Origin of the sequence: Paraburkholderia polaris (genome assembly GCF_012927345.1) — a bacterium.
Lineage (GTDB): Bacteria > Pseudomonadota > Gammaproteobacteria > Burkholderiales > Burkholderiaceae > Paraburkholderia > Paraburkholderia polaris.
Map to the genome: position 1 here is coordinate 1 of NZ_JABBGJ010000007.1, position 57671 is coordinate 57671.

46 protein-coding genes and 2 pseudogenes (1 of these 48 running past the window's edge) are annotated in these 57671 nt (G+C 60.8%); 23 read left to right on the forward strand and 25 right to left on the reverse strand.

Translation table 11 applies throughout. The annotated features are described in order from the left end of the window. The 3 genes from HHL24_RS07800 to prpF form a co-directional block, all read left to right on the forward strand. Positions 1 to 684, forward strand: a 684-nt coding sequence (locus HHL24_RS07800) for a citrate/2-methylcitrate synthase (protein WP_329606601.1), incomplete at its 5' end; no start/stop codon positions are given. Positions 685 to 1076: 392 nt separating this feature from the next. Beyond that, entirely contained in the window at positions 1077 to 3674 is a 2598-nt protein-coding gene (gene acnD / locus HHL24_RS07805; protein ID WP_169484937.1) for a Fe/S-dependent 2-methylisocitrate dehydratase AcnD, read from the forward strand. 153 nt (positions 3675 to 3827) lie between these two features. Continuing rightward, positions 3828 to 5012, forward strand: a complete 1185-nt coding sequence (prpF, locus tag HHL24_RS07810; RefSeq protein ID WP_169484938.1) for a 2-methylaconitate cis-trans isomerase PrpF — start codon at positions 3828 to 3830, stop codon at positions 5010 to 5012. A 44-nt stretch (positions 5013 to 5056) separates the two neighbouring features. Here the strand turns inward: prpF and HHL24_RS07815 are convergent, their stop codons facing one another. Beyond that, positions 5057 to 6103: a LysR substrate-binding domain-containing protein gene (locus HHL24_RS07815; protein WP_169484939.1), complete on the reverse strand. Its 1047-nt coding sequence runs from the start codon at positions 6101 to 6103 to the stop codon at positions 5057 to 5059. 32 nt (positions 6104 to 6135) lie between these two features. Here HHL24_RS07815 and HHL24_RS07820 point away from each other — a divergent pair, with 32 nt between their 5' ends. Together HHL24_RS07820 and HHL24_RS07825 are read left to right on the forward strand one after the other, a co-directional pair. After that, a complete protein-coding gene (locus HHL24_RS07820; protein WP_169484940.1) occupies positions 6136 to 7635 on the forward strand; it encodes a carboxylesterase family protein in 1500 nt (499 codons plus the stop codon). A 170-nt stretch (positions 7636 to 7805) separates the two neighbouring features. Beyond that, entirely contained in the window at positions 7806 to 9053 is a 1248-nt protein-coding gene (locus HHL24_RS07825; RefSeq protein ID WP_169484941.1) for a porin, read from the forward strand. A gap of 94 nt (positions 9054 to 9147) precedes the next feature. Here the strand turns inward: HHL24_RS07825 and andR are convergent, their stop codons facing one another. Next, complete coding sequence (gene andR, locus HHL24_RS07830; RefSeq protein WP_169485110.1) at positions 9148 to 10104, reverse strand: anthranilate 1,2-dioxygenase regulatory protein AndR; 957 nt, start codon at positions 10102 to 10104, stop codon at positions 9148 to 9150. A gap of 189 nt (positions 10105 to 10293) precedes the next feature. Here andR and andAc point away from each other — a divergent pair, with 189 nt between their 5' ends. Genes andAc through andAa form a run of 4 tightly spaced genes read left to right on the forward strand, consistent with a single transcriptional unit; the run spans position 10294 to position 13595 of the window. Then, the gene (gene andAc / locus HHL24_RS07835) at positions 10294 to 11565 is read left to right on the forward strand and encodes an anthranilate 1,2-dioxygenase large subunit AndAc (RefSeq protein WP_169484942.1); all 1272 of its coding nucleotides are present in this window, start codon (positions 10294 to 10296) and stop codon (positions 11563 to 11565) included. Positions 11566 to 11581: 16 nt separating this feature from the next. Beyond that, a complete protein-coding gene (andAd, locus tag HHL24_RS07840; RefSeq protein ID WP_169484943.1) occupies positions 11582 to 12055 on the forward strand; it encodes an anthranilate 1,2-dioxygenase small subunit AndAd in 474 nt (157 codons plus the stop codon). A 9-nt stretch (positions 12056 to 12064) separates the two neighbouring features. Continuing rightward, positions 12065 to 12388 carry an anthranilate 1,2-dioxygenase ferredoxin subunit AndAb gene (andAb, locus tag HHL24_RS07845; protein ID WP_169484944.1) on the forward strand — a complete coding sequence of 108 codons (324 nt, stop codon included), beginning with the start codon at positions 12065 to 12067 and terminating at the stop codon, positions 12386 to 12388. Continuing rightward, on the forward strand, positions 12378 to 13595 hold the full coding sequence (andAa, locus tag HHL24_RS07850) for an anthranilate 1,2-dioxygenase system ferredoxin--NAD(+) reductase (RefSeq protein WP_169484945.1): 1218 nt from the start codon (positions 12378 to 12380) through the stop codon (positions 13593 to 13595). Before andAb ends, andAa begins: the two co-directional genes overlap by 11 nt. A 116-nt stretch (positions 13596 to 13711) precedes the next feature. Here the strand turns inward: andAa and HHL24_RS07855 are convergent, their stop codons facing one another. Then, on the reverse strand, positions 13712 to 14617 hold the full coding sequence (locus HHL24_RS07855; RefSeq protein ID WP_206002759.1) for an NAD(P)-dependent oxidoreductase: 906 nt from the start codon (positions 14615 to 14617) through the stop codon (positions 13712 to 13714). Between the two features lie 599 nt (positions 14618 to 15216). Here HHL24_RS07855 and HHL24_RS43890 point away from each other — a divergent pair. After that, positions 15217 to 15300 (forward strand): annotated as a pseudogene (locus HHL24_RS43890) (alpha/beta hydrolase); the annotation flags it as partial. A gap of 202 nt (positions 15301 to 15502) precedes the next feature. Here HHL24_RS43890 and HHL24_RS07865 read toward each other — a convergent pair. Further along, a complete protein-coding gene (locus tag HHL24_RS07865) occupies positions 15503 to 17158 on the reverse strand; it encodes a tetratricopeptide repeat protein (protein WP_169484947.1) in 1656 nt (551 codons plus the stop codon). A gap of 251 nt (positions 17159 to 17409) precedes the next feature. Here HHL24_RS07865 and HHL24_RS07870 point away from each other — a divergent pair, with 251 nt between their 5' ends. The 4 genes from HHL24_RS07870 to HHL24_RS07885 all read left to right on the forward strand — a co-directional run bounded on the left by HHL24_RS07870 (position 17410) and on the right by HHL24_RS07885 (position 22266). Next, positions 17410 to 18807 carry an NHL repeat-containing protein gene (locus HHL24_RS07870; protein ID WP_206002760.1) on the forward strand — a complete coding sequence of 466 codons (1398 nt, stop codon included), beginning with the start codon at positions 17410 to 17412 and terminating at the stop codon, positions 18805 to 18807. Positions 18808 to 19182: 375 nt separating this feature from the next. Continuing rightward, positions 19183 to 19914 carry a class I SAM-dependent methyltransferase gene (locus HHL24_RS07875; protein WP_169484948.1) on the forward strand — a complete coding sequence of 244 codons (732 nt, stop codon included), beginning with the start codon at positions 19183 to 19185 and terminating at the stop codon, positions 19912 to 19914. 309 nt (positions 19915 to 20223) lie between these two features. Further along, positions 20224 to 20769 carry a DUF6817 domain-containing protein gene (locus HHL24_RS07880; protein WP_169484949.1) on the forward strand — a complete coding sequence of 182 codons (546 nt, stop codon included), beginning with the start codon at positions 20224 to 20226 and terminating at the stop codon, positions 20767 to 20769. Positions 20770 to 21318: 549 nt separating this feature from the next. Next, positions 21319 to 22266: an alpha/beta hydrolase gene (locus tag HHL24_RS07885; RefSeq protein WP_407947487.1), complete on the forward strand. Its 948-nt coding sequence runs from the start codon at positions 21319 to 21321 to the stop codon at positions 22264 to 22266. Positions 22267 to 22391: 125 nt separating this feature from the next. Here the strand turns inward: HHL24_RS07885 and HHL24_RS07890 are convergent, their stop codons facing one another. From HHL24_RS07890 to HHL24_RS07900, 3 genes are all read right to left on the reverse strand, one after another. Continuing rightward, entirely contained in the window at positions 22392 to 23141 is a 750-nt protein-coding gene (locus tag HHL24_RS07890) for a CBS domain-containing protein (RefSeq protein WP_169484950.1), read from the reverse strand. Positions 23142 to 23390: 249 nt separating this feature from the next. After that, the gene (locus tag HHL24_RS07895; RefSeq protein ID WP_169484951.1) at positions 23391 to 24521 is read right to left on the reverse strand and encodes a polyamine ABC transporter substrate-binding protein; all 1131 of its coding nucleotides are present in this window, start codon (positions 24519 to 24521) and stop codon (positions 23391 to 23393) included. 63 nt (positions 24522 to 24584) lie between these two features. Next, the gene (locus tag HHL24_RS07900; RefSeq protein WP_169484952.1) at positions 24585 to 25889 is read right to left on the reverse strand and encodes an NAD(P)/FAD-dependent oxidoreductase; all 1305 of its coding nucleotides are present in this window, start codon (positions 25887 to 25889) and stop codon (positions 24585 to 24587) included. A gap of 154 nt (positions 25890 to 26043) precedes the next feature. Here HHL24_RS07900 and HHL24_RS07905 point away from each other — a divergent pair, with 154 nt between their 5' ends. Continuing rightward, positions 26044 to 26949, forward strand: coding sequence for a LysR substrate-binding domain-containing protein (locus HHL24_RS07905; RefSeq protein WP_169484953.1), 906 nt, complete (start codon positions 26044 to 26046; stop codon positions 26947 to 26949). Between the two features lie 65 nt (positions 26950 to 27014). Here HHL24_RS07905 and HHL24_RS07910 read toward each other — a convergent pair whose 3' ends face one another. The 14 genes and pseudogenes from HHL24_RS07910 to HHL24_RS07975 all read right to left on the reverse strand — a co-directional run bounded on the left by HHL24_RS07910 (position 27015) and on the right by HHL24_RS07975 (position 45261). Beyond that, entirely contained in the window at positions 27015 to 30068 is a 3054-nt protein-coding gene (locus HHL24_RS07910; RefSeq protein ID WP_169484954.1) for an efflux RND transporter permease subunit, read from the reverse strand. Between the two features lie 12 nt (positions 30069 to 30080). Then, positions 30081 to 31232, reverse strand: a complete 1152-nt coding sequence (locus tag HHL24_RS07915; protein ID WP_169484955.1) for an efflux RND transporter periplasmic adaptor subunit — start codon at positions 31230 to 31232, stop codon at positions 30081 to 30083. Positions 31233 to 31349: 117 nt separating this feature from the next. Continuing rightward, positions 31350 to 32855, reverse strand: a complete 1506-nt coding sequence (locus HHL24_RS07920; protein WP_169484956.1) for an efflux transporter outer membrane subunit — start codon at positions 32853 to 32855, stop codon at positions 31350 to 31352. Positions 32856 to 33183: 328 nt separating this feature from the next. Then, positions 33184 to 33567, reverse strand: coding sequence for a response regulator (locus HHL24_RS07925; protein ID WP_169484957.1), 384 nt, complete (start codon positions 33565 to 33567; stop codon positions 33184 to 33186). A 184-nt stretch (positions 33568 to 33751) separates the two neighbouring features. Next, a complete protein-coding gene (locus HHL24_RS07930) occupies positions 33752 to 34888 on the reverse strand; it encodes a sensor histidine kinase (RefSeq protein ID WP_206002761.1) in 1137 nt (378 codons plus the stop codon). A 534-nt stretch (positions 34889 to 35422) separates the two neighbouring features. Continuing rightward, on the reverse strand, positions 35423 to 36073 hold the full coding sequence (locus HHL24_RS07935; protein WP_169484958.1) for an MAPEG family protein: 651 nt from the start codon (positions 36071 to 36073) through the stop codon (positions 35423 to 35425). 217 nt (positions 36074 to 36290) lie between these two features. After that, positions 36291 to 37361: a polyamine ABC transporter substrate-binding protein gene (locus HHL24_RS07940; RefSeq protein WP_169485114.1), complete on the reverse strand. Its 1071-nt coding sequence runs from the start codon at positions 37359 to 37361 to the stop codon at positions 36291 to 36293. Between the two features lie 112 nt (positions 37362 to 37473). Continuing rightward, on the reverse strand, positions 37474 to 38580 hold the full coding sequence (gene aguA / locus HHL24_RS07945) for an agmatine deiminase (protein WP_169484959.1): 1107 nt from the start codon (positions 38578 to 38580) through the stop codon (positions 37474 to 37476). Between the two features lie 89 nt (positions 38581 to 38669). Further along, positions 38670 to 39590, reverse strand: a complete 921-nt coding sequence (locus tag HHL24_RS07950) for a LysR substrate-binding domain-containing protein (RefSeq protein ID WP_169484960.1) — start codon at positions 39588 to 39590, stop codon at positions 38670 to 38672. 245 nt (positions 39591 to 39835) lie between these two features. Beyond that, a complete protein-coding gene (locus HHL24_RS07955; protein WP_169484961.1) occupies positions 39836 to 42592 on the reverse strand; it encodes a UPF0182 family membrane protein in 2757 nt (918 codons plus the stop codon). Between the two features lie 220 nt (positions 42593 to 42812). After that, on the reverse strand, positions 42813 to 43322 hold the full coding sequence (locus HHL24_RS07960; RefSeq protein ID WP_169484962.1) for a DUF1269 domain-containing protein: 510 nt from the start codon (positions 43320 to 43322) through the stop codon (positions 42813 to 42815). 257 nt (positions 43323 to 43579) lie between these two features. Beyond that, positions 43580 to 43783, reverse strand: coding sequence for a hypothetical protein (locus HHL24_RS07965; RefSeq protein WP_169484963.1), 204 nt, complete (start codon positions 43781 to 43783; stop codon positions 43580 to 43582). A 70-nt stretch (positions 43784 to 43853) separates the two neighbouring features. Then, positions 43854 to 44147: a GYD domain-containing protein gene (locus HHL24_RS07970; RefSeq protein ID WP_169484964.1), complete on the reverse strand. Its 294-nt coding sequence runs from the start codon at positions 44145 to 44147 to the stop codon at positions 43854 to 43856. A 255-nt stretch (positions 44148 to 44402) separates the two neighbouring features. Next, positions 44403 to 45261, reverse strand: a pseudogene (locus tag HHL24_RS07975) (class I SAM-dependent methyltransferase). Positions 45262 to 45477: 216 nt separating this feature from the next. On the opposite strand from HHL24_RS07975, the gene HHL24_RS07980 reads away from it, so the two are divergent. The 7 genes from HHL24_RS07980 (at position 45478) to HHL24_RS08010 (ending at position 52839) form a co-directional block, all read left to right on the forward strand. Continuing rightward, positions 45478 to 45987 carry a DUF1993 domain-containing protein gene (locus HHL24_RS07980; RefSeq protein WP_169484965.1) on the forward strand — a complete coding sequence of 170 codons (510 nt, stop codon included), beginning with the start codon at positions 45478 to 45480 and terminating at the stop codon, positions 45985 to 45987. A gap of 170 nt (positions 45988 to 46157) precedes the next feature. Beyond that, the gene (locus HHL24_RS07985; RefSeq protein ID WP_169484966.1) at positions 46158 to 46640 is read left to right on the forward strand and encodes a cupin domain-containing protein; all 483 of its coding nucleotides are present in this window, start codon (positions 46158 to 46160) and stop codon (positions 46638 to 46640) included. Between the two features lie 140 nt (positions 46641 to 46780). Next, complete coding sequence (locus tag HHL24_RS07990) at positions 46781 to 47422, forward strand: DsbA family oxidoreductase (RefSeq protein ID WP_169485115.1); 642 nt, start codon at positions 46781 to 46783, stop codon at positions 47420 to 47422. A gap of 356 nt (positions 47423 to 47778) precedes the next feature. Further along, complete coding sequence (locus tag HHL24_RS07995; RefSeq protein WP_169484967.1) at positions 47779 to 49290, forward strand: sugar ABC transporter ATP-binding protein; 1512 nt, start codon at positions 47779 to 47781, stop codon at positions 49288 to 49290. Between the two features lie 19 nt (positions 49291 to 49309). After that, a complete protein-coding gene (locus HHL24_RS08000) occupies positions 49310 to 50335 on the forward strand; it encodes an ABC transporter permease (RefSeq protein WP_169484968.1) in 1026 nt (341 codons plus the stop codon). A 98-nt stretch (positions 50336 to 50433) separates the two neighbouring features. After that, entirely contained in the window at positions 50434 to 51375 is a 942-nt protein-coding gene (locus tag HHL24_RS08005; RefSeq protein ID WP_169485116.1) for an ABC transporter substrate-binding protein, read from the forward strand. Between the two features lie 165 nt (positions 51376 to 51540). Beyond that, positions 51541 to 52839 (forward strand): L-fuconate dehydratase, encoded by a 1299-nt coding sequence (locus HHL24_RS08010; protein ID WP_169484969.1) that lies wholly within the window; start codon positions 51541 to 51543, stop codon positions 52837 to 52839. Between the two features lie 116 nt (positions 52840 to 52955). Here the strand turns inward: HHL24_RS08010 and HHL24_RS08015 are convergent, their stop codons facing one another. The 4 genes from HHL24_RS08015 to HHL24_RS08030 all read right to left on the reverse strand — a co-directional run bounded on the left by HHL24_RS08015 (position 52956) and on the right by HHL24_RS08030 (position 57072). After that, positions 52956 to 55220, reverse strand: a complete 2265-nt coding sequence (locus HHL24_RS08015) for a xanthine dehydrogenase family protein molybdopterin-binding subunit (protein ID WP_169484970.1) — start codon at positions 55218 to 55220, stop codon at positions 52956 to 52958. Continuing rightward, positions 55220 to 55672 (reverse strand): (2Fe-2S)-binding protein, encoded by a 453-nt coding sequence (locus HHL24_RS08020; RefSeq protein WP_169485117.1) that lies wholly within the window; start codon positions 55670 to 55672, stop codon positions 55220 to 55222. The genes HHL24_RS08015 and HHL24_RS08020 overlap by 1 nt, the downstream gene beginning before the upstream one ends. 73 nt (positions 55673 to 55745) lie before the next feature. Further along, the gene (locus HHL24_RS08025) at positions 55746 to 56057 is read right to left on the reverse strand and encodes a high-potential iron-sulfur protein (protein ID WP_169484971.1); all 312 of its coding nucleotides are present in this window, start codon (positions 56055 to 56057) and stop codon (positions 55746 to 55748) included. A gap of 16 nt (positions 56058 to 56073) precedes the next feature. Next, positions 56074 to 57072, reverse strand: coding sequence for an aldo/keto reductase (locus HHL24_RS08030; RefSeq protein ID WP_169484972.1), 999 nt, complete (start codon positions 57070 to 57072; stop codon positions 56074 to 56076). A gap of 352 nt (positions 57073 to 57424) precedes the next feature. Here HHL24_RS08030 and HHL24_RS08035 point away from each other — a divergent pair, with 352 nt between their 5' ends. Then, positions 57425 to 57671, forward strand: partial view of an MFS transporter gene (locus HHL24_RS08035; protein WP_169484973.1) — the start only. Its footprint extends 941 nt past the window's final position; only the first 247 of its 1188 coding nucleotides appear in the window; the start codon lies at positions 57425 to 57427; the stop codon falls past the right edge of the window.

A 57671-nucleotide genomic window follows, 5' to 3' on the forward strand; every position in this document is an offset into this window, starting at 1 on the left:
GAAACCGACGACGATTCGATCGGCGGCCACTTCCTGCACCTGCTGCACGGCGTGGAGCCGTCGAAAGCATGGGTCGACGCGATGCACGTGTCGCTCAACCTGTACGCCGAGCATGAATTCAACGCCTCGACGTTCACCGGCCGCGTGATCGCGGGCACGGGCTCGGACATCTACTCGGCGATTACCGGCGCGATCGGCGCGCTGCGCGGCCCGAAGCACGGCGGTGCGAACGAAGTCGCGTTCGAAATCCAGTCGCGCTATCAGACGCCTGACGAAGCCGAAGCCGATATCCGCAAGCGTGTCGAGAACAAGGAAGTGGTGATCGGTTTCGGTCACCCGGTGTACACGATCTCCGACCCGCGCAACAAGGTCATCAAGGAAATCGCGAAGAAGCTGTCGAAGGAAGCGGGCAACAACAAGCTGTTCAATATCGCCGAACGTCTGGAGTCGGTGATGGCGGATGCGAAGAAGATGTTCCCGAATCTCGACTGGTTCAGCGCGGTGTCGTATCACATGATGGGCGTGCCGACGGCAATGTTCACGCCGCTGTTCGTGATCGCCCGCACGGCAGGCTGGAGCGCGCACATTATCGAGCAGCGGATCGACAACAAGATCATCCGCCCGAGTGCGAATTACACCGGCCCCGACGATCTGCCGTTCGTGCCGCTCGCGAAGCGCGTCTAAGCCTGCCAAGGGTGTCTAAGGTCGAAGGTCGTCCAGGGGAGTTTGAAAACCTCCAACGGCTTTTGACCGTGTAAGCGCGAGGCCGCAAGCGTTTCTCCTCCATTGCGTCTCATGAGCGCGACGTAATGAAGCTTGGGCCTTGGCTCGCTGGAACCCAGAGCCAAGGCTGTTTTTTTGCAGCGTATGTTGCGGTGCTTATTGCGCTACGTTGTGCGGCGCATCAACGAAAGACGCTGCAAGCCGGCGCGCCACCGCGAGCGCCACCGCAAGCTAAACTACACAGACTGTCCGATTGACACGCCAGGGAAGCGCCGCTTGAAAGAGGGGCAGCGGATTGTGAATTACGGCTGCCGCCATCGTCCCCGGATCATTATTGTTTTGTCCCCTACGCCATGAATACTGCCAACCGCAAACGCCTTCCCGGCACCCAGCTGGATTTCTTCGACACGCGTGCCGCCGTCGATGCAATCCAGCCCGGCGCCTATGACAAGCTGCCGTACACCTCGCGCGTGCTGGCCGAAAACCTCGTGCGCCGCTGCGATCCGGTGACGCTGACGGCGTCGCTCAAGCAGATCATCGAACGCAAGCGCGAGCTGGATTTTCCGTGGTTTCCGGCGCGCGTGGTGTGCCATGACATTCTCGGTCAGACCGCTTTGGTCGACCTCGCCGGCCTGCGCGATGCAATCGCCGCGCAAGGCGGCGATCCCGCGATGGTCAACCCGGTCGTGCCGACGCAGCTCGTCGTGGATCACTCGCTCGCCGTCGAGTGCGGCGGTTTCGATCCGGATGCGTTCGCGAAGAACCGCGCCATTGAAGATCGCCGCAATGAAGACCGCTTCGACTTCATCAACTGGACCAAGCGCGCGTTCAAGAATGTCGACGTGATTCCGCCGGGCAACGGCATCCTGCATCAGATCAACCTGGAGCGCATGAGCCCGGTGGTGCAGGTGAAAGACGGCGTGGCTTTCCCCGATACGCTGGTCGGCACCGATTCGCATACGCCGATGGTGGATGCGCTTGGCGTGATCGCGGTTGGCGTGGGCGGACTTGAAGCGGAGAGCGTGATGCTGGGACGCGCGTCTTATATGCGCCTGCCGGATATCGTCGGTGTGGAACTGACGGGCAAGCCGGTTGAAGGCATCACCGCGACCGACATCGTGCTCTCGCTGACCGAATTCCTGCGCAAAGAAAAAGTGGTCGGCGCGTACCTCGAGTTCTACGGAGCAGGCACGGCCAACCTGACGCTCGGTGATCGCGCGACCATCGCCAACATGGCCCCCGAATTCGGCGCGACGGCCGCGATGTTCTACATCGACGAGCAGACCATCAAGTACCTCAAGCTCACCGGGCGCGACGATGAACTCGTCAAGCTGGTCGAGACCTACGCGAAGGAAACCGGCCTGTGGGGCGATACGTTGACGCACGCGGAGTACGAGCGCGTGCTGAAGTTCGATCTGTCGACCGTGGTGCGCACGCTGGCGGGTCCGTCGAACCCGCATCGTCGCTTGCCGGTTTCCGAACTGGCCGCGCGCGGGATCAGCGGCAAGGTGGAGAACGAGCCGGGCCTGATGCCGGACGGTGCGGTGATCATCGCTGCGATCACGAGCTGCACGAACACCAACAACCCGCGCAATATGATCGCCGCCGGCTTGCTGGCGCGTAACGCCAATCAACGCGGACTGACCCGCAAGCCCTGGGCAAAGACGTCGCTCGCGCCGGGATCGAAGGCGGTCACGCTGTATCTGGAAGAGGCGGGCCTGTTGCCGGAACTGGAGCAACTGGGCTTCGGCGTGGTCGCGTATGCATGCACGTCGTGCAACGGCATGTCGGGTGCGTTGGATCCGGTGATCCAGAAGGAAATCGTCGACCGCGATCTGTATGCGACGGCTGTGCTGTCCGGTAACCGTAACTTCGACGGCCGTATTCATCCGTATGCGAAGCAGGCCTTCCTGGCGTCGCCCCCGCTGGTGGTCGCCTACGCGATAGCGGGCACGATCCGCTTCGATATCGAGAAGGATGTGCTTGGCGTCGATACTGACGGTAATGCGATCAGGCTGAAGGACATCTGGCCGTCGGATGAAGAGATCGACGCGATCGTGGCTTCAAGCGTGAAACCGGAGCAGTTCCGCAAAGTGTATGAGCCGATGTTCGCTGTGACCGTCGATACAGGTGAGAAAGCTGATCCGCTGTACGACTGGCGTCCGATGAGCACTTATATTCGCCGTCCGCCGTATTGGGAGGGTGCGCTTGCCGGTGAGCGCACGCTGAAGGGCATGCGTCCGCTGGCTGTGCTGGGTGACAACATCACGACCGACCACCTGTCGCCGTCCAACGCGATCATGGCGGACAGTGCATCGGGTGAATACCTCGCCAAAATGGGCTTGCCGGAAGAGGACTTCAATTCGTACGCAACCCACCGTGGCGATCACCTGACCGCGCAGCGTGCCACCTTCGCGAATCCGACGCTGAAGAACGAGATGGTGCTGGAAGACGGCAAGGTGAAGGCCGGTTCGTTGGCCCGCATCGAGCCTGAGGGCAAGGTGACGCGTATGTGGGAAGCGATCGAAACCTACATGGAGCGCAAGCAGCCGCTGATCGTGATTGCCGGGGCCGACTACGGTCAGGGTTCGTCGCGTGACTGGGCGGCGAAGGGCGTGCGTCTTGCCGGCGCGGAAGCGATCGTGGCTGAAGGGTTCGAGCGGATTCACCGCACGAATCTGGTGGGCATGGGCGTGTTGCCGCTGGAATTCAAACCTGGTGTGAATCGCCTTACGCTCGCTATTGACGGCACCGAAACCTTCGACGTGATCGGCGAACGCAAACCGCGCGCCGACCTCACGCTCGTGATTCATCGCAAGAGCGGTGAGCGCGTGGAGGTGCCCGTGACGTGCCGCCTGGACACCGCGGAAGAGGTGTCGATCTACGAAGCCGGCGGCGTGTTGCAACGCTTTGCGCAGGACTTTCTTGAATCGACGAAGGCTGCGGCTTAAGGCTTTTAAGCTTCTCAAGTTGATTCGGCCGCTTGAACTGTCTTTGTCGATTTAGTCGGCCTGGTCGGTTCAGCGGCGAATGTAACGCAGGTTTGGGCGGTGTGGCACAACGTGCTATGCGATGCCGCCCTCCCTCATCAGGACACCACTTTTATGGCCCACAAACCTCAGATCAAGATTCCGGCGACGTACATGCGCGGCGGTACCAGCAAAGGCGTGTTCTTTCGGCTGCAGGATTTGCCGGAGGCGGCCCAGGTGCCGGGCGCGGCGCGCGATGCGCTGCTGATGCGCGTGATCGGCAGCCCGGACCCGTATGGCAAGCAGATCGACGGTATGGGCGGCGCGACTTCCAGCACGAGCAAGACGGTCATCATCGCGAAGAGCAGCAAGCCGGATCATGATGTGGATTATCTGTTCGGGCAGGTTTCTATCGATAAGGCTTTCGTCGATTGGAGCGGCAATTGCGGGAATCTTTCTGCCGCGGTGGGCCCGTTTGCGATTAGCGCGGGTCTCGTCGATGCGAGCCGGATTCCGCAGAACGGTGTGGCTGTTGTACGCATCTGGCAGGCGAATATCGGCAAGACGATTATCGGGCATGTGCCTATTACCGATGGCGCTGTGCAGGAAACTGGGGACTTTGAACTCGATGGCGTGACGTTTCCTGCTGCTGAGGTTCAACTCGAATTCATGGACCCTGCTGCCGAAGAAGAGGGTGCCGGTGGCGCGATGTTCCCGACTGGGAATCTGGTCGATGACCTTGAGGTGCCGGGTGTCGGCACGCTGAAGGCGACGATGATCAATGCCGGCATCCCGACCATTTTCGTGGACGCGGAAGCGATCGGTTATAAGGGCACCGAACTACAGGACGCTATCAATAGCGACGAGAAGGCGCTGGCGATGTTCGAAACCATTCGCGCGCATGGTGCGGTGCGTATGGGCCTCATTAAAAATCTCGATGAGATCGCGACGCGGCAGCATACGCCGAAGGTTGCTTTTGTCGCCAGGCCGGCCGACTACGTTGCTTCTAGCGGCAAGCGTGTTGCCGCGAGTGACGTCGATCTGCTGGTGCGGGCGATGTCGATGGGTAAGCTGCATCACGCCATGATGGGGACGGCTGCTGTCGCGATTGGTACGGCGGCGGCGATTTCAGGGACGCTGGTGAATCTTGCTGCCGGTGGTGGGGCGCGGGATGCGGTGCGGTTTGGGCATCCGTCGGGCACTTTGCGGGTGGGGGCTGAGGCTCGGGAGGAAGGCGGAGAGTGGACTGTCACCAAAGCGATAATGAGCCGTAGTGCGCGGGTGTTGATGGAGGGGTGGGTGAGGGTACCCGGGGAATGAGTTGCCGGTTCGTCGCGTGGCATAGCGATCGGTCATCAAATTGACTACGCGACGAAACCACTGTCACCGGGACGGCGTGAGTTCATCGCGCCTTTCAGTTGCTGTAAGAACGTGGACGCCGCTCTACTGAGCGGCTTGTCGCTGCGCGTGACCGCGACGAGCGGGCCGAGATGAAGCGGCAATTCACAGAGCACGGGTTGCAGTCGATACAGGGTGTGCAACTCTTCCGCGATGCATTGCGATGCGAGCACGAGCGTGTCGCTCTTACTTGCGAGCCGAAACGTCAACGGCGAAACCTGCGAGGACATGACATCCGTTCCAAAACGCAGGCCCATATCGCGCACGGCGAACTCCAGTTGCTGCCTGATGATATTGGGTTGTTCGGGCAAGACCCACGGAAAGCCCAATAGGTCCTCGAGCGTGACCGGTTTCTGCGTGAGCGGGTGTCCCTGCCGAGCGACAAATAGTGGATGGTCATCGCGAAGCGGCTCTTGCAAGTACTGATCGCCGCCGAAGCCACTCGCGAGACGCCCAATGACGATGTCAACAAGATCCTGATCCAGGCGTTCAAGAAGCGCTTCCATCGAATCCTCACGGACGCTCAGGCGTATCCTGGGCGATCTCGTCCGGAATTCCGCGACGCAATCGGCGAGGACTTCCCACCAGTTAAGCGGGAAGAATACGCCAATCGATAGTGTTCCCATGTCGCCGACGCGCAGCGCGTCGAGTTCCGCTGCCGCCCGTTGCACGTCACTGGCGATCAGGTAGCCATGGCGCACAAGGGCTTCTCCAAGAATGGTCGGACGCATTCCTGATGGCGTGCGCTCGAACAGCTGTGCGCCCGTGATTGCTTCAACCTCCGCCAGTGCCTTCGATATCGCCGAGTGACTCACCATGAGCGCCTCTGCCGCCTTCTGCAGACTCCCGCATCGCGCTATTTCGAGTACCACGGAAATATGGCGAAGCTTCAGACGCTGTTGCAAGGAGCTCATAGTCGGTGGCTCATGAATTTTCTTCAAGGGTGATAGCGAAATTTTCCGTTTTGTTTCCGCAGCAGCTGCGTGAACATCACTTTCGATGCACGACAGCATACCCCGGCTGCAAAGCCGTTCGCAACGTACCCGTGCAGCCACATGAAGGCGAGCGAGATAAATCTATGACGAAGACAACCATCACACATTGCGCACAAGGTGTTCTCAAGGGCGTGCTGGACGACGGAGTCCATACATTCTTCGATATTCCCTACGCTGTCGACGCGGGTCGATTTTTACCTGCGCTTGCGCCGTCCACATGGCCCGGCGAACGCGACTGTACACGGCCTGGACCTGTCTTTCCGCAGTTGCCAAGCCGCCTCGACTTTGTGATGGGCTCAACGGGAAGAGGCGCGGAAATGTCGGAGGATGCCTTTCGTCTGAACGTCTTCACGCCGACACTTTCCGGCCAACTACCGGTCATCTTCTGGATTCACGGGGGTGGCTTCCTGACGGGGGGAGGCTCGCTGCAGTGCTACTTCGGCGACCAGCTCGCGAGAAGCGGGCGCGCCGTTGTGGTGACCATGAACTATCGGCTTGGTCTGCTCGGCAATCTCTTCATGAAGGGGATTTCGCAAGGCAACCTCGCCGTTCGCGATCTCGAGATGGCCTTGCAGTGGGTCAAATCGAATATCGGCAGTTTTGGTGGCGATCCGGAATCGATCGTGCTGGCCGGACAATCCGCGGGTGCCTGGTTCACGCAGTTGCTCGCTGCAATGAAGCCAACGAGTGCGCTCGTCAAAGGCGGCATCATGCTCAGTTATCCGGGTCTACCGCCGATGGCACCTGAAGCCGCTCAGACGATGGCCGAGCAGTTCTGTGCGATGGCGGGAATAGACCCGTCCGGCGACGCGTTGCGCACGATGTCCGTAGAACGCATACTGGAATTGCAGACCTCGATGTTGCGTGCGCAAAGCGTGTTTGCAGACGTGCCCGTGCTGTTCCGGAGCGTTTGTGAAAACGAGGTTCCGGCGAACCCTGGCGCGCAGGCCCGCGAGAATTTTGCCGGCAAGCCGCTGATGATCGGCTGGACCCGTGAAGAAATGGGCAGCTTCTTCGCGAGCAACCCCGCAATGGTCGGTGCGACGGAAGAGCAGGCCTTGAAGAAATATGGCGAAGAATACGGCGAGCAAGGCAACACATTTTACAGGCGGGCCCTCAAGCGTCGGCTCAATGGCCGAGCCTACACAAGCCTCGTCGATTTAGGTTCGGACAAACTGTTCAAGCTTCCGGCAATCAGGTTCGCCACGGAGATGGAATCGGCTGGCAGCAACGTCTTCGCGTATCAGTTTGACTTCCAGTCGCCTCAGGCAGAAGTGGGAGCAGGCCATTGCTTCGAGCTGCCATTCTTGTTCGGCAACTTCCAGGACTGGGTTGACGCACCGATGCTGGACGGAATCGACCTGACGGCTGCACGCTCGCTATCGGCTTGTATTCAGGCGTACGTTCTTAACTTTGTTGAGTCGGGCGATCCGAATGGCGAACATTTGCCGTATTGGCCGGCCTATGAGCGCTTGCAGGGGCGGCGGACCATGCGCTTCGCGGATGTGATTGAGACCGTTGCGAGCGGTACGGAGAGTGGAGTGTATTGAGAACGCGCGACGCTCGACGTTTCAATGAAAGCGTTTTGAGCGTCGCCGACGCTTGCGGCAAGCGTTGACCGCAGGACCAATGCCGATGCCTTCAGCGACTTCGCCGGTATTTGGTAGAAGCGATCGACGACAGAACGTCCAAACCATAATTCGTATAACTGAACAAAAGAATGCGCTGGAAGGGGCGCAGTTTTTTCACGAAGCTGATCGCTTTTTTCCGTATTGTTTTCCCCGAATTCATAGGACTATCGAGCCAACCTCGGGCGGAGCTCGAGAGCAAGAGCAGTGAACATCAACGACTAGAAGGGAAGGAGATCGGCGTGGGAATTGGAAAAGACGTGAAGTTATTGGGTGGGGTTGGCCTCCTGCTACTGGGATGCTCGTCAGAGGCATTCGCGCAAAGCAGTGTTTATATATCGGGTTTTCTGGGCGCTGGGATCGGTTACACGAGCAACGTCGCAGGGCACTCAAGCGTGTCAGAAACCAATGGTGTATTGCGTCCAAACTCGTTTGTAATGCAGGGCAAAGAAGACTTGGGTGGTGGTCTGCAGGCTCTCTTCTATCTGGGTACTCTGTTTTCGATGGATACGGGAACGATCCTTGGTGCGCCCGGTAGTCTTTTCTCTCGAGAATCATATGTTGGTCTGTCGAATCAATATGGCACCTTGACCTTTGGTCAGCAGCGCGATTTTATGTTCGACATGACAGTGCACGGGTATGCGGGCGGCTTCAACCAAGGCCTCTGGGGTGCTCACCAGGGCCCGTTTCCGACCTTCGGCGTGCCCTACGTGATTGGCGGATCTTACGACTTCGACCGGCTCAACGGGGAGGCTGTCAATAACGCGGTCAAGTTCAAGAGCGCAAATTTCAGCGGAATGACCTTCGGAGCGATGTACGGCTTTGGTGGCGTTGCCGGTCATTTCGGGAACTCCAGCTCATCGAGTTTCACCGTCAACTATGAGTTCGGTTCGGGTGGTGTGGGTGCTGCGTACACGATGGCGAAGCCGCCCACGATCAATAATGGTAATGATGGCATTCGGAACATCGGCGTAGGCGGCAAGTATCTGTTGGCGCCGGTTCAATTGTCGGTGCTGGGGACGATCTCTCGCAATACAGGAACTGGAGCGCAGATCGATGCCGTCGACGCGACTGTGAGTTACGACGTTACGCCGTTCTGGAATTTCGCCACGACCTATACCTATATGGGTGGAAATCACGTGCTCGATAGCGCCCACGCAAATCAGGTGGATGCTACGTTGACTTACCGCCTCTCCAAGCGCACCTCGGTGTACGGAACCTATGTCTGGCAGAGGGCATCGGGTAAGGGCGCGCTCGCCCGCATCAACTCGACCCAAACGAGCCCATCGAGTTCCGACGCCCAGACGATGGTGGGAATCAGCATCGCGCATCTTTTCTAGTCGTCGCGCGGAGACGCTTAACCTTGGGGACGCAATGTCCCCTCTAAGGCCTTCTATTCCTTTTCTGCCGGCAGAAGCCGGATGAACACCGCAGTCAGCGAAGCTGACCGCGCCGCGGCGTTTCCGACGGAAGTTCGCCAAAGCGGTCGCGATAGCCTTGCGCAAACCGGCTGAGGTGGGTAAACCCGCAATCCAGCGCGATCGTCGCGACGCGGAGGTCGGACGTGCTTTCACGAATGATCTGACGCGCGCGGTCAAGACGCATCTGTCGCAACAGGCTGATGGGGCTGGTATGACGAAAGCGCAGAAAGCCCTCGGAAAGCGTTCTCACCGGCACGCCCGCCGCGCTTGCAATTTCTGACAACTGGATTGGCGCGGCGAGGTTGGCTGCCATGAACTCTTCGGCACGGCGAACGAACTGGGGAGCGATTGCCGGTCGGGGCGATACCCCGTGCCCCGCGTCATAACCGCACAACAGACTGACCAGCAGCGATTCGACGTGTGCGCCAACGGTCGGGTTATGGGCGGCGATATTTAGCAGGTCGTCCGAACTCGCGACCAGTTTCAATTGTTCTTTCCACGCGCGCATTGGACCACTCGCCAGCGATACGGACGTTTTCGCGCCGATGCTGGAAGCATCGTCGTCACTGAGCGAGGCCGGGTCGATCCGCATGATCAACTGCTCGCAATCGGGCGACAGCAGAGCGCTGAAGGATTCGCCGGGGGCGCGAATGACGGCATGCTGGTCGTCTACGATGATCGTCCTGCCTGCCGCGCGGACCTCCGCATTGCCGGCGACGCAAAGCATCATCAGAAAGTATCCGTCGACGGCTTCCACATCCACCTGTATGGCGGCGCCGAAGCTGATCGTGCCAATGCCGAGTCTTCCGATCCGCACGAAATCCATGTGAGAGCGACCGTGCGCATGTCCTTGCGGAAGCAGCGAATGCGGCTGCATGACGCGCGAAATCAGTTCACGAGTCTCGTCGAGGTCGGCTGATTCAAACAGACGGTGGCGTCGCAATGCGGGGAGTCGGAGATCGGATCTCATGATTGTTTCAGCGCGCTCGCGCGCGGACTCAACACTGGCCCATCGTTCATAAAGCTGCCTGAACTGGATATAGGAGGGGCGTCCAGCCAGAAACGGATAGACCCAACATTTTCCGCCTCCAAAAATAACTCCGCAATGCAGCAACGATTTCGTTGCCGCAAAGCGTCCCCACAATGCGGAGAAAATAGCATGGAAATGGTCGAATCGCCTGTGACCTTCAGGAACACGCTTGACAGCGACATGGTGCAGTTCCCGCGCGACGACGGTTCGCGCGTGCCCTATAAGGTATTCAGCTCGCAGGCAGTGTACGAGCGTGAGCAGGAGCGCATCTTTCGTGGTCCGACGTGGAACTTCGTTGCGCTCGAAGCGGAAATTCCGAATGCGGGCGATTTCAAGAGCACGTTTGTCGGCGATACGCCTGTCGTCGTCACGCGCACCGAAGACGGCTCGCTTTCGGCATGGGTCAACCGTTGCGCACATCGCGGCGCATCGGTGTGCCGCAAGGCGCGCGGTAACGCCACGTCGCACACCTGCGTGTATCACCAATGGAGTTTCGACAACAGCGGCAATCTGCTGGGCGTGCCGTTCCGGCGTGGTCAGAAAGGCATGACGGGCATGCCGCCCGATTTCGATCCGAAGCAGCACAGCCTGCGCAAGCTGCGTGTAGAGAGCTATCGCGGTCTCGTATTCGCGAGCTTCAGCGACGCGGTTGTCCCGCTGCCTGAATATCTTGGCGCGGAAATGCGTCCGTGGATCGACCGTATCTTTCACAAGCCGATCGAATACCTCGGCTGCACGCGGCAATATTCGAACTCCAACTGGAAGCTGTATCTGGAGAACGTGAAGGACCCGTATCACGCGAGCATGCTGCATCTGTTCCATACGACCTTCAACATTTTCCGCGTCGGCATGAAGGCGCGCTCGATTCCCGATGCGACGCACGGCCTGCACAGCATCATCACGGTGACGAAGACGGGCGAGGACACGTCGGCGGCCTACAAGCAGCAACAGATCCGCTCATTCGATGAAGGCTTCGCGCTCGAAGACGATTCGATTCTGGGTCTCGTCTCCGAATACGACGAGGACACCACCAACCATATTCAGCCGATCTTTCCGCAGCTGGTGGTTCAGCAGATTCACAACACACTCGTCGCGCGTCAGTTACTGGCTAAAGGCCCGGATAACTTCGAACTGATCTTCCATTTCTTCGGCTATGCCGACGATACGCCTGAATTGCGCGAGTTGCGCATCAAGCAAGCTAACCTGGTCGGACCGGCGGGCTATATCTCGATGGAAGACACGGAAGCCACCGAACTCGTGCAACGCGGAACGGTGCGCGATTCGGATGCAACCTCGGTGATCGAGATGTCGCGCAGCAACCCGGATCAGCAGGATACGGTGATCACGGAAAGTCTGATTCGCCGCTTCTGGGTCGGTTATCAGAAGCTGATGGGCTATTGAAGAAAAGGACACGCAAATGGATCAGATGAAGCTTTGGTTCGAAGTGAACATGCTGCAGAACCAGTACATCAGTAATCTCGACAACGATCGGCTTGAAGCGTGGCCAACGCTTTTTACCGAAGACTGTATGTACGAGATCGTGCCGAAAGAGAACGTGGATATGGGACTGCCGATCGGCATCATTTATTGCACGAACCAGAAGATGCTGCGCGATCGTGTCGTGTCGCTGCGTCACGCCAACATCTTCGAGGAGCACACGTACCGCCACATGACGTCGGGCCTGACCATCATGAGCGAACAGGACGGGGTGATTGAGACCGAGAGCAGCTATGTCGTGGTGCAGACGCGTTCGAATGGCGAGTCAGACGTGTATCAGGCCGGTAAGTACTTCGACCGTATTGTGCGCACGCCAGACGGACTGCGCTATCGCAGCAAGCGGGTGGTGTACGACACGTCACGCGTGCAGACGCTGTTGGCGACGCCGATCTGAGGAGGGGACATGGAACAGACAATTGAGAACTGGCAGACCATCGGCACGCTCGATGACTTTACTGAAGGGGAACCCGCGGCCGTCATCGCAGGCGAGCGCCAAATCGCGGTGTTCCGCGTCGGCGACGACGTGTTTGCATTGAACGATCTGTGCACGCACGGCCGTGCGCGTCTGTCTGAGGGATACGTGGAAGACGGTTGCGTCGAATGTCCGCTGCATCAGGGGCTCATCGATATCCGCACCGGTGCGCCGCGTTGTGCGCCGATCACGGAAGCAGTGCGTGCGTTCCCGATCCGGATCGTCGATACGCGGGTGGAAGTCAATGTCCAATGAACGGCATGTGATTGTCGGCGCCGGCCATGCGGCGCGGCGCGCGGCGGAGACGCTGCGCGCACTGAATGCGGACGTGGAAATCGTGATGATTGGCGAGGAGCCGCATGCGCCGTACGACCGGCCCGCGCTGTCGAAAGACGCGCTGATGTCCGAGGAAGGCGAGCGGAAGGCTTTTATCCGGCAGCGTGACTGGTACGCGGCGCATCGTATCGATTTGCGTCTGTCCGCAACGGTGACCGAAGTCGTTCGGAGGCGGGCATGCGTGCGGCTGCACGACGGCAGCGAAATCGGCTATGACAGACTGTTGCTGGCCACGGGTTCACGCGTGCGCCGCTTCAGTGGCCCCTTGGACCGACGCGTGCCACTGCACTATGTGCGCACGCTTGCCGACGCACGGGCATTGCGCGCTGTTCTTGCACCGGGCAAGCGCGTCGCGATCCTCGGTGGCGGCTTCATCGGGCTCGAAGTAGCCGCCGCCGCGACTCAGGCGGGCTGCAAGGCGACCGTGATCGAGCCGGCACCGGCGCTGCTGCAGCGCGCGCTGCCAGATAGCGTGGCGCATCACATCGGCGCGCTGCATGAGCGCAATGGTGTCGACCTGCGTCTTGGTACGATGCCCCATGCGATCACCTACGAGAACGGGGGCGCGTCAATCGAGATCGATGCGGGCGCCGTGGCTGCGGATGTCGTCGTAGCTGGCATAGGTGTCGTGCCGAACGTCGAGCTCGCTGAAGCATGTGGGCTTAACGTGAGCAACGGCATCGTGGTCGATGAACAGTGCCGTACAAACGACCCGGCGATCTTCGCCGCAGGCGAAGTCACGATGCACGCCAATCCGTTGCTTGGCCGCAGCGTCAGAATCGAATCCTGGCAGGTGGCGGAGAACCAGCCCGTGGTTGCCGCGGAAAACATGCTTGGAGGCGGCGCGATATACGCGGAATTGCCATGGCTATGGTCGGACCAGTTCGACTGCAATGTTCAGACACTGGGCATCATTGAGGCGCAGCATCGTCTCGTTACGCGCGGAGATCCCGCTACCGGCTCGTTCTGTGTCATGGCGCTGGACGAAATCGGGCGTATGCGAGCTGCGGTTTCCGTCAATTCAGGACGTGATATTGGGGCATGCAGGCGATTAATCTCCAGCGGCACGGTCATGGACGATGTGCGACTCGCCGACGCTTCTGTTTCACTACGGTCGTTACTGTGACGGCTTCGTTGTTAAATTTGCGTCAGCGTTGACGTTTCGTATTGGAGTTGTGACCGGCGTCGCGGCCCGCTGAGAGGTTCGATATTCATTGGCCGTTCCATCTACCATGTCGATCACTACGCGCCCTTTGCTTTGCCCCTCGCCTCGGTGCGCGCTTCGATCGCGTGCACCACGGCCGCCATGTCGGCTTGACCGTGACCCAACTCGGCGGTCTCGGTATACAGGTCAAAGCAGACATCCAGCAGCGGCGACGCGAGATTCGCGTTGCGCGCCGCTTCGGCCGCGAGCCGGTTGTTCTTCAGCACATCGAGGATCGAAGCCTGCACCGTGAAATCCTCGTTCACGAGCTTGTCGACCTTCACGCGTGATACGTTGCTCGCCATCGGGCCCGCGTCGAGCACGGCCTGGAATTGCTTCATGTCGAGCCCGTAGCGCCGCGCGAGATGCGACGCCTCGGCAAGCGCGGTCACCATCGGAATCAGAAACGTGTTGACCGACAGCTTCATCAGAAGCCCTGTGGGCACCGCCCCGCACGTCACCGTTTCGTGGCACATCGGCTTGAGGAGGGGACGGACTTCTTCGACAGCCGTGGGCTCGCCTGCCAACATCGCCACCAGTTGCCCCGCTTCGGCCGGCTTGCGTGAGCCTGAGACAGGCGCCTCGACGTACTGTCCTCCCGCCGCGCGGACGTCGGTTTCGAGGCCACGCGAATAGTCGGCCGATGTCGTCCCCATGTGCACGATCGTGTGCTGTGCGACGTTCGTCGAGAAATCGGCGGTGTGGCGGCCGAGCACCGCGTCAAGCGCCGTATCAGTCGCCATCATCAGGATGACGATGCTGGCCTGCCGGAAGACGTCGCCGGCGCTGTCCGCAACCTGTGCGCCCGCGTCGCGCAACGCGGCGCAACGTTCCGGCGTGCGGTTCCACACTACCAGTGCGGTGCCGGCACGCGCGAGGTTGAGCGCCATCGGCTGCCCCATCACGCCGAGGCCGATGAATCCTACTTTCATGAAGGTCTCCATTTTTTAACCGTTGCTTGTGGCCACGGTTTGGTGGATCGGGTGTGGGTGAGCACGCACGACAAAAGGGCGGCCGCTTTGGCCATCCCGTCACGCGCTCTCCAACGGTGTCGATCAAGCCGGGCGACGCCGCTCAGTCTATCTAAATTGCCGCAATCACGCCTGGACACTATGCCGATGGCGGATCCGCCGCCGGCCGATTGAGCGTCGGCGACGGGCGACTCGTTCCGTGTGGGCGGACGTTCGATTCAGTGGGCGCGATCGTCGACACTCGCCTCGCAGGCAATCCGTCTACTTAGCGAAGGGGTTCAAGGAGTTCGATACGGTTTCCAAACGGATCGGCTGTAAAAAACCGTGTGAGACCCTCGATCGGACTGTCGTTCTTCACCTGGTAGCCAGCGTCTTCTAGAGAGATGTGCTACTAGCGGCCGCAGTGGCGGGCGTCGGTGTCATGCTTCACCCATGGAACTGGCGAAGGGCGAGCTCGATCGTGGCAATCTGGTTGTCTTGCGTCCGGGTTATCAGGCTCCTTCGCGGCCATTGCACGTTCTATATGTCCACGATCGCCGAGTGACATTCAAGCTGCGGAGCTTTCTGGAGCCGGTGCGAGTCATTCTGTTTATGAGTCGCGGCCCAAGGAAGTCGCAGCGGTCATCGAGGATGCGGCCAGGCACGCGCAGCAATGAAGACAGGGATGCAGCAGAGCAATTGCGATTCCGCGCGAGCGGTGGGCGCGTTCAATCGGCTTGCGTTGACGAAGTCGCGCTGGTCGTGCCCACGGACCTCAAGACACACGTTACGGTGTCGTCCGTCACCTCGGGGCGCTAAAACGTCAGTGGCAATCTGGAAGCGGACATCTGATCGCGGCGCGACATGGACGCCCCGCCGTTATCCGTGGGCCGGGGCCTGTTGACCTGGAAGCTTGCCAGTGCGCAGCGCCTCGGCCACACGTTCAAGCAGCGAAGGCCAGTCCCCGATCGCAGCCTGACGCCATACCGTGACGGTCGGATACCACGGCTGCTGCCCTTCGCCCGGCTCGAACCAGTTACCGCCATGCGCAGGCAACAGCCCGAGCGCCTGCTTGCCCAGCGCGCCGGCCAGATGCAGCACTGACGTGTCCACGCTGATTACGTAATCCAGACATCCGATTAAGGCCGCTGTGGCCGCAAAGTCGGTCAGATCTGCTGTCGGGTCGACCAGATCCACTCCGTCCGGCGTCGGCTCTGCCCCCCGATAGGTCTCTGCTCGCGTGAGCCGATAGAAGCGCAGATTGGGCAATCCGGCGAGCGGCCGAGCAAGGTCAAGATCGAACCCGCGTTCGCCCTTGTCCTTCGGACCGGCCCGCCACGACAGCCCGATGCGCAGCGGACGCGTCGGTTCGAGCGACGCGAGCCGCCCCTCCCACTGTGCGATGTCGGCGCTGTCCGCATGCAGATACGGTATCTCGTCAGAAATGCCGGCTTTGCGCACTGGCCCCGGGTGCGCCAGCGCGAGTGCGACGCTCATGATCGGACAGTGCCAGTCCCACGCGTCGCCTGACTGCGCCGGCAGCCCGGTTTCGGCGATGACATCCACACCCGGGAAGCTTTGCCGGAATAGCCGCACGAGGGCGGGATGCACGGCCAGCGTCAAGCTCGCAGGACCTCGCGCGGCCACGAGCGGAAGGTAGCGCGCGAACTGCAGCGTATCGCCGAAACCCTGCTCGCCCCACACCAGCAGGCGCTTGCCTGCGAGCGGCTCGCCGCGCCACTGCTGCGCGGACGAATAACGGTACGCGTGATGCAGATCGCGGCTGCCCTGCCAGCGGGACTCGTACAGCGGAAACGCTTCTTCGTAGCGTCCGAGCCGGATCAGCGATAGAGACCGGTTAAAGCGCACACCGTCGGCTGTTGCCGCATCGGCAATGGGCAGTACGCTCGCGTAGGTGTCGGCCGCCTTTGCGTGATCGCCGCGCGTCGCCGCCGACAGCGCGAGATTGCCCGCTGCGCTCGCGTTGCGCGGGTCGCGCTCCAGCGCCTCGCGAAACAGCGCTTCTGCCTCGTCGTAGCGCCCCAGCCCCAACAGCACCGTACCGAGGTTGGTCAGGCAGCTTACGTGGGCCGGGTCGATCGCGAGGGCGGCGCGATACGCCGCTTCAGCGGCGGAAGGCTCATCGGCGTCCCGCAGGAAATTGCCCAGGTTGTAGTGGGCTAGCACAAAACCCGGATGTGCTGCACATACCTCGCGCAACAGGTTGATCGCTGCGTCAGGCTGTCCCGTGCCGGCCAGCGCGGTGGCGAGGTTCGTCGGGTGCAGCGCGGAGGCGGGGTCCGCGCTGCGGGCCGCCTCGCAGTGATCGATTGCTTCGGGAAGGCGGCCTTGTTGAAGCCGCAGCGCGCCGAGCATGCCCAGCACGCTGCCGTGCAATGGCATTTGGCGCGCGAGTGCAAGCAGCAGTGACTCGGCGACGTCGAGCTGGCCGTCGGCCAGCTTCCGGCAGGCGAGTGCGTAAGCTTCGTCGGATGAAATCGGGCGCAGGCCGGTAGGAGCAGATCGGGTAGACATCGGGTTGATTCAGCGGTGAGTCAGGAGCCCGGATCTTACCGCCAACTGCGCGAACACCCACGCGGGACAACCCGCGCATCGCGCGCGATGCCGTCAGTGACCAGGGTATCGGGCGTCGACACTCAAGCTATACGCCCAACTGCCGTTAAACGATCGGAGAACTCGGTCTTCGCGCAACGACAGTGGTCACAGCGAGGCAGATCCGACTTTCATCAAAGATGCCTCGAAAAACGCCCATTCAGACAAGAGTGATGAAAAAACTAGCAGCCCCACCCCTACGTCAAGCGTACGTTGCATCGCTGTGCCTGTTCCTCGCCGCCTGCGGAGGAGTAGACCAGCCGCAGCAGGAGGCCAGTGCGCCCGCCACCAGTGTTCCCGCCAGTGTGCCCCCCACCGTCCCGCCCACTGTCCCGCCGGTAGTCACCTATACGATTGGCGGCACCGTCACCGGTCTTGGCAGCGGGTCGCTCGCCCTGCTCGACAACGGCGCCAACACGCTGACTCTGCAGGCCAATGGTCCTTTCACCTTCACCACGCCGGTCGCGTTCAACAACGCCTATTCAGTGACTGTCGGCACGCAGCCGCTGTGGCAGACCTGCTCGGTTGCAAACGGAAGCGGCACCGCCACGGCCAACGTGACGAACGTGGCAATCTCGTGCGCGGCCGCCCAGGCCATGGTGTCGACGCTAGCCGGCTCCGGGACAGTCGGCTCGGCCAACGGCACCGGCACCGCTGCGACGTTCAATAAGCCGGAAGGCGTGGCAGTAGACGCAAGCGGCAACGTGTACGTGGGCGATCGATTCAACGATATGATCCGCATGATCACCCCGGCAGGGGTGGTGAGCACCTTGGCCGGTTCCTCCACGCCTGGCACGGCCAACGGCACCGGCACCGCCGCATCATTTGACATGCCGTCCGGCGTGGCGGTCGACGCGAGCGGCAACGTCTACGTGGCCGATACCTACGGCAACAAGATCCGCAAGATCACGCCGGCAGGCGTGGTGAGCACCCTCGCCGGCTCCGGGACAGTGGGTTCGGCCGACGGCACCGGCACCGCCGCGTCGTTCGACGAGCCGTACGGCGTGGCGGTCGACGCGAGCGGCAACGTCTACGTCGCCGATACCTACGGCAACAAGATCCGCAAGGTCACACCGGCTGGGGTGGTAAGCACCGTGGCCGGCTCTGGGACGGCTGGCTCGGCCAACGGCACCGGCACCGCCGCGTCGTTCAACAAGCCGTTCGACGTGGCGGTCGACGCGAGCGGCAATCTCTACGTGGCCGATGGCGACAACAACGAAATCCGCATGATCACGCAGGCAGGAGTGGTGAGCACCCTGGCCGGCTCCGGGACGGCTGGCTCGGCCAACGGCACCGGCACTGCCGCGTCGTTCAACCAGCCGTTCGGCGTGGCGGTCGATGCGAGCGGCAACGTCTATGTGGGCGATGCGAGCAGCAACGAAATCCGCATGATCACACCGGCGGGCGTGGTAAGCACCCTGGCTGGCTCCGGGACGGCCGGTTCGGCCAACGGCACGGGCACGGCCGCGTCGTTCAACTCCCCGACTCACGTTGCAGTCGATGCAGGCGGGAACGTCTACGTGGGCGATTGGGCCAACAGTGAGATCCGCAAGATCTCACCCGCGCCGTAAGCCAGAACCACAGACGCAGTGCCGACGCTCGTGTGCATTGGCACTGCTCCGGTTTCAGTGCATGTAGTAGCGCAGCCTGGATCGAGACGTGCCGGATTTTTGCCAATCCCGGTCAAACCTTGAGACAGAGTGTGAGGACACGTTCTTCAATGTGACCGCGGGGACCTGGCTGGCAGAAAAAAAGTGCTGTGAAAGACCGCTGGCCCCTTGAAAGCTGCCGTTGGGGTGGTGCTGGGCCGAAAGAGCGAAATCGGTCGAACTGAGCCGGTCACGGTCGGACCGGGTGCGGCTGGAACCAGCCGGTCGACATCGGTATAAGATCATTGACAATGCACAACAACCCCTCTTTGACGCCGCAGCTAATGCATAACAGACATGGATGAATCGACGCAGTCCATCGGCCGTGTATCGTACTCCGAGTTTGCAGAACGCTACGCAGCTGCCGTTACGACAAAGCCGCACAATGCGCTCTACGAACGCCCCGCGACGATGTCGCTTCTTGGCGATGTCAACGGATTGCAAGTTCTCGATGCGGGATGTGGACCGGGCATTTGCAGCGAAAATCTCGCGCGAAAAGGCGCAACTGTTCACGCGTTCGATGTAACACCACAGATGGTCGAACTTGCACGTCATCGATGTGCCGAACTTCCGGTAGAAGTGGTGACAGGCGACCTTGCTTCTCCCCTCGATTGGCTTCCCGCCGAATCGTTCGACAAGATCTTGTGTTCGCTAGCCTTCGACTATGTGGAAGACCTTAAACCGGTTTTTAGCGAGTTTCGACGAGTCGCGCGACACGGAGCGACGTTGGTGTTTTCTATGGCGCACCCTATGCGCGACTGGATGGATGAACGAACTCGTGGCGAGGGGACATACTTCACGACCTCTCGCTTCGGATTATATTGGTCAGGCTTCGGCGAGCCGAAACCATACGTACAAGCGTACCGTCGGCCTCTTTCTGACATTCTCAATGGGTTGACTGAAAGCGGCTGGCTATTGGATCGCTTCGTCGAGCCTCAGCCGCTCGCCGAGATGCAAGGGGTGTCGGAACGTCTGCACGCGGAGCTATCACAGGCCCCTGCATTCATTTGTGTGCGTGCCCGCTGCTAGCAACCACGCGCGCATCGGACAGATTCCGGCCAAACACCGGCCATTGAAGGTTGTGGCAGGAATCCGCGACAATCAATTAAGTATCGATACGGGGAGCGTCGAAAATGTTGATTGCCTTCGGAGGACTAGCGGAGACCGGAAACACGACAGTAGCCCAAATGAGCTGCGTATGCCTATTGCGTGAGCCGACACACGGCCGTCGTTAAATTCGATCACACGATCTGTCTGCCAAATCGGTTTAGATCGCTGCGACTCTGGGCCGTGTGGTAGAAATTCGTTTGCCCTTCGATCGAGAACGGGAGCCATCGCATGGATGCGGATATTCGAGAGGTCTTGCGCCAATTCGGCACGGATGAAGTTGACCATTTCGGGCGGCCGCTGACGGAGCATCTCATGGAAACGAGCCGATGGCTTCAAAAATGGGGCAACCCGATGACCCTATCGCTTGCAGGAGCCTTTCACAGCATCTATGGCACAGAGGAGTTCAGGCAGAAGACACTACCTCTTGACCGGCGATCTGACGTTCGTGCTGTGATTGGAGCGGAAGCCGAAGCGCTGGCATATCTCTTTTGTTTCGCAAATCGACATTCGCTATTCGAACAAGCGGATGCGGGTCCGTTTGAAATCCCGCTGCCTTCACTGGGATATTCGACCGAAGTCAGCACGGAAACCTATACAGCGCTGATCGAGCTTGAAGCGGCAAACATTATCGATCAGGCGCTGCACCAACCCAATGCTCCCGCGCGGGCAGGACCGTTCTGGCTGGCACGATTCGATTTTAAGGCGGCGTTTCTTTCCGAGGGAGCCAAGGTCGATTGCAGACAGGTGCTCGGGTCACTTGGGCCGACTGTATGATCGTTTGCGGTCAGCCTGCATAGTTGACAATCGATCGTCGTTTCGCGGACGATTTGGACGCGCGAAGGAGAAACTCAAGGCATGTCGGACGTAACGCCTGAGCGCAACGCTCGCCTCTGGAAACGAACCATATCGGCCGACTCCGGAGCCGGCCCGCCATTGCTCAACTTACGTAACGTAACGATGGCAGACATTCCCGCGTTGGGGGCACTCTTTTCTGATGCCTTCATCCGGACGATCGATGACGCGAACCAAACTAAAGCTCATATGTCGCAAAAGCAACGGCAATCGTTGGAGGGCGATACGGAGAATGGATCCCTACTGCATCTTGGGCCATTGAGGACGGTGGGGCACTTCGGTCCGCGTGTCTTGTATGCGACACAGGCCCGCATCCGAGCGACTCTTCAGGAGTCACGGGTTCTTGCCTGAATTCGGTTGATCGTGATCTTCCAAACGGTTGACGAAAACCGAACGAAAGCGTTGTCCTTTATTGACGGCCTTGTTTGCGCATCGGAGCCGACGTGAATGGGTATTCTCGCGACTATCGCAATGGCTGCAACTATCCGAGCAGGAATCCCGCCACAGTTGGTGCGGGCGGACATCGACGCGCCGGGTCCGGCAGGGCCCTTGCGAGGCACGCTGCTATCGCCTGCTGCTCATGACGTGCCGGTGGTTCTGATCGTACCGGGTTCGGGCCCAACCGACCGGAACGGCAACGGGCCAAATGGTCTTCGGGCTTCGACGTACCGGCTGCTCGCCGACGGACTTCTAAATCGTGGCATTGCGTCGGTTCGAATCGACAAAAGGGGCATGTACGGTAGTGCGTCGGCGATACCTGATGCAGATGACGTCACACTCGACGACTACGCGGCGGACGTGCATTCGTGGGTGGCGACTATCCGAAAACGCACAGGTGCTTCCTGCGTATGGGTGTTGGGCCATAGCGAGGGCGGATTGGTGGCGCTGGTGGCCGCACAGCACGCGGCCAACATCTGCGGTCTGATCCTGGTATCCACAGCAGGACGCCCGCTCGGACAGGTATTGAGGGAACAACTGCAATCAAACCCTGCAAACGCTTCTATCCTGGATAACGCGATGTCGGTACTCGAAGCCCTCAAGGCTGGGCAAACGGTAGACGCGACGAAGATCGAACCTGCACTGATGCCATTGTTCAGGCCGCAAGTGCAGCGCTTTCTTATGAGTGAATTAGCAGTTGATCCGGCTAGCCTTCTGGCAGGTTACACAAAGCCGGTGCTCATCGTGCAGGGATTGCTGGATCTTCAGGTCGCCCCCCAGGATGCGCAACTGCTAAAGCATGCAAATCCCCATGCCGAACTCGTGCTTGTCGCCGGCGCCAATCATGTCCTCAAAGCGGTACGCACTCGGGACCGGAAAGATAACCTCGCCGCTTACTCGGACCCAGATCGTCCCCTGGCCGATCACGTCGTCGAAGTGATTTCGACTTTCGTGCAGAACTCGGCGGCGGGTCGACGTTAGATTCGATCGAATTGTTTGCCGAAGCCTTCTTGGACTGCTTGATAAGCCCTCCGCCAGCACGGTTGTGAAGGTGCATTGCGGCATTCGCGGCGGCTCTTGCGATGAATGCACCTTGTCTTGACGCGTCATTCCCGAGGGTGGTCCTCGCGGTCGATCTCCCCAGCGGCCTGTTCCCAGAACTGCACATCCCGGCCCTCCGGCGTACCCGCGCGCTCCCACACCTCACGGGCGCGGCGTAGTATCCGGGCCTCTCTCTCTGAGGTCGGCTCGCGTTCTTCAACCGTTGCACCCTCCGCATCGACACGGACACTCGTCACGTCATATCCGTCCGCGAGCTGGTGCCACACCGTGACCTTGTTCAGCTGTTCGAACTGACAGATCGCCGTCGAGATCGCCTCCGCCTTGGTGCCCTGGGCGACCGAAATGCGCATCAATTCACTGTGATGCGGGTGACCGCTGTGGTCAGTGAATGTCTTATGAAAGATCACTTCATAAGGACGTCGCTGGGAGGTGCCACCGCCCACGTCAGACAGGGAAATGACGCCTACCAGGTGCCGGTTCCCACGGTCGAGGACCGCCAGACGATGTACATGATTCTGGTTCATGATGGTGGCGGCATGTTCGATCGGATCATCATCGAAGCAGAAAAGTACCTCGGCCGACATCGCTTCGCGCACGGTCATCTGACTGACGTTTCGTGCGTCCGCGACGCCGCGCATCGTGATATCGCGGTCCGTGAGCATCCCGATCACGCGCGTGTCCTGGCACACCGGGAGCGCGCCAATGTTTTCGTTCTTCAGCTTGCGGGCTGCTGTGTCGAGCGTTTCCTCCGCCTGAACGCGGACCGGCTCTTTCATCATGTCTTTGACTAGCATAGCGTTGCTCCTGGTACGGGTGCCTTGAGAGGGTGCGCCCGCGCAACGCGGTTAGCAGTAGATCTCAGACCTCACGAATGCGGTTCTGTAAACCCGGAGATACCAAACTCCGGGATGGTCAACGTTTCAGACTACGCCGAAGCGGACGCAAATGCGGTCCGATAGCGTACAGAGACGCGAACGCTGGCCCGATCAGCGTCATACAGGAGCTTCGCAGCAGCGATGTGTTCGATCGCGAATTTCACGAGCTCAGTGGAGCGTTTTCAGTTGCGACCACAAGCGGTTTTCAAGGCGCACGATTTCAACCGACGTCGGCTTCATCAGCGTCATCTTCTTGAGGACGTCGTCCGGCGGGTACACCGTCGGATCCTGTGCGACGGCAGGCGTAACAAACTGGCGCGCCGCGTGGTTCGCCGTCGGATAGAACACCTCATTGGTGATCGCCGCGTTAACCTTCGGGTCCTCGATATAGTTGATCCACCTGAGCGCCGCTTGCGGGTGCGGTGCGTCTTTCGGGATCGCCATCACATCGAACGCCAGCAGGCCGCCTTCCTTTGCATTCGAGAACCTGATGTCATACGAACGTTTGGCTTCGGCGCTGCGCCGGCGCGCTATGCCGACGTCGCCGGCAAAACCGATCGCCACGCAGACGTCATTGTTCGCGAGGTCGTTGATGTAGCCGGACGAGTTGAACTCAGTGATGTATGGGCGCACCTTCTTCAACATCTCGAACGCGGCCTGATAATCGGCCGGGTTGGTGCTGTTCGGGTCCTTGTGCAGGTACTGTAGCGCCGCGGCAAACACGTCGACCGACTCGTCGAGGAATGAGACACCGCAACCCTTGAGCTTTGAGAGGTTAGCCGGATCGAACACCAGCGCCCAGCTGTCGATCGGCGCATTCGCACCGAGCGCCTTCTGCACCGCCTGCACGTTGTAACCGATGCCGGTGACAGCGAACGCCCAGGGCACACCGTACTGATTGCCCGGGTCGGCGCCTGCGACCATCTGCATGAGCACAGGGCTGAGATTCTTCAGGTTCGGCAGTTGCGATTTGTCGAGCTTCTGATACACGCCGGCCTGAATCTGCCTGGCCATGTAGTTCGACGTCGGCACCACGATGTCGTAGCCAGAACTGCCCGCTAGCAGCTTGGCCTGCAGCGTGTCATTGCTGTCGTAGTTGTCGTACCGCACGTGAATGCCGGTTTGTTTCTCGAAGGTCGGCACCGTATCCTTCGCGATGTAGTCCGACCAGTTATACACGTTCAGTTCGGCGTCCGCGGCACGGGCGGCGGGCGCTGTCCATACCAGGAGGGTCGCCGCAATATAAGCGCCGGCGACGACCGCGCGGCGCAGACGAGTTGCAGGATGACAAGCGCGCATGATGTTTTCCTTGCGTGTGATGTTGCGAAAATCTCAGTGGTTTTGCGGATGCAGCATTCGCTCTCAGGACTCGGTTCTTGCCTGAAGCGCTTCGTATCGCAGACGTATCGAGGCACCGATGTCGAAGAACGGCCGAGGTGGAAGCCAGCCAGGTTTCGCGTTGTCAAGGACTGAAGCCAGCAACGCTGACTGGCCTCCCGACGCCATTTCGGCCAGCAGTCGTCCCCACAGCGTGCCGCGCGCTACCCCGGAGCCGTTGCATCCGGCAGCGGAATAAACGCCCTCTGCCAGTTTTCCGAAACGTGGCTCGCCTGATCTCGTGGCGCTCAGGTGGCCAGTCCAGGTAAATTGCAGATGCTCGTCCGTGATCCAGGGGAACCGGCGTTGCAACCCGCGCAAGTGTTTGGCCCGGCGCGCCACCAGGGAATGGCCGGTCAGGTCGCGCTGGCGATATTCCACTGTGTTACGAATCAGCAGCCGCTTGTCCGGCGTCAGGCGTAACGTGGCACCGGCAGGACGAGTTGAGAGTACGCCCCAGGGCGCCGCACTCCCCAGGCGGCCATATTCGTCGTCGTTCAGCGGACGGCTAAGCGACGCACTGAGCTCAAGGGGGAAGACCGTACTGTCCGCCAGCCCTATCCTTGATAGAAATGCACCGACACAGGCAATCACCTGGCCCGCCTCGATGTGTCCATTGATGGACCGCGCGCGAATACCGCCTTGGCTCAAACGCTCAAGACCGGTGATGTCAGTATTTTCGTAGACCGAAACATTGGCGGGCAACGCATCCAGCAACCCCTTCGCATACTTCGCCGGCTGCAATAGCCCGTTCCCGCCCCGACACCATATCCCCGCCCGGTAGAACGGTGAGCCCAGTCGTTGCGACAACACCTCACCCTCCAGCAGTTCGGCGGCCGCACCCGCTTCACGCAGGGTTTGCACCTGGAGGTCCGCCTCCTCAAGTTTGGCCGGGTCGTGGACAGCGAAGAGATAACCGGCATCGCTCAGATCACACTCGATGCCGAAGCTCGCCACACGCCGGCGAACCTCTTCGCTGGCGGCTTTGCCAATGGCGCTCGAGACGTGATACTGGGTATTCAGTTGCCGACCGGTGAGCTCATCGGGCGCAGGCCGCTCATAGGCGACCACGAAACCTGAGTTTCGCGCCGAAGCGCCTTGAGCGGCGCGCTGACGATCGACCACGATGATGCGCGACTGCGGATGCAGTTCGGCGAGCGTATGCGCTGCCGACAATCCCGTGAAGCCTCCACCGATCACCAGCCAATCCGCTTTCTGCGGTCCCTTCAGGGTCGCTGCGGGCGGTGAGACGCCGGCTTGAGCGATCCAGCCACAGATATTTTTGACCACAATCGTGTCCCCTCAGTATTACGGATAACCAAGGCGGTCGAAAGTATGAATAATTAGCATGCTAGATCGACACTGCCTTCGCTTGAGTGTCAATATATTGGGACCTGGATGCGTTATCCAGCGCTATAAATTCATTGGAGCATTCAGAAAACGCATGGATAAGCTCTATCGTCCACCGTCGATCGGCGCCCTTCAGGCACTGTCGCTCGTTGCCGAGTCGGACAATTTCACCGAAGCGGCAGAAAAGTTGCATCTGACCCAGAGCGCGGTGAGCCGGAAGATTCAGCAACTTGAAAGCCACTACGGTGTGCCGCTGTTCGCTCGCAACAGTCGCAGCGTGCAACTGACCGAGCACGGCGAAGCGGTGCTGGAGGTGGCGCGAAAAATACTCAGAGAACTCCAGATGCTTGATGAGCGGATATCGCCCCGGGACAGGCCCTTTCGCATCCGTATCTTCGTGTCTCTGGCGGTTCGCTGGCTATTGCCGCGGCTGACCCGCTTTTATGCCCAGCACCCCGACCTGTCGCTGTCGATCGAGACCGTCGCGACGGAATTGGTCGATCCCTCCGGTAATTGCGACGCCTATATCCTCTATCTGCCCGAACCGCCGGATGACCCCGCATTCATCACGCTGTTCGATGAGGTTCTGGTACCGGTGTGCGCGCCTGTTGCCGTCAACGACAAGCCGCTTCCAACGTCTTTGGAAGAGTTGGCGCAGTACACGCTCATTCACGGTTCCACCGGCCAGCACGAGTGGGCAACGTGGTTGAAGGCCCACGGCGGATCGGCTGCCAGGAACTATAAGCACATCACTTTCAATCTGGATGAGCTTGCAATGAATGCCGCCGCTCGCGGGCTGGGCGTCGCGATGACGGACCTGACCTTGGCGCAGGAATCAATCAATCGTGGCGATCTGGTGATCCCTTTCGGCACGCCTTTGAAGACCAAGGGGGTCTACGTGCTTTGGCTGCAGACCGCGGGCGCCCTGCATCCGGCCCGGCAACGCATCTTGCGGTGGCTCGCCGAGCAGGAGATAGGGAGGGAGGGCGGCTTTCCGTGAGGCGGAGGTTGGCACGTGTCCAATGCCGGCGAGAAGCCGGCCGATTTTCTATGGCATGCTAAACGCTAACTCGCCTTCGGTGCCTCAGCTTCCCGGTGATGATCGGCGGCGAGAAACATATACATCGAAGGCACCACGAACAACGTAAAGAGGGTGCCGATCGACAGCCCCGTAAAGATCACAAGCCCCATCGCATTGCGGCCCGCGGCGCCTGCGCCCGAAGCGAACACGAGCGGCGCGACGCCGAGCACCATCGCCGCCGTTGTCATCAAAATCGGGCGCAGCCGCACGCCCGCGGCTTCTTCCAGGGCTTCGCGCTTCGATCTGCCGGCGTGTTGCAACTCGTTGGCAAACTGGACGATCAGGATGCCGTGCTTGCTGACCAGCCCCATCAGCGTGACGAGCCCGACCTGCGTGTAGATGTTCAGCGTCGTCAAGCCGATGTTGATGAAGATGAGCGCACCGAAGAGCGCCATGGGTACCGAAATCAGGATCACGATCGGGTCACGGAAACTTTCGAATTGCGCCGCGAGCGCAAGGAACACAATGATCGTCGCGAACATCAGCGTGATGACGAAACCGCCGGACTCCTGCACGAACTGCCGCGATTGTCCCGAGTATTCTGCCGAATACCCCGCTGGTGCGACCTGCGCGGTCGCCTTGCGCAGAAAATCGAGCACCTCGCCTTGTGACACGCCCGGCACGATCACGCCTGAGATCGTCGCCGAGTTGAGTTGCTGGAAGTGATTGATCGATTCAGGCACGACGTTGTGTTCAAGATGCGCAATCGTCGAAGCCGGAATGACACTGCCGTCCGGCGTGCGAAGGTAGTAATCGAGCACCTGCGAAGGATTCAGGCGATCGGTTTGCAATACCTGCGGAATCACCTTGTACGAGCGTCCGGCGATCGAGAAGTAGTTGACATAGCCGCCGCCGAGCGCCGAACCGAGCGCTTGCCCGACGTCGCTCTGCGAGAGCCCGAGCGAGGCGACCTTGTCGCGGTCGACGATGAGCCTGGCTTCCGGTTTGTCGAGTTTGAGATCGCTGTCGACGAAGAAAAACATCCCGCTCGCGCGGGCTTTTTGCAGGACTGCCTGCGACACCTCGTTGAGATTCTCGAAAGGCTCGGTCGTGCTGATGACGAACTGCACCGGCAAGCCCTGCGAGCCGGGCAGCGGCGGAAACTGGAACGCTGCGACGCGCGCCCCGGCAATCTGATTCCATTTCTGCTGCAATTCCTGCTGCAAAGCGGTTGCGCCTTTGCTGCGCTGGTCCCATGTCTTGAACAGCACGCCACCGATCCCCTGGTTGAGTGTCGGTGCACCAGTGAGCTGGAACATCTGCGCGTATTCAGGCAACGCTTTGGAGATGTTGAATACCTGGTCCGCATACGTCTGCATCTGCTGGATGGTCGCGTTCGGCGGCCCTTGAATCTGCGACAGTACGATCCCTTGGTCCTCCTGCGGCGCGAGCTCCGATTTCGACGTCATGAACAGGTAGACCGTGCCGCCGAGCAGTAGCGCGCCCATCAGGGTGAACACGGGCCAGGTGTCGAGCGTCGCGTGCAACAGACGGCCGTAGCCACGATGAACGCGTTCGAACTGGCGGTCGACGAAACGCGCGAAGCGCCCGGACTCCTGGTCCGCGCGAAAGAAGCGCGAGCACATCATCGGCGACAATGTCAGCGCGATCACACCGGAGACCGTCACCGCGCCGGCGAGCGAGAAGGCGAACTCGGTGAAGAGGGCACCCGTCAGGCCGCCCTGAAAACCGATCGGCACATACACGGCAATCAGCACCACGGTCATCGCGAGAATCGGCCCGCCGAGCTCGCGCGCGGCGATCAGTGCGGCATCGAATGGCGCTTTGCCTTCCTCCTTCATGTGGCGATCGACGTTTTCGACGACGATGATCGCGTCGTCCACGACGAGCCCGATCGCAAGCACGAGCGCGAGCAGTGTCAGCAGATTGATCGAATAGCCGAGCAACTGCATCACGAAGAACGTGCCGATGAGCGACAACGGCATCGCGATCAGCGGCACGATGACCGCTCGGAAGCTGCCGAGGAACAGGAAAATCACCGCCGTGACGATCACCAGCGACTCGGCCAGCGTCTTGATGACTTCGACGATCGCCGTGTTGACGAAATCGGTCGCGTCATAAACGATGTCCCCGGTCATGCCGGTCGGGAACTGCTTCTGCAGCCCGGGAAAGATGGCTTTCACGCGCTTAGCCACATCGAGGATGTTGGCGTCCGGCGCGACCTTGATGCCGATGAACACCGAACGCTTGCCGCTGAACGCGACGTTGAAGTCGTAGCTGTCGGCGCCGAGCACGACGTTCGCGACGTCGTCGAGGCGCACGATCGCGCCGTTCTTCTGTTTGATCACGAGTTGCTTGAAGTCGTCGACGGTATGCAGGTCCGTGCCCGCGTTCAGGTCGACGCTGACCATCTGCCCCTTCGTCGTGCCGAGCGTCGCGAGGTAGTTGTTGTTGCCGAGTGCCGTGAAGACGTCGGCCGCCGTCACGCCGTGCGCGGCGAGCCGCGTTGAATCAAGCCACGCACGCAACGCAAATTGCCGGCCGCCAAGAATTTCGGCGGTCTGCACGCCTTCGATCGAATCGAGCTTGGGCTTGATGACACGCAGCAGGTAATCCGTGACGTTGTTGCTCGGCAGCACGTCGCTGTAAAAGCCCATGTACATTGCGTCGGTGGTCTGCCCGGTCTGTACCGTGAGCATCGGCTGCTGCGCTTGCGGCGGCAACTGGTTGCGCACCGACTGGATCTGCGTGTTGATCTCGGTCAGTGCGCGGTTTGCGTCATAGTTCAGGCGCAGCGTCGCGGTAATGGTCGACACGCCGGTACTGCTCGTCGAGGACAGATAGTCGATGCCTTGCGCCTGGGCGATCGCCGCCTCGAGCGGCTGTGTGATGAAACCGGCGATGGTGTCGGCGTTCGCACCATAGTAAGCCGTGCTGATTGTCACGACAGCGTTTTCGGTCTGCGGATACTGGCTGACTTTCAGGGCGGCCAGCGAGCGCAATCCAAGCACGAGAATCAGCAGGCTCACGACCGATGCAAGTACGGGCCGCCGGATAAAGAGATCGGTGAATGTCATCGCGCGGTCTCTCTATTGTTCCTGAGGCGCCGGGTTCGGACTGTCCGTCGGCTGCACGCTGTTGTTGATGACGAGCGGCGTACCGTTCTTGAGCTTGAGCTGCCCGCTCGTCACGACCTGCGCGCCAGCGTCGACACCTTTAAGGATCGCAACCTGATCGCCGCGCGTCGGTCCTGGTGTGACGAACACCTGCTGCGCGACGGGCAGCGTCTTGCCCTGTGCGTTGGGTTGTGTGCCCGGCTTGACGAGGAACACGGTCGCGCCATAGGGGTTGTAGGTGATGGCCGTTTGCGGCAGGGTCAGGTAGCGCTGTCCGGCGCCCGCGTCGATCTTCACGTTCGCGTACATGCCCGGCAGCAGCTTGCGCTCATGATTGTCCACGCTGGCTTCGATCTGCACGTTGCGCGTGGCGCTGTCGACTTTCGGGCTGACCGACTGGATCTTGCCCGTGAACGTTTGTCCGCTGTACGCATTGGTGTCGACCACGATGGTCTGGCCGATCGCGAGCTGGCCAAGCTGCTGCTGCGGCAGGTAGAAATCGGCGTAGATCGGATCGATCGCTTGCAGCGTGACGATCGCGTCGCCCGGATTGATGTACTGCCCCGGATTGATCGTGGTGATCCCGAGGCGCCCCGCAAACGGCGCGCGGATCGTTTTCTTTTCGACCAACGCGGCCTGTCCCGCGACTTGTGCCTGCTTGCCCTTCAGGTCGGCGGCGTCCGCGTCGAGTTGCGCCTTGGCGATCGCCTTGATGTCGTACTGCGCCTGATCGCGCCGGTAGACGGTCTGCGCGAGTTCTGCTGCTGCTTCTAACGAATGGAGCAGGGCGACGTCGGCGTCGTCGTTGAGCCGGACGAGGACCTGTTTGGCTCTCACTTCCTGCCCCGAGCTGAACGCCACCTCGCGCACGAGGCCCGCGACTTCCGTGGTGACATCGACGCCGCGCACGGCACGCAGGCTGCCGACCGCCGCAAGCTGCGGTTGCCACGACTGAAAGCTGGCGACGACCGCCGAAACGGTGGCGGGCGGCGCCGCGTTGCCCGCCATGAACTTGGCGAACATATGCGTGCGGAACTGGTTGAAGCCAACGAGTGCGGCCAGCAGCAGGCCGACACAGATCAGCATGATCACCATCCGCTTTGTCATCGGTTTTCTTTCGGTCATCGTGAGGTCCTTGCACGGCATGGGGCGAAGCGCCGGACGGTTCGTTCATTCGTTCCTTCGTTTCTGACAGTGCGTGTTGCAAAGAGCGGTGCGGCGAGTGTCCTGCCGGGCTATGTGTCAATGCGTCGTTGCTGCGGTGGCGGGCGCTGCGGCGTTCCACCAGCCGCCACCGAGCGCCTGGAAAAGGGCCGCGGTGTCGGCGTAGCGGGATGCCTGTGCCTGCGCGAGGCTCACCACCGTTTGCTGGTACTGGCGTTGGGCATCGAGAAGCGACAGGTAGCTCACTCCGCCGATGCGATACTGCCCGCGCGTGAGTTCAAGCGAATCGCTAGCGGAGCGCCAGGCATCCGTCTGCGCTTTCAGGCCGGTCGCGTCGTGATCGAGCGCGCGCAGCGAGTCCGCGACGTTCTGGAACGCCAGCAGCACCGTTTCACGATATTGCGCGTCGGCCTGCTCGTACGCCGCCTCGGCCGCGCGCTTCTGCGCACTCAGTTGTCCGCCGTGGAAGACCGGTTGCAGCAGGCCGGCGCCCAGGCTCCAGATCGTGCTGCCGGCTTTGAAGACCTGTGCCGGCGTCAGGGCCTCGGCGCCGTAGCTGGCGGACAGCGTGATCTGCGGATACATCGCCGCAGTCGCCGCGCCGATTTGCGCGCTGGCCTGATGCAGCACGGCGTCGGCCGCGAGGATGTCGGGCCGTTGCTGCACCAGTGCCGACGGGAGACTGACAGGCAGCGTCTCGGGCAACGAAAACATCTCGAGCCTGAATTCGGGCAACGCGGCGTCGCTGGGCAGTTTGCCGGCCAGCACGGCGAGCTGGTGACGCACCTGGTCGAGTTGTTGTTGCAGCGGCGGCAGCGTTGCGCGGGTCTGTGCCAGCAGGGTCTGCTGCGAGAGCACCACCGTCCGGCCCACGCCCCCCAGTTCGAACTGCTTACCGAGTACGCCCAGTTGCTCATCTTCTTCCGCGGCGATCCGCTGGGTTGCCTCGATCTGTGCGCGCAGTGACGCTTCCTTGACGGCCGCGGTCACAATGTTGGCGGACATCGCGAGATAGGCGGCCTGCAACTGGAAGCGCTGATAATCGACTTGCGCGTGCAACGCTTCGAGTTCGCGTCGTGCGCCGCCGAACACGTCGAGTTTGTACGACACGTTCACCGATGCGTTGTAGAGATTGAATTCATCGACGACTCCGGGCTCGCCGAACGAGATGCCGTTCAATTTTTCGCGCGTGGCGCCAAGCTGCGCGTCGACGCTGGGCAGAAGGGTGCCACCGGCTTGGGCTGAGAAGTTTTCGCGCGCCTGCCGCAATGCGGCTTGCGCCGCGGCGATGTTCGGGCTGTTGACGAGGGCCTGACGGATCAGCGCATCGAGCGGCTCGCAATGAAACAGCGCCCACCAGGCGGCGGGAATGTCCTGTCCCGGCACAAAGCGCTGCGGCAAGCCGGCAGCCCCCCGAGCAGAGGCCGTCTGCTCGGGCAACGGTGAGGCGGTGTAGGTGTCGGTAGCTGGCGCGGGGGGCGTGCGGTAGTCGGGACCGACCATGCAGCCGGCCACTGCGGCGCAGCCGCATAGCGCGACGCATAGGCGCCGCCGCCGGACAATAGGCTGATGAGCGTCGATCATCGATCCACCTTATATCGCCTGCGTTTAGCTTAAACGAGGGAGCGGACGCGGATATTCAGGCAACGTAAACTTTTGGTGTTTCTTTTTCCTGACGTCGGAATTTACCATGCAGGACGATATCTACGCGTAGCCTAGCATGGTCGATTGCTGCGCTTGCGCACGAGATCACGTAGTCAGTGTGCTTGACGGTCTTTCAGGCTGTCACCTGCATGGCAAGGGATTTCCCTGGGGGCGGCGTACCGGCGGTGCCGCGAAGGCAACCGCGGCCGACCATCGATCACGCCAATCGGCCCGAGCCGCCGCATCGTTCGGATACTGGATGGGGTGTTCAACGCGGAGCAATCCCGAGGTTGATAGCAGCCAGGACGACTGGCATCAGAACCGGCTTCACGAAATAGTAATCGAATCCGCTGCGCATCGATTCCGCCCGTTCAGACGGCGTGGCTAGACCAGTAAGGGCTACCAGCAGTGGCGCAGGGGTCGCCCGGACACCGCGTATCTCTCTCGCTACCGCGCGCCCATCGAGACGTGGCATCTCGATGTCGAGCAACACGACGGCCGGATGCCACGCACAGTATTCGGCGAGTGCGTCTGCACCGTTCACGGCGATGCGGATGTCAAAACCGTAGTCGTAAAAGAACAGTCCATACGCGGCCAGTAAATCTGGATCGTCATCAGCGATGAGCAGGCGCGCGGCCTCGGCAGTAAACATTCGATTCCCCAAGTTGCCACCAACTGCAGCAATTTCAGGTCCCGAGGAAGCCGGTGGGAAATTGGACTCGCATGGAGACTGGATAAGATATCGCTATGTTCCACCATGAAGGCGCGAGACACGAGTCGGGTCGCGGATTAGTCGCGTGGATCGTGTCGTACGCGTGGTGTGACAGCGGTCACGCTTAGCTTGACGTGACTGCGTATCGAGGCAGGGCAATCGTGAAGACACAACCGGTGCCGGGCACATCGCGGACGCTAAGGACACCGTTATTTGCCTCGACGCTGCGCCTCGCGATTGAAAGGCCTAGCCCCAGTCCGGTTCTGTCCTCGCCATTCTGGGTGAACGGCAGGAACAGTCGTTCTGCGTCGCCGGACGGGAGGCCGCCGCAATGGTCCTTCACATCGATCAGGACGCGGTCCGACAACGCGTACGCGTCCAACGTCACTTCGGTGTGTTCGTGCGTGAATTTGAAGGCGTTTTGCAGCAGGTTTCCAACCGCCGAAAAAAGCTGGTCGCGATCCCCGCTAATGGCAAGCCGTGGATCCACAGTGGAAACCGTCAATACGCATCCGCGAATCTGCGCCGCAAGGTCAGCGGCATATTTCACTTCAGCGATGAAGTCGGCAACGGAAAACATCCTCGATTGCAAAGAAATTCCTGCGGCCGTACGGACCTCATCCAGAGAGTGAGCTATCAGATCGCGCAATCCGTTCAGGCTCCGCTCCAGAACCGACCCTGTGGCTCCGGACAGACTTAGATTTCCGGTCTTCGCTGCGGTAAACGCGAGCGTTGCAGTTTGAAGAAAGTTACGTAGTTCGTGCGCGAAAAACCCCAGCCGTTCATGCATCTCAACGGCCTGCCTGTCCGCCACGGCAAAATCGCGCTGGTAGCTGAACTCGGTGACCGCATCGGCAATCGCATTGTCCAGGCAGCGGTTAAGGGTTCGAAACTCGTCTACAAGAAACGGCGCATCGCGCTCGTACGCGAGATCAGTAATGGCCTGGCACAGGTCGCCATAGTCGTGAACGACCTGGTCAACCGAAAACCCGAGCTTCAACAACTCCCGTCCGTGCTGCGCCGCTCCCTCGCCGATTTCGGATAAAGACGCGCCGCCGCCCGAAGGACCTGAAATTTTGCGGCTGTCCAGGGGCTCCGACGTTTGTTCCATTCGAAGCGTCCTGATGAGCTGATCCAGGAATAGCGGCACACCATTCTGAAGTTGCTGCGCGGTTGCCTTGCGCGCAGGCCTCTGGGCCACCTTCGCCCGACACCGCGCTATCAGTTCATCGCGGTTGTTTGCCAGAAAAACGTGCATCATGACGCGCCCCCTGGATGTTGGTTTCGTCTTTGTATGAGTGGCGCCAGACCGCCGCAGAACCGCCAGCGCACTTGTACGCCAGCACGGTTGTGAAGGTGCATGGCGACATTTCGCGGCTGCTGCTCTTGCAATGAATGCTCGTTGTCCCGAGACGCGTCATTCCCGAGGGTGAAGCTTTCTAAAATAGACGGAACGCCTTATCTCAACCCGAAATACCCGAGTACAAACAGAACGATGACTACGGCTCCGACAAGCCAGATGATGTTGTTCATGACACTCTCCTCAAGTTCGACACTAGCCTAACCAGCGGTGCGACGCGTAGGTCGCGAACCAGCTGGCGAAGCGTGCAGCGGAACCCGGCGTTTTGTCACAACAAAGACTTGAACGGTTGCGCCAGTTGCCGGCTACGAATGCGTGCCTCGCGAGAGAAACCCGGGAATCACCGGCGCACGGCGGACGCAACGTATCTTTCTCATATGCGGCAGGGTACGTCTGTACGGTAGCAGTCCGAATGCCTAAAGAAAGCCAATACGCTCAGAACAGCGTGGCATCTTTCGCCGGCCGCGTGCCCCAAAACAACACCGCTTCGATCGTGAAAAATGCCACGACCGGCACAATCGCCCCCACCGTCCCCGCGATCTCACGTCCAAACCGGCTCACCACATAAAGCAGCACGATCATGCTGATTGCCATGCCCGGCGCCCCGAGCCCGCGTAGCGCCGCGCTGCGGTGGTAGCCGAGCCAGAACGCGGCCCGCCCGGCGATCCAGACCACAGTCGTCGCTACGACCGCGCGCATGGCCGAGCCGTTGGGGCAATAGGCGGCCAGGCCGAACAGCGACGCCGCAAACACGATGATCTGTTCCACCGTGTTCTGCAGGTATCTCTGATTGACGCGCAACCTGCGTGTCTCGAAGCCCGCCAGCGGATCGAACGCGGGTGAAGTTAATCGCTCGTGCGCCACGGCTTCGACGCCGGTCACGAGGCAGAACAGCACAACAACACAGCAGCATTTAAGCGTGAGCAGCATCCGCGCGCCCAGGCTGTCCATGCCCGGCAGCGGCGATAGCAAAAGATCGATACCGAGCCAGAGCCCCGAGGCAAGCAGCGACGCGACCGCGATGCCGGCAATGCCGACCCTGCGTTGCCGGCGAAAGTCGAGCGAGTCATGGGCCGGGTCGGTCATAGATTTTTCCCCTAGCGTTTCGTACGGCGGCATGCGTTGCGAATGGCCGGGCCGTTGTCGCGGCGAACGTCGGCGATCGTCTTGAAGTCCGGCGCCCGCAGGGCGCAGCGGGAATGCAGGCACCCTCCAGAACCGGTCGGCATCAATGTACCAGAGTGGAGTTGCGACGCGACCACTTGAGGAAACCAGGGCCCAAATTTCAAAGATGAGAACCCGCCTATATGCCCGACTTCAGCTTCGCCCAGAGGCGGTGTTCCAGACGGAGGATCTCAACGGGTAACGGCTTGAGCGGGAACAAGGTCTTCATCACCGCCTCGGAAGGGTAAATAGTCGGGTCGTTGGCAATCTCTGGCTTGACGTATTTCCTCGCCGCCAGATTTGCGGTGGGATAGAAAACCTTGTTGGTGATCTCCGCATTGATCTCCGGTTGTTCGATGAAATTGATCCACGCGAGCGCGGCGTCTGGATTGGACGCATCCTTGGGTATGGCCATCATGTCGAAGCCGACGGGGGCGCCGGTTTTAGGGATGACATAGCTGATCGCGTAACTCTTGTGTGCTTCGAGCGCGCGATGCCTGGCGATGTTCACGTCGCCGGAATAGCCCAACGCGAGGCAGACGTCATTGTTGGCCAGGTCGTTGATATAGCCGGACGAGTTGAATTGGGTGATGTACGGGCGAATCTGTTTGAGTACATCGAACGCTGCCTGGTAGTCGGCGGGGTTCGTGCTGCTCGGGTCTTTGTGCAGATAGTGCAACACCTCGGGAAGCACGTCGGTGGGTTCGTCGAGCACCGAGACACCGCATTGCTTCAGCTTGGCCAGATTCTTGGGGTCAAACAGCAGGCTCCAGCTGTCGAGCTCGGCGTCGTTGCCGAGCGCAGCCTTCACCGTATTGACGTTCATACCAAGGCCGATCGTCACCCAAGCCCATGGAATGGCGTACTGGTCGCCCGGATCGGCGCTTTGCACCATCGCCATGATTGACTTGTCCAGATTGACGAGGTTAGGCAATTTGGACTTGTCGAGCTTCTGGTAGATGCCGGCGTCGATCTGTTTTGACAGGAAATTGGCGGAGGGCACAACGATGTCGTAACCGGTGCCGCCGGCAAGCAGTTTGGTTTGCAAGGTATCGTTGCTATCGTAGACGTCGTACTTCACCTTGATGCCAGTTGCCGCCTCGAACTGTTCGACTGTTTTATCGCCGATGTAATCGGACCAGTTGTAGACGCTGAGGACCGGACCTGCGCCCATGGCGATGCTGCTGGTGCCCAGCAGACAGCAGACCATACCGCGGAATAGCGTATTGTTCATGGCTCTCTCCCAATGACGTGGCTTGATCGGTGATACCGGCGCACAACGCAAACGGACAGCTTGATTCACATGCTGTATGCGTTCCCGCTCAACGCGTTTGCGCGGCGTACTGCGGCGACGTGATGCAGGCGATATTTCCGCCGCCGAGCAGAATCTCGCGTGTATTAGGAATACCGATGATCCGATGGCGTGGGAATAGTTCGGCCAGCAATCGCTGCGCGGGCATATCGTTCACGTCGCCAAATTCGGGCACCACGACAACGCCGTTGCCGACGTAGTAGTTGATGTACGAAGCGCAGATCCGCGTGCCCGCTACCCGCGCAATCGCCGCGTCGCCATGATCGAGCCCGGCGGATTCTTCTGCAGTCCAGACGAGTGCTTCCGGCGCAAGCATTTTGTGGATTTTCAGAGGGCGCCCCTTTGCATCGGTGGTGCTGCTCAGGATGGCGTAGGCTTCCTGGTAAATCTCGTATTGGGGGTCGCAGGCGTCGTCCGTCCACTGCATCACCACTTCACCCGGACGTACAAAGCAGGCCAGATCGTCGATATGCCCGTCGGTCTCGTCGAATTTGCACCCGCGCGGCAACCAGATGACCTTGCGCGCCCCCAGATAATCGAGGAGGTGCTGGGTCACGGCTTCCTTGCCCAGATGGGCGTTGCGGTTGACATTGAGCAAACACTGCTCGGTCGTGAGCACCGTACCTTCGCCGTCGCACTGGATTCCGCCCATCTCGGCGATGATCGGCGCACGGTAGCGGTCGGCGCGTTCGGCTTCCAGAATCTTCCCGGCGATCTGGTCGTCCATGTCCCACGGAAAGTAGAGGCCACCGTTTAACCCGCCATAGGCATTGAACTGGAAATCGACGCCGCGGACGTCGCCATGATCATTGAGCAGCCAGGCCGGGCCGCTGTCGCGGAACCACGAGTCGTTCACCGTCATTTCGAGCACACGGATATGCGGCGGCAACATGGCTCGGGCGTTCGCGTATTGGCGCGACGACGCACAGATGGTGACAGGATCACTCTCGGCAATCGCGGTAGCGATATCCACCCACACCTTTTGCGCCGGCTTACCGCCGTTACGCCAGACGTCGGGCCGTTCAGGCCAGCCGAGCCAGCAGCCGGCCTTGGGTTCGAATTCGCCGGGGCATCGGAAGCCGTCGTTGCGGGGAAGGGTGGTGAGAGTACGTGCCATGTAGCCGCTCCTTTGGTTGGGAGGCGTGCCGGCAGGAGGCCGGCATCAATGGCACCATCGTAGGTTGAATTTTTTTTGCGAACTAATGATCAATTCTCTGTAATCGGTGAATTGATTTCACATAAATACGGCGCGATGCCGGCAAACTGCGTGAACGCCGCGAGCCGGGCCTCGGTCCGTTTACGCCGCTCGGCAACCACGTAGTAGTTGCCGGGTGAAGGAACCGAGACGGCGAATGGACGAATCAGCCGGCCGCTTTTCAGCTCATCGCCAGCGGTCAGGGTATCCGCCAGACAGACCCCGACCTTTTGCAACGCCGCCTCGATGGCGATGCCGGAATGGGCGAAGTGCAGATTGCGTGCCGGAGCCGGCAGCGCGGCGGCATGGGTGCCGAGCCACGTTGCCCAGGTTTTGCCGTCCTGGTCGTCGTGCAGCAGACAGAAACGCACGAGATCCGCGGGGCTTTGCAAGCTGTCCTCGCCCTCCAGCAGACTCGGATGGCATACCGGGAAAAATTCGATGGCGCGAAACGGCACAGCCCAGTAGCGGGTCCAATCGGTGTCGCCCATCGCATACAGGATCGTGATGTCCGCCGCGGGGTTGATTTCGTTCGAGTCGCTGTCGTGTACCAGGAGATGGATGGTGAGACCTGGGTAGCGTTGGGAGAATTCGCCAATCACGCGGGGGAAAAAACGATGCGCCAGTTCGGCTGGTGCAGAGATTTTCAATGACCCGCGCATGCCCGGGTGTGCGGCGTCGCTGCACGCTTCGGCCATCATGTCGAGTGCCTGCTGGACCGAATGCAGCAAGCGCAGGCCAGCGTCGGTCAAGTGAACCTGACGTCCTAGCTTTTCAAACAGCGTGACTTTAAGCACATCTTCCAACGAGCGCACCTGATGACTGATGGCACTATGAGTCACGCACAGCTCGTCGGCGGCTCTGCCGAAATGACGATGGCGCGCAGCAGCCTCAAAGGCCCGAAGCGCGCTGAGTGGAGGCAGTTTCCGCATAGATGGGTATTGGATGATTTCGTTGTGGCAGCGATTGATCGCGTGTTGCTACGACCGAAGTTCAGCCGCTCAGTGATCAACTTACAAATTGCAGGGGAGTGTCCGCGATGGGTTGGACTCGACGATTGCTGTCTTATTGTAAGCGGATCGTCACTGCCGACCCGGCATCGGCAGCCTCGTCCTGCTTGCAACCTCTTCGCGGCATCAAGCTTGCCCATTGCCACCATCATTAACTTCGTCATCGATTACTTTTGCCCTTCCGAACGGCGGCCGCCAAGCGCCTCGAGCAGTGGCCGCAAGGCGTCCAGTTCCGCGCCGAAGCCGCTCCAGTCTCCCGCCTTCAAACGCTCGATTGCACGGTCATAATGTGCGAGCGCCTCGCGGGCACGCGCGTCCGACGTGCCCTGAGGCGGCGATGCGAGCGGGGCGCTTTCCTTGAAGAGCGCCGCCAGTGCTTCACCCAGGGTTTCTTTCATCACCACCCGGTCTCCATACGCGGCGATCACTCGCTTCAATTCGGGTAACTGCCCCGACTCTGCACGCAAGTAAAGCGGAGAGATGTAGAGGATGGAGTTCTCGATCGGCACGACGAGAAGATGGCCGCGAATGACGCGCGAGCCCATCTGGTTCCACAGCGAAATCTGCTGCGAAATCTCGGTGTTCTGCTGGATGCGTGCCTCGATCTGGAACGGCCCATAGACGAGCTTGTCCTTCGGGAACGCGTAGACGATGAGCTTGCCGTAGTCGGGCGGATCGCAACGCGCCGCGAGCCACGCAATCATGTTGTCGCGCTGGCTGGGTACCATCGGCAGCATCAGGACGAACTCCGCGCGCGGTTCGTCGGGCAGCCGCATGATCATGTAGTAAGGCGTCATCGGCGTGCCGGGACTGTTCCCACCATCAATGCCGATCAATTCCCGGGGGAACTGCCAGAGATCCTCGCGATTGTAGAAAACCTCCGGCGCATCCATGTGGTAAGCCCGATAGAGTTGTGCCTGGATCAGGAACAGATCTTCGGGGTAGCGGATATGTTGTTGCAGGTCTTGCGGCATCGTTGCGAGAGACTTGAACAGGGCAGGGAAGATGCGCTGGTAAGTCCGCAAGATCGGATCGGCAGGATCGCTGACATAGAAATCGACCGTGCCGTTGTACGCATCGATTACCACCTTGACAGCGTTGCGGATGTAGTTGGCGCCATCGCCGAAACCCGGTTGAGCGTAGGGAAACCAGCGGCTTGTCGTATAGGCGTCCTGCATCCAGAAAAGGCGCCCGTCGCTTGCGACGAGATAGGGATCATGGTCGAGGGTGAGGAACGGGGCGATCGCGCGCACCCGGTCCTGAATGTTACGGTGCAGCAGAATGCGGCTAGCGTTCGTGACGTAGTCGGTTAGCAGGATGTTCGGATCGTTGAACTGCCACGCGAACAGGCTGCGGCGCGCGGTGCTGCCGATGGCAATACCATCGCTCCCGCTGTAAGTGGTGTAGACGTTGTCCTTGCCCTTGGGATAGTCGAACTCGGGAACGCTGCCTTTTACGATGACGTAGCCCTCACCCCCTTCACCGAAATACAGACGCGGCTCGCGAATGGCCGGCCCGCCGTGAGCGACGGGTGGAATATCCTGCAGATAGAAGGAGGGTAAACCTTCCGTCGATTTTTCGGTGACGGGCGACATCACCACGCCGTTGCCGTGCGTGAACAGAAGGTGCAGGTTCACCCACGTCTGGGCGTTCTCGGGAAGCATCGACGGCTCCAGTTCGCGGGCCGACAGCATCACCTGCCGGTAACCGGCGTCGAGCCGGTAGCGGTCGATGTCGACGGAGAGAAATTTGTAGTAAGTCCTGATCTCCTGCAACTGCGCGTAGGTGTCCATCAGCGGCTGCACATCCCACAGGCGAATGTTGTCGAGGGTCGCGCGATTGGCCTCGAGCGAGGTGAGATTCAATTCCTGCTCGGCCGGAAACGGCTTGACCGCGATCTGGTTGAGGCCGTAGGCCATTCGCGTTAGCGCGATATTGCGTTTGATATAGGGCATCTCCAGTTGCAGCTCGCTCGGCTTGACATAGAGGCGCTGGAACAGCGCTGGGTAGATCACGGCGAACACGAACGATGAGCCGAACACCAGTAACACCGAGGCGGCAGGAATTCGATAGTCTCGCCGGCGCATATTGACCCACGACGCGACGGTTGCGGCGGTGGCAAGGCCGATGAGTACCCACAAGATCGGGAGCTCGACGTGAATGTCGGTATAGCCGGCGCCGACCACGACGCCGTTATCGCCGTAGAGCAGCAAAAAGCGGTCGAGTGCGTAAGACCAGGCCTTCAGGGCGAAGAACGCACCGAGTAGCGCTGAACCATGAGCGGCGGCCGCGGCCGAGAGTCTGCACGGCGGCCGCTCGAAGGTGATGTCGCCGCGTACCCCGTAGACCGCGCTTGCCACGATCGCACTGCAAAAGAGCAACTGCAGCAGCCAGTTTTTAAACTCGAGATAGGCGGGCAGCGAGAACAGATAGAAGCTGATGTCCTGGCCGAAGACAGGATCGCGTTCGCCATAGGGCGCCTGATGCAGGAAGCGCAGCACCAGATCCCAGTTGGAGATTTCGCCGGCGGCGACGAGCAGCCCCAGGACAACAGCGCTACCGGCAATGCTGGCGCGCCAGGGAATGCGCGGTGCGAGCTGGTCGGCCAGTTCACTGATGAAGTCCGGCGTACCTGACAGACGGGCCGTTTCCACTTGCCAGCTACCGGGACGCCTCGCGTAACGATGCGCCAGGAACCCCGATGCGGCTATGGCGCTCGCCGACGCTGCGAACACGGCGGCAAAGAGGAGTGCCTTGGCGGAGACAACGGTCCAGAAAACGTTGGCATAACCGATTGAAGAAAACCACAGCCAGTCGACCACCACGCCGGTGATACGCCCGAGGACGATCAGACTGCCCACGACGAGCGCAACCGTGATTGCGGTGCGTCTGAAGCGCACGTGGGAGCCTGGTTGCCAATTCATCGCCACTCCTTCGCCAGGACGCCACTCGTGGCGGGCTGCGATCGGGTCTGCTTATACCGGCTGATCTGCCGTGAACCTCGCTGACCGGCTTGCCAATGCGTCCGTCGAAGCTGGCGCGCGACCAACGCATCATTAGGGTCATATAAATGATTGTAGTCCGGTGAGGCAGGGGCGTACGCTACAGCGCCGATGGGACATGCTGGCAGGGACTGGCGAAGGCTCAGGGGAACGCCGGAATCGTCGGATCTGTGCCCTCTATGTCCGCTTCCGGATGATGACTCTTGACCAGTTCTTCGATTTCGTCGACGCGATCCTTCCCGACGTCGACCATCATCAGCAATTCACCCTTTTCGATCGCGCTTTCGAAGCGCTTCAGACGCGTACTCGGGATGCCGACACCGATCATGGTCGCGGTCCACGCTCCGAATCCTGCGCTCGCCAGCGTCATCAGGACGACGACGCCGCCGGCGATCGTCAGACCGGCCGGCGGAAAAGCCATCGCGACAAGGCCCGCGAGCATGCCCGTCACGCCACCCGCGGCGGTGCCGCGCGCAAGCGCGGGAAGGAGGTCGCTGCGCTGCGTAAGCGTCGCCTGTGGCAACTGCTCGAGTCGCACATTGGGACGCGCGAGCACGTGGATATGTCGCCACTCGACCCGCTTCAGCAGCAGCTCGTCAATGATTGACTTCCCGCTTTGCACGTCGGGCAATAGAAAATAAATGCGCCGCATGTCGGGCCTCCTATCGGGAATAATCGCCGGTCAGTCCAAGGCGACGATACGAAGTCTGCCGCCTCGATCAAGACCGGTTCGCACGTTAACTCAGACATCGAAATACAGATAAAACTCCCACGGATGTTCCGGTCGAGCGGATCGCCCGGATCAGTCCGGTTTTCAATGCCATCGAGTCCGGCCCTCTGCCTTTGTTCCAACTTTAGTCTGTCAGCATGCTAAAACAAGGCAACCCGGCAAAGCGGCCCTGCGCCTCGCTACCGGTCTTCGGCCAGCCCCTTCAGATAGGCTTCGCCGGCGTCTTGCGCCGCAGCGCGCATGGCGAATGTGTCGTCCGAAACCAATGAGCGTTTAACCTTTTGTGCCCCAAAGTCGACCAGCGTAATGACCCAGACATACTCGCCGGCCTGTTCGGCCGTTTGAACGAAGGCGCGTACGTCTTCGCTGACGGTTGCGTTCATCGTGACCTCCTGAGAATGAGTCGCGGAAAGCGGCTCGTGTGCCGCGGTGCTTGCGTCTTTGATGGGTGTTTTATGGGAGTTTGCCGATAATCGCGCTGCATTCGTCCTTCGTGAATGCACGGAGCGTTTGCGTGCGGACATTGCCCGCGGACCCTAGCGCGTAGCCGAATGCCGCGAAGCTTTGCTCGTCCGGCGCTTCGATGAGCGTGACAATGTCATATTTGCCCACCGTCCAGTAGATATCTTTCATTTCACAGCCAAAGGTCTTGGCTAACTCCGCCGCCTGACTGGCCCGCTGCGGGCTGTTTTTAATGTTGCGAATACCCTGATCGGTGAATTGTGCAAGAACCACATAAGTCGCCATGACGATTCCCCTTACGATTGGTACGAGACGGGATTCAGACGCGCAAGTCGGACCGCGGACGCTGTTGCGATCGGAGTACTCGAAACGTTTTGCGCGCAATCTGAGTGTAGGCAATGGAAGCGCGTGCCACCGGCTGTTTGGTAGTTTGAAATGTCCACACGTTGGCGCGTGTTCCATCCTGCGCCGTCGATGAAAAAAATCCTCTCGCCTTCATAGTGTTGGGCGAGCTCTCGTCGGTCGGAAAGTGCGCGGCCGCTAGGTATGGGCTACGAGTAGTTCTTCAGCATTGCTCGGCGGCCGCAGACCATCTGTCCGGCCCATGAAGTAGCGCTGGGTCAGATCGGCCGCCGAGACGTGCCGTGCTTCTTTAAAGCCTGCTTCATGGGCCAGCGCCAGGATATCCGGCGGGGTGAAGAAGCTAAGGAACGGTGTGCCGCTTGCTCGCGCGCCTTTCTCCGCCATCTCAAGCCCGGGACGTACTTCGGGGTCCGCCAGCTCCAACGGAAGCAGGAACGTCATGGCGAGCGTCGATCCGGGGGCGAGGGCCGCGACTTCGCGCAGCGTGGCCGCGTTCGCCTCCCCGGTGAGATATGCTAACGCCTGTGGAGACCACGATTGCCGGCTTGCTGTCATCGAAGCCGGCGGTCACGAGCCCGTCCCGCCAGGAGCCGCCTGCCTCGAAATCGACCGGCACGAAGCGTAACCAGTTCGGGACGCCGAAGCCGAGTTCGATCAGGCGCTGACGCTTCCATGCCTGAGGACCTGGCTGGTCGATCTCGAACACCGTGAGGCGGGACGCGATTTCCGGTCTGCGCTGTGCGAAGGTGTCAAGGCCTGCGCCGAGGATGACATATTGAGTGAGCCCGCGGCCGGCCTGCTCCACGACCAGGTCCTCAATGAAGCGAGCACGGGCCACGATTGAAGCGCGGAAGGGACGCGTGAACTGCGGGTCCATGTCCCCGCGGCTGCGCCAGCCCTCGTCCGGGGCCAGCAGCTTAAGGCCGATTTTGTCTTCCAGCACATGCGGCAGGGGGTCGGCCTCGACATGCAGCGCGCGCCACAAGGCGACGCGCGCTGCTGTGCTGTCTGGCGCTACATCTTGCTTGTCGCTCATGAGTTTCGATCCTGTTGGTTCGTTCGTCTTCGCCTGAAGCTGACCTGCCAGTTTTGCCCCCTATCGCAGACGTGCAGCGCTTCAGCATAGGTGTTCCCGTTAGGACAATGGTAATCTTCCGCCGCTTCAGTCAACAACTTCAATCACCAGCCAGACATTAAACTTGCCGGCGCGGCATGTTCGGCGCCCGCATCCAACATCCACTCAAGAGTGACCATGACCAGTTCCATCTACAGCGCATCCGTCCCAGTTTTCAAGCAAATGCTGACTGCATTGTCCCACGTGCTGAAAAAAGCCGAAGCACACGTCACAGAAAAGAACATCGAGCCGAACGCGCTGCTGCAGGCGCGCCTGTTCCCGGACATGTTTCCCCTCGTGCGCCAGGTGCAGATTGCTGCCGACTTCGCCAAGGGCATCAGCTCGCGCCTGGCCGGCGTGGAGGTGCCGTCGTGGCCCGACACCGAAGTCACGTTTGCAGACCTGCAAGCGCTTATCGCCAAGGCGTTGAGCCACATCGGCGCGCTCGAGGCAGCCCAATTCGACGGTAGCGAGAACAAGGAAATCGTCCTGCGTCCGGGGACGCCGAAAGAGAAGAAGCTGGTCGGCAGCGCCTATCTGCAAAACTATGGCCTGCCGCAGTTCTTCTTCCACGTGACGACGGCCTACGCGATTCTGCGCCACAACGGTGTCGAAATCGGCAAGCGCGACTATATGGGATCTTACTGATCGTTGGCGCATGGGCTAGGCGAGCCACTGGCCGGCGGTAGTTTCAATGGCGCCCGCCGGCCGGTCCGCATGCTCCTGTTCTATGGCTTGGTTCTATGCGGGGTGGCCAACGACGAACAATGAGCGTGTAAGCCGCTATCATCGACCGTAGTCCTTCAGGAGAACAACCGATGAGCCGCCCCGATTTCATCAAACACTGGACCGAACTGGAAGAGCCGGATGCACATTCCTATCGCGGCGATACCGAGAAAATGGCGCTAGATGCGCCGCTTTCCGCCGCGCTCGGCATTACGCGCATTGGCATTCATCATGTGAGGCTTTTGCCCGGCCGTCGGACGTCATATCCGCACGCCGAAAGTACCGAGCAGGAGTTTGTGTACGTGCTCGAAGGCAAGCCCGATGTCTGGATCGACGGCGTGCTTCATCCCATTGCTGAAGGGGATTCCGTTGCATTTCCGGCAGGCACCGGCATCTGCCACACCTTCATCAACAATACGAAGGACGAAGTCAGGTTGATGGTGATCGGCGAACGTCCGCGCGACGACAACCGCATTCGTTACCCGCTCAATGAAGCGCACGAACGGACCCGCGCGGACCGCTGGGTGGATTGGCCCACCAGGCCGCTCGGGGACCATAACGGGATGCCGGACTGAGGCTTACGCGGATGACCGCTTCGGCCGAACTCCGGGGCGCGGTTCTGCAAATTTTGGCGATTCAGGCTAGGCTACTTTGTAGGCCGTCTTTGCGTCGCACCGAGGCGGCCGAGCCCCAGGTTATTCCAGTCAGGAAAGCAATGAAACAACAGCTAACTATCGATTTCGTCTCCGATATCGCATGCCCGTGGTGTGCAATCGGCCTGTCGTCGCTCGAGCTTGCACTATCGCGTTTAGGCGATGCGCTCGACGCTCAAATAGTCGTGCATCCCTTCGAGCTGAATCCGGAGATGGGACCGGACGGCGAGGCCATTGTCGACTATCTCGGCAAAAAATACGGACGCACACCGGAGCAGATCGCCGAAACGCAAGCCATGATCCGCGAACGTGGCGCAAGCGTTGGCTTTACCTTCGGCCCGCGTACGCACGTCTATAACACCTTCGATGCGCATCGCCTGCTGCATTGGGCCGGTATCAAAGGCAAGCAGTTGCCGCTCAAACTGGCGCTCCTGCGGGCCTATCATTCCGAGGGCAAAGACCCAGGCAATCACGAAATCCTGGTCGAAGCGGCCCAATCCGTGGGGCTCGATGCCGCGCAAGCCCGTGAAGTACTGCGAAGCGGAGACTATGCCGACGAGGTTCGCGCGGAAGAACGGGAATACCAGGCGAAGGGTATCCAGTCAGTGCCGGCGATCATCTTTAACGGTCGCTATCTGGTGAGCGGCGGGCAGCCCGTGGAAACCTTCGAGCAGGTCATCCAGCAGGTTCTGGCCGAAGCGTAGGGTGGCTTCCCCGCGCTCGATGCGTCACGAGCCACGATCCGTCAGCCGGATTCCGCGCGGCATGGAAGCCGCAAATCGGCCTGAAATGGACGTCAAATAGTGGGAAACCGGCGCGCGAACCGATTGCCTACGATATTAGGGAATGCCTAATTGAGCCGCGGCCGTCCAGCGGCGTAAAATCGTGGCACATCGGTTTGGGGGCACCAGGCAATGTGTCTGGCTTCTCGTTGCGATTTCAGCCGTAATTGCAGCCGCAATACCCGGCGACGCCCGGTGCAGCGGCGCTCCACGCTTTTCCGACCCGCTCCTCGCAATGAGGCCAGCGGCAGTCGCGGCATTGTCGTTCAATCCGCGCCATGATCCCGCTCATCTCCGTCAAAAGGCTCAACAAGCGCTTTCCCGGCGTGAGGGCGCTTCACGAAGTCCAGTTCGAACTCATGGCGGGTGAAGTCCACGCGCTGATGGGCGAGAATGGCGCCGGCAAGTCGACGCTGATGAAAATCCTCGCCGGCGTTTACACCCGGGATACGGGTGAAATCCTCTATGACGGCCAGCCGATCGAGTTCTCGAGCCCCCGCGAGGCGCAGGCCGTGGGTGTCGGCATCATTCATCAGGAGCTCCAGCTGATGAACCATCTGACCGTCGCCCAGAATATGTTCATCGGCCGCGAGCCGCGCGGACGCCTCGGCCTGTTCCTCGACGAAGACAAGCTCAATGCGCAGGCACGCGACATTCTTGCCCGCATGCATGTGAATCTCGACCCGCGCGCGGTTGTCAGCACCCTCACTGTCGCGAGGCAGCAGATGGTCGAGATCGCCAAGGCTTTGTCCTTCGACTCGCGCGTCCTGATCATGGACGAGCCCACCTCGGCGCTCAACGACGCCGAGATCGCCGAGCTCTTCCGCATCATCCGCGAGCTGAAGGACCGGGGCGTGGGAATCATCTATATCTCGCACAAGATGGATGAGCTGAAGCAGATTGCCGACCGCGTCACGGTGTTGCGTGACGGGGAATATGTGGCCACCGTCACCGCCAGGGACACCAGCGTCGAAGCGATCATCGGCATGATGGTCGGTCGAACGTTGACCGACATTGCGCCTTCTCACAGTGCGCCAAGCAACGGCGAGGTCGCGCTCGACGTCAAGAATCTGAACGCTGGCCCGCTGGTCAGAGACGTGAGTTTCACGCTGCGCAAAGGCGAGATATTAGGCTTTGCCGGCTTGATGGGCGCCGGTCGCACGGAGGTCGCCCGCGCGGTGTTCGGCGCCGATCCGATCGAATCGGGCGAAATTGTCGTGAAAGGCGTGAAGGCGACGATCAGGAATCCGAGCGATGCGGTGGCGCGCGGCATCGGCTATCTCTCGGAAGACAGGAAGCGTTTTGGCCTGGCGACCGGCATGAACGTCGAATCGAATATTGTGATGTCCAACTTGCGCAAATTCCTGTCGCTCAACTTTTTCTTGCGTCGCGCCCAGATACGCCGGACAGCCTCCCATTTCATCAATCTGCTCGCGATTCGTACGCCCTCCGCGACGCAGGAGGTGCGGCTTCTCTCGGGCGGCAATCAGCAGAAAATTGTAGTCGCGAAATGGCTTGAGCGCGACTGCGATGTGCTTTTCTTCGACGAGCCGACGCGCGGCATCGACGTCGGCGCCAAGAGCGAAATCTACAAGCTCCTGCGCGCGCTCGCCGAGCAAGGCAAGGCGATCGTGATGATCTCGTCGGAACTGCCGGAAATCCTGCGCATGAGCGACCGCATCGTCGTGATGTGCGAGGGCCGCATTACTGGCGAACTCTCAGCCACGGAGGCGACGCAGGAGCGCATCATGCAACTGGCGACGCAGCGCGAAACTTTAAAAGCGGCGTGAGCCTCGAGAGGTCTATTTCATGACATTGCCATCGGATACTTCGGCGCTGGGTAACAAGGAAAGAGCTTCGGGCCTTAGAGCGCGCGTCTTCACGCCGACCGCTCTGCAAAAGCTGCTCGCCTTCGGGAGCCTGATCCTGCTGCTGGCCTTTTTCAGCTTCGCGTCTCCCGCGTTCATGCAGATGGACAATATGCTCGGGATTCTGCAGGCAACGGCGGTCAACGGCGTGCTGGCGATCGCCTGCACGTTCGTCATCATCACCGGCGGCATCGATTTGTCCGTCGGCACGTTGATGACCTTCACGGCGGTCATTTGCGGCGTGTTTCTGACTTATTGGCATTTGCCGATGTGGACCGGCGTCGTTGCTGCGATTGGGACGGGCGCCATCTGCGGGACCATTTCGGGCACCCTCACGGCGAAAATGAAAATACCGCCGTTCATTGCCACCTTAGGCATGATGCTGCTGCTGAAAGGTCTTTCGCTCGTCGTCTCGGCCGACAAGCCGATCTATTTCAGCGACACCGAAAACTTCTACCGGATCTCTCAGGATTCGCTGATCGGCTATGTGCTGCCGAGCCTGCCCGTGCCGAACGCGGTCCTGATTCTGTTTTTCCTTGCGGTTGTGAGTTCGATCACGCTCAACCGCACGGCGCTCGGCCGCTATACATTTGCGCTCGGCAGCAACGAAGAAGCCGTGCGCCTTTCCGGCGTGAATGTCGATCGGTGGAAGATCGCCATTTACGGCCTGGCCGGGGCAATTTGCGGTATCGCCGGGTTGCTGATCGCCTCGCGCCTGAATTCGGCCCAGCCGGCGCTAGGCCAAGGTTATGAACTCGAAGCGATCGCCGCCGTGGTCATCGGCGGGACCTCGCTCAGCGGCGGTGCGGGGACGATTCTGGGGACGATCATCGGCGCTTTCATTATGAGCGTGCTGACCAACGGCCTGCGCATCCTCTCCGTCGCTCAGGAATGGCAGATCGTAGTGACCGGTCTCATCATCATTCTCGCGGTGTATGCCGATATTTTGCGGCGCAAGAAAAGCTGACGAAGGCTGACGCTACGCGCAACAAGATCAAGAAAAGGGAGCGCCAAAGGCTCCCCCAACGGCTGAAGGTTGATGGCCAACTTAGGAGGAGAAACCCCATGTTGAAAAGAAGACTAATCGGTGTCGTGGTCGGCGTTGGCGCGCTCATTGGCGGGACGAGTGTGACGTACGCGCAAGACACCTACATCCCGCTGATCTCGAAAGGCTTCCAGCACCAGTTCTGGCAGGCGGTCAAATCCGGCGCGGAACAGTCGGCCAAGGAGCACAACGTCAGGATCACCTTCGAGGGTCCGGAAACCGAGGCCATGGTCGATAAGCAGATCGACATGCTCTCGGCCGCGCTTGCCAAGAAGCCCCAGGCGCTCGGCATCGCCGCGCTCGATAGCAAGGCGGCCATTCCGCTGTTGAAGCGGGCTCAGGCCGCCAAAATACCCGTCATCGCCTTCGACTCCGGCGTCGACAGCGACATTCCGCTGACCACGTGCGCGACCGACAATCTTGCCGCGGCCGCGCTCGCCGCCGACAAGATGGCGGAGGCGATCGGCAATGCCGGGGAGGTCGGCCTGGTCGTGCACGACCAAACCAGCCGCACCGGCATCGATCGCCGCGACGGCTTCCTGAATGAGATGAAAGCGAAGCATCCGAACATCAAGATCGTCTCAGTCCAGTATGGCGGCGGCGACCATTTGAAGTCGGCGGAAATCGCCAAGACGATGATCCAGGCCAACCCCAATCTCAAGGGCATTTTCGGGGCGAATGAAGGCTCGGCGGAGGGGACTGCGATCGGTGTCAAGGAATCGGGCAAGAAACTCGTCCTGATTGGCTACGACTCCGGCAAGGAGCAAAAGGACGACATCAATTCGGGTTTGATGGCCGGCGCCATTACGCAGAACCCGGTCGGCATCGGCAAATGCGTTGTCGACTCCGCGGTGAAGGCGTTGAAAGGCGAGAAGCTGCCCAAGAAAGTCGACACGGGCTTCTACTGGTACGACAAGAGCAATATGAGCGATCCCAAGATCGCCGCCGTGCTCTACGATTGACCGTCGCCGCCAGGCGCGAAGAGAGAAGAGGGGGCGGTGCTTCCTCTTCTTTTTTCGCCTCGCATCGCGGAGAGAGAAGATGGCCGCAAAGAGGCCAGGCCAGTATGCACGGCCCCCTTTGCGCATAGGCGCAAGTCGATAGCTGTCGAAGAAGAGGGTGTTCAGATGCCCATCATCACCAGGTTGTCCGTCAGGGACATTCGGTTCCCGACCTCGCGTTCACTTGACGGCTCCGATGCGATGAACGCCGCGCCGGATTACTCCGCCACCTACGTGACGCTCGAAACCGATTCGCCCAAGGGGCTCACAGGGCACGGCCTCACCTTTACCATCGGGCGCGGCAACGAGATTTGCGTGACTGCGGTGCAGGCACTTGCTCCGCTGATTGTCGGCAAAACGCTCGAGGATATTGCAGCGAACATGGGGGCTTTCTGGCGCGCGCTGACCTCAGACAGCCAGCTGCGCTGGATCGGTCCGGACAAGGGCGCCATTCATCTGGCGACGGCGGCTGTCGTGAATGCGGCCTGGGACCTGTGGGCCAAAGCGGAAGGCAAACCGGTGTGGAAGCTGCTCGTCGACATGAGCCCCGAAGAACTCGTGCGTTGTCTCGACTTCCGCTATGTGACCGATGCGATCACGCCGCAGGAAGCCATCGCCATGCTGCACCGCCATGCCAGCACCCGGGGCGAGCGCGAAAAGGACATGCTCGCGCACGGCTATCCGGCCTACACGACGTCGGCCGGCTGGCTCGGGTATGACGACGACAAGATTCGCCGGCTCGCGCGTGAAGGTGTCGCGCAGGGCTGGACGCACTTCAAGCAGAAGGTGGGCGGCAACCTCGAAGAAGATATGCGCCGGGCCCGCATCCTGCGCGAAGAAATCGGCGAAAACCTGAAGCTGATGATGGATGCAAACCAGGTGTGGGATGTCGATGAAGCGGTCGCGAACATGCGGCGTCTTGCGGAATTCGATCCGTGGTGGATCGAGGAACCCACGAGTCCCGACGACATTCTCGGCCACGCGGCGATCCGCCAGCGGATTCGGCCCATCGGCGTCGCGACGGGCGAGCACTGCCATAACCGGGTGATGTTCAAGCAGTTGCTACAGGCGCAAGCCATCGACTTCTGCCAGGTCGATAGCTGCCGCCTGGGCGGTCTCAACGAGGTGATCGTTGTCCTGCTGATGGCGGCGAAATTTGGCGTGCCCGTGTGTCCGCATGCGGGCGGCGTCGGCTTGTGCGAGTATGTCCAGCACATTTCGCTGTTCGACTATATCTGCGTGTCGGCGTCGCTGGAAAACCGGGTGCTCGAGTACGTGGATCATTTGCATGAGCATTTTGTTGATCCTGTCGTAATTCGAAACGGCCGTTATATGCCGCCGCAACGTGCCGGTTACAGTATCGAAATGCATGCGGCGTCGCTCGATCAGTATGACTTTCCTGAGGGGCCGGCCTGGCGAGCATGAGGCGGTAGTCCTGTCGAGCTTCGGCCCAATTCGCCAGCACCTTTCGCCAGCACCTCGGGCTCGGGTGACATCTACTGTGCACCGCGGCGCCTTGTTCGCGCCGCGGCGCTCGCCGATCACGTCCTCTTTAACAGCGCGCTATCCACCGGCAACGCCCGGATTCGCGTGCCCGTCGCATTGAAGATCGCGTTGCAGATCGCAGCCGATGTCGGCGGCACGCCCGGTTCGCCGACACCGCCAGGCGGCGCAGCGCTCGGCACGATATACACGTGCGTTTCCGGCACGGAGTCGATACGGGCGACCCGGTAGTCGGTGAAGTTCGACTGATCGGCCGCACCGCTACTGAAGGTCAGTTCGCTGTATAGCGTGTTGCCGAGCGCCATCACCACCGCCCCTTCGAACTGCGCGATCACGCGATCGGGATTGACGATACGTCCGCAGTCGACCGCCAGATCGACACGCGTCACGCGCACCGAGCCATCGTCGGCCACCTGCACCTGCGCGACCGCGGCGACGTACGTCAGAAAGCTGCGATGAACCGCGATACCGCGCCCATGGCGAGCGGGCAACGCGGCGGACCAGTTCGACCGCACCGCCGCCGCGCGGACCACCGCCGCATAGCGCGCGGTATCGATCGGATACTCGTCGATCGACGCGCCGTAGTTCGGATAATCGACCCCCAGTGCATGCATATCGACGTGGCGCGGACTGCCCAGCAGCGCGAGCAGATGCTGCACCGGATCCTGTCGCGCGGCAGCGGCGAGTTCGTCGACGAACGAGCCCAGCGCGAAGCCGTGCGGAATGTTGTACACCGAGCGATACCAGCCGATACGTGTATGCGCCGGCGCCGCCCCGTTTTCGCACTGCACGTTGGCGACTTCATAGGGCATGTCGGTCACACCCTGACCCAGTTCGCCCGCCGAACCATAGACCACGTTCGGCGTGAACGTCGAACCGATCGACGGAAACACGCTCCGGTGCAACCACGCAATCGTCCTGCCCTGCGCATCGAGTCCGCCTTCCATGTGCTGCGCGCATACGGCATGGAAGTAGTCGTTACGTATGTCGTCTTCGCGTGTCCAGGTCAGCTTGACGGGTGCGCCGACTTCGCGCGCCAGGAACGCGGCCTCGGCCACATAGTCCGGCTTCGACTTGCGGCCAAAGCCGCCGCCGAGCAAGGTGACGTTGATCGTTACGGCCTGCTCCTGCAGGCCGAGCACCTGTGCGACAGTTGTGCGCGCTTGCTGCGGGTTTTGCGTCGCGGTCCAGACCTCGACTGCGCCGTTCGCAAACGACGCCGTCGCAGCCAGCGGCTCCATCGTCGCGTGCGCCAGATGCGGCACGTAATAATCGGCCGAGACGTGTTGCGTGGCGTTCTTCAGCGCGCCCGCGGTATCGCCGTTGTTGCGCACGACTTTCCCAGGCTGCCGAGCGGTGTCTTCAAGCGCTTTGCGATACGCCTGGCTATCGTACGTGCCGTTCGGCCCGAGGTCCCATTCGAGCTTCAGTTTCTGGCGCCCTTGCTGCGCGGCCCACGTGTTGGTCGCGACCACCGCGACGCCGCCCAGCGGCCGGAAGCCGGCGGGCAGCGGGGCGGAAGCAATGCGCACCACGTGCAGCACGCCGGGCACCTTCATCGCTTCGGTCGAGTCGACGCTTTTGAGCGTTGCGCCATATACCGGCGAACGTTCGATCGACGCATACGTCATACCGGGTAACACGACATCGATGCCGTACGTCGCGCGGCCATGAACGATGTCGTCGAGATCGACGATCGGCAGCGACTTGCCGATATAGCGCCACGTGTCCTCGTTTTTCAGCTGCAGCGTGTCGCGGCCGGGCACCGGCTGATGCGCTGCAGCCTCCGCGACTGCGCCGTATGAAAGGCGCCGCCCGCTCGCTGCATGCACCACGTGACCCGGCTCGGTCCGGCAACTTGCCGGGCTCACGCGCCACTGCGCAGCGGCGGCCGCCACCAGCATCTGCCGCGCGGAGCCGCCTGCCTCGCGCAGTGGCTGGAAGAACTGGCGGATGCTGCGCGAGCCGTCGGTATTCTGGTCGCCGTACTTCGCATCGCCTTGCGCCTGCAGAACCTTGACGGTGTTCCAGTCGGCATCGAGCTCGTCGGCGAGGATCATCGCGAGACTGGTGCGGATGCCGGTGCCCATCTCGGAGCGATGCACGACCAGCACGATCTCGCCGGACGGCGCGACCGATACATAGACGTTCGGCGCAAACACCGTTTTGACGCCGCTAGCCGAAGCAAGCGAGCTCGCCGCAAACGCCATGGGCGCGCCGCCGACTTGCAGGCCTAGTATCACGCCGCCCGCCAGGGTGCCCTTCAGTACCCGGCGCCGGCTCAGATTGACGATCTCGCTCATTACGCCTGCTCCGCTGCTGTCTTGATGGCAATCTTGATGCGTTGATAGGTGCCGCAGCGGCAGACATTCCCGGACATCGCTTCGACGATCTGCTCGTCGTTCGGCTTAGGGGTCTGTTTGAGCAGCGACGCAGCCTGCATCATCTGGCCAGGCTGACAGTAGCCGCACTGCGGCACATTCGCGGCTTTCCACGCTCGCTGAACGGGATGCTCGCCGCCTTTGCCCAGGCCTTCGATCGTCGTCACGGGTTTGCCTTGTACATCTCCCAGTGAGGTGACGCACGAACGCACGGCCACGCCATCCAGATGTACGGTGCACGCGCCGCATGCGCCCACGCCGCAGCCGAACTTGGTGCCATGCAGCCCCAACAGGTCGCGCACCGCCCATAGCAGCGGCATGTTCGCGTCGGCGTCGACGTTGTGATGCACGCCATTCACAATCAGTTCCATCAGTTCACTCCTTGTTGTCGACGCGCGTCACGCCTGCGGGCGCTGCCTGGTGATCGCGCTTACCTGCGCACGCCGTTCATGCTCTTGCCTGATAGGCCTTGCACCATCCCGCGCCGCTCACCTGCTTTGCGCCGAACAGCGCGCAGAGTGCGCTGGCGTCGGCTGGCTTGCCCTGGTAGAACTGACAGTTCGCGCAGCGCTGGTTGTTGCTGAAATGGGGATATTTCGTGTGGTCGACCTGGCTTGCATCGGTCTTGTACCCGAGCGCCTGCGCAGCGGGATCGCTTTCCTGAAGCTGCGGGGGAGCCGCCCAGACGGAGCGTCCGGTGATCGCGAGCGCTGTGGCGCCGATTGAATGGATCAGGAAGGTGCGTCGGTGGGTTCGCATGTTCGATGGCTCCCTGTCACGCTACAAGCACGCGTTCCGGCGGCGCCATGAATTCCGGCCCCACTGGATCCTTGACGAACTGCGCGACAATCGCGTCGATCTGCTCGAACGCCTTCTTGTCGAGGCGCCAGCCGAACACATCTTCAATCCCGTCCAGCTGTGCCGGGCGACGTGCGCCCCAAAGCGCGATCGTCGGACCGCGATCGAGCACCCAGCGCACCGCCAGCGCGAGCACCGACTTGTCGAAGTTGTCGCGCGCAAACACGTTGAGTGCTTTCACGGCCGCGACATACTGCTCGCGACGCGGCTCACAAAACTTCGGGTCGCGCTGGCGCAAATCGTCGCCTTCGAAGCGCGTCTCGACACCGATGCGCCCCGCCAGCAGCCCGCGGCACAGCGCCCCGTAGGCAAGCGCGACGAGCCCATGCTGTTTTGCGTACGGCAGGACGTCACGGTCGATATCGCGTTCGAACAGGTTGTACGGCGGCTGCGTGGTCGACAGCGGCGCCACGCGCCGGAACGCATCCATTTGCGCAGGCGAGAAGTTACTGACGCCCAGCGCCCGCACCTTGCCTTCCTTGCGCAGATCGTCCAGCACCGCTGCGGTCTCTTCGATCGGCACCAGCGGATCGGGCCAGTGGACCTGATACAGATCGATGTAATCGGTCCGCAAGCGCCGAAGCGTATCCTCTACTTCTTGACGAATGCGCTCTGGCGACGAATTGCGGAACACCGCGCCGTCGTGCCATTCCAATGCGACCTTGGTCGCGATGACTGCCTTGTGCCGATACCCATCGGCCAGCGCCTTGCCGACGATCTCCTCGGAAGCGCCGAAGCCGTACACCGGTGCTGTGTCGATCAGATTGACGCCGCTATCGAGCGCCCGGCGGATTACCGCGATCGAGTCTTTCTCATCGGTGCCGCCCCACATCCAGCCGCCGATCGCCCAGGTACCAAGGCCGATGCGTGAGACGGGGGTCGTTAAACCTTCAATTGCGATTGTTTCAATAGTCATGTGAAGCTCTCTAATCAAAGCGCTACGTAAAGCACCACATCCGGGTCGAATGTGATTTGACAAATGGCGACGCGCCCATCGGACGGGCAGACGAGCCGATTATTTCAGCGGCATCCGGCGATCACAAGAAGGCACCTGACGGTTTCATACTTTCCCCATGGAAACTAATTGCTACGACGGCGCTTACGCGCACGACAACCCGCAGAAAAAAACCGCCGACCTGGTGCGGAACAGCGCCGAGCCACAGGTGTAAAGCGGGGTCGAAGCTGACCGCCGTTGTCGAGTCGCCAGCAAGGCCGTGAGAAATTGCCCATAATTGCGCGCAGTCTTCGAGCAACCGTTGGGACGTCTCATGAAAACAGCTTCTGCCGCACCGCAATCCCCGATCGCATTTCTGGCTGTCGCGTTGGCCTTCGCGATCAACATGATGGGTACAACGCTACCGACGGCAATCTATCGGTACTACGAACTGAAGTTCGGATTTACGCCGACCGTCATCACGGTGATCTATGCCTCGTATGCAATCGGGGTGCTGGGTGCACTGCTGCTGGTCGGCAACTGGTCCGATCAGCTAGGCCGTCGTCGCATGCTGCTGGCGG

What these genes read in the sequence shown, in the direction of transcription:
- acnD (WP_169484937.1), top strand. Translation starts at nt 1,077, where the DNA reads ATGAATACTGCCAACCGCAAACGCCTTCCCGGCACCCAGCTGGATTTC.
- prpF (WP_169484938.1), top strand. Translation starts at nt 3,828, where the DNA reads ATGGCCCACAAACCTCAGATCAAGATTCCGGCGACGTACATGCGCGGC.
- HHL24_RS07815 (WP_169484939.1), bottom strand. Translation starts at nt 6,103, where the DNA reads ATGCTGTCGTGCATCGAAAGTGATGTTCACGCAGCTGCTGCGGAAACA.
- HHL24_RS07825 (WP_169484941.1), top strand. Translation starts at nt 7,806, where the DNA reads ATGCGCTGGAAGGGGCGCAGTTTTTTCACGAAGCTGATCGCTTTTTTC.
- andR (WP_169485110.1), bottom strand. Translation starts at nt 10,104, where the DNA reads ATGAGATCCGATCTCCGACTCCCCGCATTGCGACGCCACCGTCTGTTT.
- andAc (WP_169484942.1), top strand. Translation starts at nt 10,294, where the DNA reads ATGGAAATGGTCGAATCGCCTGTGACCTTCAGGAACACGCTTGACAGC.
- andAd (WP_169484943.1), top strand. Translation starts at nt 11,582, where the DNA reads ATGGATCAGATGAAGCTTTGGTTCGAAGTGAACATGCTGCAGAACCAG.
- andAb (WP_169484944.1), top strand. Translation starts at nt 12,065, where the DNA reads ATGGAACAGACAATTGAGAACTGGCAGACCATCGGCACGCTCGATGAC.
- andAa (WP_169484945.1), top strand. Translation starts at nt 12,378, where the DNA reads ATGTCCAATGAACGGCATGTGATTGTCGGCGCCGGCCATGCGGCGCGG.
- HHL24_RS07855 (WP_206002759.1), bottom strand. Translation starts at nt 14,617, where the DNA reads ATGGAGACCTTCATGAAAGTAGGATTCATCGGCCTCGGCGTGATGGGG.
- HHL24_RS07865 (WP_169484947.1), bottom strand. Translation starts at nt 17,158, where the DNA reads ATGTCTACCCGATCTGCTCCTACCGGCCTGCGCCCGATTTCATCCGAC.
- HHL24_RS07870 (WP_206002760.1), top strand. Translation starts at nt 17,410, where the DNA reads ATGAAAAAACTAGCAGCCCCACCCCTACGTCAAGCGTACGTTGCATCG.
- HHL24_RS07875 (WP_169484948.1), top strand. Translation starts at nt 19,183, where the DNA reads ATGGATGAATCGACGCAGTCCATCGGCCGTGTATCGTACTCCGAGTTT.
- HHL24_RS07880 (WP_169484949.1), top strand. Translation starts at nt 20,224, where the DNA reads ATGGATGCGGATATTCGAGAGGTCTTGCGCCAATTCGGCACGGATGAA.
- HHL24_RS07885 (WP_407947487.1), top strand. Translation starts at nt 21,319, where the DNA reads ATGGCTGCAACTATCCGAGCAGGAATCCCGCCACAGTTGGTGCGGGCG.
- HHL24_RS07890 (WP_169484950.1), bottom strand. Translation starts at nt 23,141, where the DNA reads ATGCTAGTCAAAGACATGATGAAAGAGCCGGTCCGCGTTCAGGCGGAG.
- HHL24_RS07895 (WP_169484951.1), bottom strand. Translation starts at nt 24,521, where the DNA reads ATGCGCGCTTGTCATCCTGCAACTCGTCTGCGCCGCGCGGTCGTCGCC.
- HHL24_RS07905 (WP_169484953.1), top strand. Translation starts at nt 26,044, where the DNA reads ATGGATAAGCTCTATCGTCCACCGTCGATCGGCGCCCTTCAGGCACTG.
- HHL24_RS07910 (WP_169484954.1), bottom strand. Translation starts at nt 30,068, where the DNA reads ATGACATTCACCGATCTCTTTATCCGGCGGCCCGTACTTGCATCGGTC.
- HHL24_RS07915 (WP_169484955.1), bottom strand. Translation starts at nt 31,232, where the DNA reads ATGACCGAAAGAAAACCGATGACAAAGCGGATGGTGATCATGCTGATC.
- HHL24_RS07920 (WP_169484956.1), bottom strand. Translation starts at nt 32,855, where the DNA reads ATGATCGACGCTCATCAGCCTATTGTCCGGCGGCGGCGCCTATGCGTC.
- HHL24_RS07925 (WP_169484957.1), bottom strand. Translation starts at nt 33,567, where the DNA reads ATGTTTACTGCCGAGGCCGCGCGCCTGCTCATCGCTGATGACGATCCA.
- HHL24_RS07930 (WP_206002761.1), bottom strand. Translation starts at nt 34,888, where the DNA reads ATGATGCACGTTTTTCTGGCAAACAACCGCGATGAACTGATAGCGCGG.
- HHL24_RS07935 (WP_169484958.1), bottom strand. Translation starts at nt 36,073, where the DNA reads ATGACCGACCCGGCCCATGACTCGCTCGACTTTCGCCGGCAACGCAGG.
- HHL24_RS07940 (WP_169485114.1), bottom strand. Translation starts at nt 37,361, where the DNA reads ATGGTCTGCTGTCTGCTGGGCACCAGCAGCATCGCCATGGGCGCAGGT.
- aguA (WP_169484959.1), bottom strand. Translation starts at nt 38,580, where the DNA reads ATGGCACGTACTCTCACCACCCTTCCCCGCAACGACGGCTTCCGATGC.
- HHL24_RS07950 (WP_169484960.1), bottom strand. Translation starts at nt 39,590, where the DNA reads ATGCGGAAACTGCCTCCACTCAGCGCGCTTCGGGCCTTTGAGGCTGCT.
- HHL24_RS07955 (WP_169484961.1), bottom strand. Translation starts at nt 42,592, where the DNA reads ATGAATTGGCAACCAGGCTCCCACGTGCGCTTCAGACGCACCGCAATC.
- HHL24_RS07960 (WP_169484962.1), bottom strand. Translation starts at nt 43,322, where the DNA reads ATGCGGCGCATTTATTTTCTATTGCCCGACGTGCAAAGCGGGAAGTCA.
- HHL24_RS07965 (WP_169484963.1), bottom strand. Translation starts at nt 43,783, where the DNA reads ATGAACGCAACCGTCAGCGAAGACGTACGCGCCTTCGTTCAAACGGCC.
- HHL24_RS07970 (WP_169484964.1), bottom strand. Translation starts at nt 44,147, where the DNA reads ATGGCGACTTATGTGGTTCTTGCACAATTCACCGATCAGGGTATTCGC.
- HHL24_RS07980 (WP_169484965.1), top strand. Translation starts at nt 45,478, where the DNA reads ATGACCAGTTCCATCTACAGCGCATCCGTCCCAGTTTTCAAGCAAATG.
- HHL24_RS07985 (WP_169484966.1), top strand. Translation starts at nt 46,158, where the DNA reads ATGAGCCGCCCCGATTTCATCAAACACTGGACCGAACTGGAAGAGCCG.
- HHL24_RS07990 (WP_169485115.1), top strand. Translation starts at nt 46,781, where the DNA reads ATGAAACAACAGCTAACTATCGATTTCGTCTCCGATATCGCATGCCCG.
- HHL24_RS07995 (WP_169484967.1), top strand. Translation starts at nt 47,779, where the DNA reads ATGATCCCGCTCATCTCCGTCAAAAGGCTCAACAAGCGCTTTCCCGGC.
- HHL24_RS08000 (WP_169484968.1), top strand. Translation starts at nt 49,310, where the DNA reads ATGACATTGCCATCGGATACTTCGGCGCTGGGTAACAAGGAAAGAGCT.
- HHL24_RS08005 (WP_169485116.1), top strand. Translation starts at nt 50,434, where the DNA reads ATGTTGAAAAGAAGACTAATCGGTGTCGTGGTCGGCGTTGGCGCGCTC.
- HHL24_RS08010 (WP_169484969.1), top strand. Translation starts at nt 51,541, where the DNA reads ATGCCCATCATCACCAGGTTGTCCGTCAGGGACATTCGGTTCCCGACC.
- HHL24_RS08015 (WP_169484970.1), bottom strand. Translation starts at nt 55,220, where the DNA reads ATGAGCGAGATCGTCAATCTGAGCCGGCGCCGGGTACTGAAGGGCACC.
- HHL24_RS08025 (WP_169484971.1), bottom strand. Translation starts at nt 56,057, where the DNA reads ATGCGAACCCACCGACGCACCTTCCTGATCCATTCAATCGGCGCCACA.
- HHL24_RS08030 (WP_169484972.1), bottom strand. Translation starts at nt 57,072, where the DNA reads ATGACTATTGAAACAATCGCAATTGAAGGTTTAACGACCCCCGTCTCA.